General features: G+C 46.7%; 47 protein-coding genes and 1 tRNA gene. 7 read left to right on the top strand and 41 right to left on the bottom strand.

What is annotated here, in order from left to right; translation table 11 throughout:
* Window positions 1–142: 142 nt before the first annotated feature.
* A tRNA-Arg gene (locus ABNS49_RS10650) sits at window positions 143–219 on the bottom strand.
* Between the two features lie 59 nt (window positions 220–278).
* On the opposite strand from ABNS49_RS10650, the gene ABNS49_RS10645 reads away from it, so the two are divergent.
* Both ABNS49_RS10645 and ABNS49_RS10640 read left to right on the top strand, forming a co-directional pair.
* Window positions 279–1,070, top strand: coding sequence for an InlB B-repeat-containing protein (locus ABNS49_RS10645; protein ID WP_168353510.1), 792 nt, complete (start codon window positions 279–281; stop codon window positions 1,068–1,070).
* On the top strand, window positions 1,049–2,419 hold the full coding sequence (locus ABNS49_RS10640) for an MATE family efflux transporter (RefSeq protein ID WP_135979377.1): 1,371 nt from the start codon (window positions 1,049–1,051) through the stop codon (window positions 2,417–2,419). Before ABNS49_RS10645 ends, ABNS49_RS10640 begins: the two co-directional genes overlap by 22 nt.
* Window positions 2,420–2,471: 52 nt before the next feature.
* Here ABNS49_RS10640 and ABNS49_RS10635 read toward each other — a convergent pair whose 3' ends face one another.
* The 5 genes from ABNS49_RS10635 to ABNS49_RS10615 are packed head-to-tail and all read right to left on the bottom strand — an operon-like array spanning window position 2,472 to window position 8,579.
* Entirely contained in the window at window positions 2,472–3,011 is a 540-nt protein-coding gene (locus tag ABNS49_RS10635; protein ID WP_135979378.1) for a metallophosphoesterase, read from the bottom strand.
* On the bottom strand, window positions 3,011–4,060 hold the full coding sequence (locus ABNS49_RS10630) for a M15 family metallopeptidase (protein ID WP_277820735.1): 1,050 nt from the start codon (window positions 4,058–4,060) through the stop codon (window positions 3,011–3,013). Before ABNS49_RS10630 ends, ABNS49_RS10635 begins: the two co-directional genes overlap by 1 nt.
* An 18-nt stretch (window positions 4,061–4,078) precedes the next feature.
* Window positions 4,079–5,839, bottom strand: coding sequence for an excinuclease ABC subunit UvrC (uvrC, locus tag ABNS49_RS10625; protein WP_135979379.1), 1,761 nt, complete (start codon window positions 5,837–5,839; stop codon window positions 4,079–4,081).
* A 15-nt stretch (window positions 5,840–5,854) separates the two neighbouring features.
* Window positions 5,855–8,176, bottom strand: a complete 2,322-nt coding sequence (locus tag ABNS49_RS10620) for a Smr/MutS family protein (RefSeq protein WP_135979380.1) — start codon at window positions 8,174–8,176, stop codon at window positions 5,855–5,857.
* Entirely contained in the window at window positions 8,151–8,579 is a 429-nt protein-coding gene (locus tag ABNS49_RS10615; protein ID WP_135979381.1) for a CvpA family protein, read from the bottom strand. Before ABNS49_RS10615 ends, ABNS49_RS10620 begins: the two co-directional genes overlap by 26 nt.
* A 63-nt stretch (window positions 8,580–8,642) precedes the next feature.
* Here ABNS49_RS10615 and rnhC point away from each other — a divergent pair, with 63 nt between their 5' ends.
* Entirely contained in the window at window positions 8,643–9,497 is an 855-nt protein-coding gene (gene rnhC, locus ABNS49_RS10610) for a ribonuclease HIII (protein ID WP_135979382.1), read from the top strand.
* Here the strand turns inward: rnhC and ABNS49_RS10605 are convergent.
* The 6 genes from ABNS49_RS10605 to ABNS49_RS10580 form a co-directional block, all read right to left on the bottom strand.
* Window positions 9,487–9,987 (bottom strand): dCMP deaminase family protein, encoded by a 501-nt coding sequence (locus tag ABNS49_RS10605; protein ID WP_135979383.1) that lies wholly within the window; start codon window positions 9,985–9,987, stop codon window positions 9,487–9,489. The genes rnhC and ABNS49_RS10605 overlap by 11 nt on opposite strands.
* Window positions 9,984–10,901: an RluA family pseudouridine synthase gene (locus ABNS49_RS10600; RefSeq protein ID WP_135979384.1), complete on the bottom strand. Its 918-nt coding sequence runs from the start codon at window positions 10,899–10,901 to the stop codon at window positions 9,984–9,986. The genes ABNS49_RS10605 and ABNS49_RS10600 overlap by 4 nt, the downstream gene beginning before the upstream one ends.
* The gene (gene lspA, locus ABNS49_RS10595; RefSeq protein ID WP_135979385.1) at window positions 10,880–11,380 is read right to left on the bottom strand and encodes a signal peptidase II; all 501 of its coding nucleotides are present in this window, start codon (window positions 11,378–11,380) and stop codon (window positions 10,880–10,882) included. Before lspA ends, ABNS49_RS10600 begins: the two co-directional genes overlap by 22 nt.
* A gap of 9 nt (window positions 11,381–11,389) precedes the next feature.
* Complete coding sequence (locus ABNS49_RS10590) at window positions 11,390–12,988, bottom strand: lipopolysaccharide core heptose(II) kinase RfaY (protein WP_288342917.1); 1,599 nt, start codon at window positions 12,986–12,988, stop codon at window positions 11,390–11,392.
* Entirely contained in the window at window positions 12,985–13,149 is a 165-nt protein-coding gene (locus ABNS49_RS10585) for a hypothetical protein (protein WP_168353511.1), read from the bottom strand. The genes ABNS49_RS10590 and ABNS49_RS10585 overlap by 4 nt, the downstream gene beginning before the upstream one ends.
* 87 nt (window positions 13,150–13,236) lie before the next feature.
* A complete protein-coding gene (locus ABNS49_RS10580) occupies window positions 13,237–14,679 on the bottom strand; it encodes a leucine-rich repeat domain-containing protein (protein WP_135979387.1) in 1,443 nt (480 codons plus the stop codon).
* Window positions 14,680–14,984: 305 nt separating this feature from the next.
* Between ABNS49_RS10580 and ABNS49_RS10575 the strand changes: the two genes are divergently transcribed.
* Window positions 14,985–15,197, top strand: a complete 213-nt coding sequence (locus tag ABNS49_RS10575) for a cold shock domain-containing protein (RefSeq protein ID WP_135979388.1) — start codon at window positions 14,985–14,987, stop codon at window positions 15,195–15,197.
* A gap of 85 nt (window positions 15,198–15,282) precedes the next feature.
* Window positions 15,283–15,744, top strand: a complete 462-nt coding sequence (locus tag ABNS49_RS10570) for an HD domain-containing protein (RefSeq protein ID WP_135979389.1) — start codon at window positions 15,283–15,285, stop codon at window positions 15,742–15,744.
* Here the strand turns inward: ABNS49_RS10570 and ABNS49_RS10565 are convergent.
* The 7 genes from ABNS49_RS10565 to sufC are packed head-to-tail and all read right to left on the bottom strand — an operon-like array spanning window position 15,741 to window position 22,058.
* Window positions 15,741–16,805 carry a hypothetical protein gene (locus ABNS49_RS10565; protein WP_135979390.1) on the bottom strand — a complete coding sequence of 355 codons (1,065 nt, stop codon included), beginning with the start codon at window positions 16,803–16,805 and terminating at the stop codon, window positions 15,741–15,743. The genes ABNS49_RS10570 and ABNS49_RS10565 overlap by 4 nt on opposite strands.
* Window positions 16,806–16,860: 55 nt before the next feature.
* Entirely contained in the window at window positions 16,861–17,346 is a 486-nt protein-coding gene (locus ABNS49_RS10560; RefSeq protein WP_135979391.1) for a 5-formyltetrahydrofolate cyclo-ligase, read from the bottom strand.
* Window positions 17,339–18,742: a Fe-S cluster assembly protein SufB gene (gene sufB, locus ABNS49_RS10555; RefSeq protein ID WP_288342912.1), complete on the bottom strand. Its 1,404-nt coding sequence runs from the start codon at window positions 18,740–18,742 to the stop codon at window positions 17,339–17,341. Before sufB ends, ABNS49_RS10560 begins: the two co-directional genes overlap by 8 nt.
* Window positions 18,735–19,190, bottom strand: coding sequence for a Fe-S cluster assembly sulfur transfer protein SufU (gene sufU, locus ABNS49_RS10550; protein WP_135979393.1), 456 nt, complete (start codon window positions 19,188–19,190; stop codon window positions 18,735–18,737). The genes sufB and sufU overlap by 8 nt, the downstream gene beginning before the upstream one ends.
* A gap of 18 nt (window positions 19,191–19,208) precedes the next feature.
* The gene (locus ABNS49_RS10545; protein ID WP_135979394.1) at window positions 19,209–20,462 is read right to left on the bottom strand and encodes an aminotransferase class V-fold PLP-dependent enzyme; all 1,254 of its coding nucleotides are present in this window, start codon (window positions 20,460–20,462) and stop codon (window positions 19,209–19,211) included.
* Complete coding sequence (locus ABNS49_RS10540) at window positions 20,446–21,237, bottom strand: SufD family Fe-S cluster assembly protein (RefSeq protein WP_348688184.1); 792 nt, start codon at window positions 21,235–21,237, stop codon at window positions 20,446–20,448. Before ABNS49_RS10540 ends, ABNS49_RS10545 begins: the two co-directional genes overlap by 17 nt.
* A 2-nt stretch (window positions 21,238–21,239) precedes the next feature.
* Window positions 21,240–22,058: a Fe-S cluster assembly ATPase SufC gene (gene sufC / locus ABNS49_RS10535; RefSeq protein WP_135979396.1), complete on the bottom strand. Its 819-nt coding sequence runs from the start codon at window positions 22,056–22,058 to the stop codon at window positions 21,240–21,242.
* 134 nt (window positions 22,059–22,192) lie between these two features.
* Between sufC and ABNS49_RS10530 the strand changes: the two genes are divergently transcribed.
* Both ABNS49_RS10530 and ABNS49_RS10525 read left to right on the top strand, forming a co-directional pair.
* Window positions 22,193–23,221: a rotamase gene (locus ABNS49_RS10530; protein WP_135979397.1), complete on the top strand. Its 1,029-nt coding sequence runs from the start codon at window positions 22,193–22,195 to the stop codon at window positions 23,219–23,221.
* Window positions 23,214–24,119, top strand: coding sequence for a hypothetical protein (locus ABNS49_RS10525; RefSeq protein ID WP_135979398.1), 906 nt, complete (start codon window positions 23,214–23,216; stop codon window positions 24,117–24,119). Before ABNS49_RS10530 ends, ABNS49_RS10525 begins: the two co-directional genes overlap by 8 nt.
* Window positions 24,120–24,208: 89 nt before the next feature.
* Here ABNS49_RS10525 and ABNS49_RS10520 read toward each other — a convergent pair whose 3' ends face one another.
* From ABNS49_RS10520 to ABNS49_RS10415, 22 genes are all read right to left on the bottom strand, one after another.
* Complete coding sequence (locus tag ABNS49_RS10520; RefSeq protein WP_135979399.1) at window positions 24,209–26,371, bottom strand: UvrD-helicase domain-containing protein; 2,163 nt, start codon at window positions 26,369–26,371, stop codon at window positions 24,209–24,211.
* A gap of 96 nt (window positions 26,372–26,467) precedes the next feature.
* The gene (locus ABNS49_RS10515; RefSeq protein WP_290148462.1) at window positions 26,468–27,862 is read right to left on the bottom strand and encodes a cellulase family glycosylhydrolase; all 1,395 of its coding nucleotides are present in this window, start codon (window positions 27,860–27,862) and stop codon (window positions 26,468–26,470) included.
* Window positions 27,863–27,962: 100 nt separating this feature from the next.
* Window positions 27,963–29,495, bottom strand: coding sequence for an LTA synthase family protein (locus ABNS49_RS10510; protein ID WP_135979401.1), 1,533 nt, complete (start codon window positions 29,493–29,495; stop codon window positions 27,963–27,965).
* A gap of 134 nt (window positions 29,496–29,629) precedes the next feature.
* Window positions 29,630–31,633 (bottom strand): LTA synthase family protein, encoded by a 2,004-nt coding sequence (locus ABNS49_RS10505; protein ID WP_348688183.1) that lies wholly within the window; start codon window positions 31,631–31,633, stop codon window positions 29,630–29,632.
* Between the two features lie 105 nt (window positions 31,634–31,738).
* Window positions 31,739–33,961 (bottom strand): phage tail tip lysozyme, encoded by a 2,223-nt coding sequence (locus ABNS49_RS10500; RefSeq protein WP_135979403.1) that lies wholly within the window; start codon window positions 33,959–33,961, stop codon window positions 31,739–31,741.
* A 103-nt stretch (window positions 33,962–34,064) separates the two neighbouring features.
* A complete protein-coding gene (locus tag ABNS49_RS10495) occupies window positions 34,065–35,222 on the bottom strand; it encodes an RICIN domain-containing protein (protein WP_348688182.1) in 1,158 nt (385 codons plus the stop codon).
* Window positions 35,223–35,263: 41 nt separating this feature from the next.
* Complete coding sequence (locus ABNS49_RS10490; RefSeq protein ID WP_348688181.1) at window positions 35,264–36,955, bottom strand: RICIN domain-containing protein; 1,692 nt, start codon at window positions 36,953–36,955, stop codon at window positions 35,264–35,266.
* A 24-nt stretch (window positions 36,956–36,979) separates the two neighbouring features.
* Window positions 36,980–39,274, bottom strand: a complete 2,295-nt coding sequence (locus tag ABNS49_RS10485) for an RICIN domain-containing protein (protein ID WP_135979405.1) — start codon at window positions 39,272–39,274, stop codon at window positions 36,980–36,982.
* 15 nt (window positions 39,275–39,289) lie between these two features.
* Complete coding sequence (locus tag ABNS49_RS10480; RefSeq protein WP_168353513.1) at window positions 39,290–42,031, bottom strand: RICIN domain-containing protein; 2,742 nt, start codon at window positions 42,029–42,031, stop codon at window positions 39,290–39,292.
* 315 nt (window positions 42,032–42,346) lie between these two features.
* Window positions 42,347–43,204, bottom strand: a complete 858-nt coding sequence (rfbD, locus tag ABNS49_RS10475; RefSeq protein ID WP_135979407.1) for a dTDP-4-dehydrorhamnose reductase — start codon at window positions 43,202–43,204, stop codon at window positions 42,347–42,349.
* A complete protein-coding gene (gene rfbB / locus ABNS49_RS10470) occupies window positions 43,204–44,238 on the bottom strand; it encodes a dTDP-glucose 4,6-dehydratase (protein WP_135979408.1) in 1,035 nt (344 codons plus the stop codon). The genes rfbD and rfbB overlap by 1 nt, the downstream gene beginning before the upstream one ends.
* On the bottom strand, window positions 44,235–45,926 hold the full coding sequence (locus ABNS49_RS10465) for a hypothetical protein (RefSeq protein ID WP_135979409.1): 1,692 nt from the start codon (window positions 45,924–45,926) through the stop codon (window positions 44,235–44,237). Before ABNS49_RS10465 ends, rfbB begins: the two co-directional genes overlap by 4 nt.
* Before the next feature lies 1 nt (window position 45,927).
* The gene (locus tag ABNS49_RS10460) at window positions 45,928–46,311 is read right to left on the bottom strand and encodes a GtrA family protein (RefSeq protein ID WP_135979410.1); all 384 of its coding nucleotides are present in this window, start codon (window positions 46,309–46,311) and stop codon (window positions 45,928–45,930) included.
* Entirely contained in the window at window positions 46,308–47,234 is a 927-nt protein-coding gene (locus ABNS49_RS10455) for a glycosyltransferase family 2 protein (protein WP_135979411.1), read from the bottom strand. Before ABNS49_RS10455 ends, ABNS49_RS10460 begins: the two co-directional genes overlap by 4 nt.
* Before the next feature lie 14 nt (window positions 47,235–47,248).
* Window positions 47,249–49,354: a hypothetical protein gene (locus ABNS49_RS10450; protein ID WP_135979412.1), complete on the bottom strand. Its 2,106-nt coding sequence runs from the start codon at window positions 49,352–49,354 to the stop codon at window positions 47,249–47,251.
* Window positions 49,354–49,929, bottom strand: coding sequence for a dTDP-4-dehydrorhamnose 3,5-epimerase (rfbC, locus tag ABNS49_RS10445; protein WP_135979413.1), 576 nt, complete (start codon window positions 49,927–49,929; stop codon window positions 49,354–49,356). The genes ABNS49_RS10450 and rfbC overlap by 1 nt, the downstream gene beginning before the upstream one ends.
* A 12-nt stretch (window positions 49,930–49,941) precedes the next feature.
* Complete coding sequence (gene rfbA / locus ABNS49_RS10440) at window positions 49,942–50,820, bottom strand: glucose-1-phosphate thymidylyltransferase RfbA (RefSeq protein WP_135979414.1); 879 nt, start codon at window positions 50,818–50,820, stop codon at window positions 49,942–49,944.
* A gap of 68 nt (window positions 50,821–50,888) precedes the next feature.
* Complete coding sequence (locus ABNS49_RS10435) at window positions 50,889–52,061, bottom strand: MerR family transcriptional regulator (protein ID WP_289108488.1); 1,173 nt, start codon at window positions 52,059–52,061, stop codon at window positions 50,889–50,891.
* Entirely contained in the window at window positions 52,062–53,045 is a 984-nt protein-coding gene (locus ABNS49_RS10430) for a glycosyltransferase (protein WP_168353514.1), read from the bottom strand.
* Window positions 53,042–53,749: a glycosyltransferase family 2 protein gene (locus tag ABNS49_RS10425; protein ID WP_135979417.1), complete on the bottom strand. Its 708-nt coding sequence runs from the start codon at window positions 53,747–53,749 to the stop codon at window positions 53,042–53,044. Before ABNS49_RS10425 ends, ABNS49_RS10430 begins: the two co-directional genes overlap by 4 nt.
* Window positions 53,737–54,534, bottom strand: coding sequence for a glycosyltransferase (locus ABNS49_RS10420; RefSeq protein ID WP_135979418.1), 798 nt, complete (start codon window positions 54,532–54,534; stop codon window positions 53,737–53,739). The genes ABNS49_RS10425 and ABNS49_RS10420 overlap by 13 nt, the downstream gene beginning before the upstream one ends.
* 27 nt (window positions 54,535–54,561) lie before the next feature.
* A partial coding sequence (locus ABNS49_RS10415; protein WP_348688180.1) for a hypothetical protein occupies window positions 54,562–55,158 on the bottom strand: 597 nt, incomplete at its 5' end.

Below are 55,158 nucleotides of genomic sequence, written 5' to 3'. Positions count from 1 at the left end.
AAAAAACCATCTGGAAATTAATCTCCAGATGGTTAAGCCATTTCTTAACTAAATGACATTGCTTCGCAAAGCTCTTTTCTTTTGCCCGGTCCCCATGACGGATTCCGGTTTTTATGTTAAAGTTAATTCGTTCAAAAAAAAATGGCGTCCTTGGAGGGATTCGAACCCCCGACCGTGCGCTTAGAAGGCGCATGCTCTATCCAACTGAGCTACAAGGACAACACGGATATTATAAACGATAAGTATTGAAATTTCAATGGGAATAGAGGAGAAAGATGATGAATCAAGAAGAACGAGATGGGTATCGGTTTATCGGTTGGTATATTGATCCCGAATGCACGAAGCGAATCAATCCGGGCGGCAAACTGCCAAGCGCGATCACGCTTTACGATAAGTGGGTCCCGATTCTCTACCCGATCCATTACGACTGCCATGGCGGGATCAATTCCCGTCGCAATCCTCGCTATGTGACGGTGGAAACCGGGTTGCTGCGCCTGTTTCCCGCCCGCAAGCGCGGGATGCGTTTTATCGGCTGGTGTCTGGATGGCGAGCGAATCGAATACTTGCCGCCCCACATCACCAAACCGCTGACACTGGAGGCAATGTTTTGCGAGCCAAGCCTCGTGCGCTTTGAAACCAACGGCGGCGGGCGCATCGCCGAGCGAACGACAACGGACAGCGGCCTGCTTGAACGGTTCCGGCCGCCAATGCGGCTTGGATACACGTTCGATGGATGGTACCTGGACGAGCGGCTCACGTTTCCGTTTGATTTCGACATGCCGCTCAACGAATCCATCACGTTGTACGCGAAATGGAAAATCACATTGTTTCGGATCACCTACCATTTGGATGGCGGGCTGGCCAGCCGAATGAATCCAAGATCGTACTCGTATTTTGACTTGGATATCGAGCTGCTGCCCGCCCGCAAAAAAGGATATCGCTTTTTAGGCTGGTTTGACGCCCGCGGCAACGCGCTGGACTGGATCCGGCACAATTCGATTGGCGACAAAGAATTGTTCGCCCGCTATGAGAAAGAGAGGGAATTTGAATGCACGCCCAAAATCCGCTAGGTTATGAACGCCTGGGCAAGCTGCTGGCCCGCTTTGCGGTTCCCAGCGTCATTTCGATGCTTGTCAGCGCCCTTTATAACATTGTCGATCAGATTTTTATCGGACAAGGCGTCGGGTATTTAGGGAACGCCGCGACCAACGTCGCCTTCCCGCTCACGACGATTTCCCTGGCGATCTCGCTGCTGATCGGAATTGGTTCCTCTTCCCGCTTTTCTTTGTATCTCGGTCAAAAGAGGCCGGAAAAAGTACGGGAAATCACCGGGAACGCCCTCTTTTTGATGATTGCCTGCGGTCTTGCGTACATGGGATTGATTTTGCTCTTCGTCCACGACTTGCTTTTTGCTTTTGGCGCGACCAGCGAAGTGTATCCGTACGCGGTCGCCTACACAAACATCACCGCGTTTGGCTTCCCGTTCCTGATTTTCACCAACGCGATGAGCGCGCTGATTCGCTCGGATGGCTCGCCAAATTACTCCATGGTGTGCATGGTTGTGGGCGCCATCATCAACATCGTCCTTGATCCGATTTTTATTTTCGTATTCCATCAAGGCGTGGCCGGCGCGGCGTGGGCGACGATTTTAGGGCAAATCATCTCGTGTTTTGTATGCTTTGCCTATATCCCCAAATTCAAGCACGTCGAAATCAAAGCGAAAGACATTCGGTTCTCGTGGCAAGCTACGCTGGAGGCGTTTTCGATTGGCGTGAGCAGCAGCGTGAATCAAATCGCGATTTTGTTCGTGCAAATCGTCATGAACAACTCCATGGTGCACTATGGCGCGCTCAGTCCCTACGGAGCGGAAATTCCGCTGGCGGCCGCGGGCGTCGTCATGAAAGTGAACGCGATCCTGTTCGCGTTCATGATCGGCTTGTCGCAAGGCCTTCAGCCGATTGTCGGCTTCAACTATGGCGCGAAAAAATACACGCGGGTGAAAAAGACGATGCTTCTCGCGCTCGCCAGCGCGCTGGTCATCGGCGCCCTGGGCTGGACGTTGTTCGAGTTCGCCCCGTATCCTGTGCTTTCGTTGTTTGGCTCCGAGAACGCGCTGTATATGGAATTCGCGGTGCATTTTATGAAAGTGTTCCTGCTACTGTCGTGCGTCAATGGCGTCCAAATCATTTCTTCCGGGTTTTTCTCGGCCATCGGCAAACCGCTCAAAGGCTTGTTCTTATCCATGATTCGACAAGTCATTCTTTTCATTCCTTTGGCCGTCCTTTTGCCGCTCTCCTTCGGGCTGGAAGGCATTTTATGGTCGGCGCCCGTGGCGGACACGATCAGTTTTGGCGTGGCGATCGTCTTGCTGGCGGTGGAATTCCACAAGTTGGACAACCTGCAAAAAGAAAACGACTAAATCGAAAAAAAGAGACAAACCGCGAATTGAAACGTTTGTCTCTTTTTAATGCTTAAAAACGGAAAAATCTTTTTTTCTGAACCGGTGGCTTTTCCTTGGACGCAACCCATTGCGACTCGAATACAAGCTCGGCCTCGGCTTGCGGACCTTCGAGCGTCAAAACGGCGTAGCTTGGCTCCTTGCCATCGCGCGGCGACCACGTCGAGCCCGGATTGACAAGCAGCACGCCATGAACCCGCTTGATCATGGAACAATGCGTATGCCCGAAACAAACAATGTCGCAATCGTTTTCCTGCGCCATCCGCACAAGATCCATCTCGCGGTTCATATAAGAGCAACGATGCGAATGCACGACAAGCAGCCGGTGCTCCCCGACCCGGATGACTTGCTGTTCCTTCATATTTCCCGCGGAAAAGAAATCGTTGTTTCCTCTGGCGAAGATCCAGTTATCAAACAAAGCCGGATTGTCTTCCAAATCGCCGCAATGCACATACAGGTCCGCGTCCGGATTCCAGCGCTCAATCTCGCTCACGAGATTCGATGTGCCGTGCGAGTCGGACACGACCACCACTTTGTATTTTTTTTGATCCATTACTGAAGTTCCTCCTCGAAGTCCATTTCCTCCATCGTCTTGTTTTCATCGACCATCGCCTTGGCGGTTTTTTGGCCGACATACCGAAGCAAATACGGTTGGTAATAATGGCCTGTCACCTCTTCTTTTCCTTGCGGATAGCGAACGACAAATCCATACCGCCACGCGTTGGCCCGCAACCAGGCCTGCGTTTCCAGTTCAGCTTCGCCAAGCTCTTCCTCCACCTTGGTGTAGTCGTAGTCGACAAACGCTTTGTTTTCGGCGACAAGCGTGTCCCAGCGTTGGGCGCCGGTCAGTGCCACCGTGTACCCGAGCTGCTGCTCGTTCTCTCCGCCGGACAACGCGAAACGGTCGACATACTCGCCATAGACGAGCGTCGCCCGCAAATACCGGTCCAGCACTTGCTCGTAATTCAAGTATCCGCTTTCCAAGCCGAGGGATTCATTTTCTCCCACGATTTTTTTATAGTCGTCCAGCATGGCTTTCAACCGTTGCGCCGCTTCGCTCTTGAGCGAGGTTCCTTCCAAATCGCTCAACCCATCCGGGACGTAACGGTATACCGACAAGTTTTCATTCAGTACCAAATATGGATACGCCGGATCCGGCGCGAGCTGCACATCTTCATGCAAAATCTGCTCGTTTTCATAAAACGACGTTAAATCGGCGTAAGAATAGTGCGACAAGTACCGCGTCAGCGTGTCCAGCGAAAAATTCGAGCGGTACTTGTTAATGAAATTGACAATATACGCCGCCGGCGCGTCCTGGGCTTTTTTCGCCCGCGCGTAAAACAGCGTATTGTAAATCGAAAAGTCCGGCTCGTTGATAAATTCAAGATATTGATCCGGTTTCAGCTGCTGCGTAATCATGTAGTCGATTTCCTTGGCATCCAAATGCGCCAAAATAACAGGTCTGTTTTGTTCGGTCACATAAGGATAGCGCGCCAGAGGATCGTACGTCTCGTTGATTTTGATCATACACGTGATCGCCACGCCGGCGCATACGCCAAGCAGCAACAGCCTTAAACCGAGTGTTTTCGAATCCACTTTCATAAGTCAAATTATAACGAATCACTCCGAAGGATGCAATCGGTCGAACAAACGACGTGCCACATCTTCGGGCACGACCCGGGCGAGCGCCTCCACATCCGCCTGCCGCAAGCTTTTCATCGACTTGAACGTCTTCATCAGCTCTTTTTTGCGTGTTTCGCCAATGCCGGGCACTTCGTCCAAAACCGACTTTGTCATCGACTTGCTGCGCAGCTTGCGATGGTACTCGATCGCGAACCGGTGCACTTCGTCCTGTAGTCTGGTAAGCATAAAAAACAACGGGTCCTCCTTGGACAGCGGCACTTCCTTCAAGTCTTCCAGCATCAAGGCCCTCGTCGCGTGCCGGTCGTCTTTTACGAGTCCCGCGATGGGAAAATCGAGCATCAAGTCGTCGCGAATCGACTTGGCGGCGTTGATTTGCGCCGCCCCGCCATCGACAATCAGCAAATCCGGCATGGGCTTGCCGTCTTTGAGCAGCCGGAAATACCGCCGGTAAACGACTTCTTTCATCGAGTCGATATCGGAACGGTACGTATCCAAATGATAATGGCGATACTGTGCCTTGTCCGGCCGGCCATCCTCGAACACGACTAAGCCCGACACGTTGTTCGAGCCCTGGATATGCGAATTGTCAAAGCTTTCAATCGTGTGGACTTCGCGCTGGACGATCCGGGACAAATGCTGCATGGCCATGTCGAGCTCTTTGTCTTTTTTGTACACGAGCTGGAATTTTTGATCGTGCGCCTCCTTGGCGTTTTGAATGACGAGATCCACCAGCTTCTTTTTCTCTCCGCGCTCAGGAACTTTCACCTTCACATCGAGCGCGTGCTCCAGCGCCTCCACATCGGTGCCTTTGGGAACGAGAATTTCCTTGGGCTTGGTGTTGTTGGCGTAGTACTGCACGATAAAGCTGACAAACGCCTCGTCTTTTTCCTCGTAAATCGGCGTGATGGAAAGCGTTCGCTCCAGCAGTTTTCCGTCGCGGATAAAGAAGCCGTAAAAGCTAATATAGCCTTTGTCTTCGTAATAACCAAACACGTCGCGGGCCGTCCGGTCCGAAAAATCAATCGACTGCTTTTCCTTGATGTGCTCGATATGCTGGATCTGGTCCCGCAGCTCCTTCGCGCGCTCGAATTGCAGCTCCTCGGCCGCGTTTTGCATTTTAAGGTGCAAATCGTCCAGCACAACATCCACATCGCCCTTTAAAAACCGGATGACTTCCGCGCGGATCTTGGCTACCTCTTTCGGATCGGTTTTTTTGACGCAAGGCGCCAGGCACTGATGCATGTGGTAATACAAACAAGCCTGCTTGCCAAGGGTCCGGCATTTGCGAATCGGAAAAATTTGATTGACGAGCTTCACCATTTCATAGGCGGCGCTGGAACTCGGATACGGGCCAAAGTAGCGGGATTTTTTATGATTCGGCTTTCGGGATATGCGCACGGAAAAATCCTGATCGCCGCTTACTTCGATGTATGGATACATTTTGTCGTCCATGAACATGATATTGAACGGAGGACGATGCTTTTTGATCAAGTTGATTTCCAGTAGCAGCGCCTCTTTTTCCGAACCCGTCACGATGTACTCAAAGTCGCGGATATGGGAAACCAGGCGGGTGGTTTTGTTGTTGTGGACCCCCGTAAAATACGAACGCACCCGGTTTTTCAGAACTTTCGCCTTGCCCACATACAAAATCTTCCCCTTCTCGTCTTTCATGATGTAACAGCCGGGTTGTTCCGGCAGCAAAGACAATTTATCCTGCAAATGTTTTGAAACCGCCATAACTCCTCTTTTCTTTTATTTCAACGTCACGATAGTCGCGCCCAGGCCGCCTTCGTTTGGGCCGGCCGATTCAAACGACTTCACGGTGTTGCGCTTGCGTAAATCGTCCCAAACGGCCTTTCGAAGCTTTCCCGTCCCCATGCCGTGAATGATGCGCACGCTAATCGCTTTGTGGACGATGGCCTGGTCCAAATACCGGTCCAGCGCGTTCAGCCCTTCCTCGACCCGCATGCCAATCAAGTTCAATTCCAGCGGAAACCGCTTCGTGACGCGCTCCAGCCTTGGCTTGGGCGCCGTTTTCGGCACGTTGGGACGCTTCATTTTCGTCAACACGTTCGTTTTGACGTTGACTTTCATTCCGTTGGTCAGCACCGTGGCTTGTTTTTTGCGAATCTCGAGAATTTCGCCATGGGCGTTCAGCGAATCAATGTGGACATAGTCGCCGACCGCAAACGTTTCTTTCGCGGCTTTTTCCTCTTTTTGTTCGGGCGCGAGATCGTTGATCGCGTGCAGCGACTCGATTTGTTCATGCACCTTGACTTCGGGATGGTTTTTCATTTTCGCCAAAATGGCTCTGGCTTCCTCGCGCTTCTCGTCCAGCATCGCCTCCAGCTCGTGTTCGTACTCCGCTTCCAGCGTTTCGCGCTTGCCGATCCATTTTTGTTTTTCGGCTTCCGCTTCTTTTTGAATGCGATGCGCGTTTTGAATGAGGACGTCGAAACGCTCTTGTTTTTTCATGACTTCCTTTTGCTCGATTTCCAGCCGCTCCAGCGCCTTTTGCGACTCCTTCATGTTTTCCTCTTTCAGCGTCCGGGCATGCGCGATGATCGCCGGCTCCAGCTGAAGCTGCGAAGCGATCGCGAACGCGAATGATCCGCCCGAAATGCCCGGCAAGTACCGGTACGTCGGCCGCAGCGTTTCCACGTCGAATTCCACGCTGGAAACAAGCGTGTGCAAATCGGCCTTGCCAAACTCCTTCACCTGATCGTAATGCGTCGACGTCACAATGGTCGACTGGCAGTCAATCAAATACGCTAAAATCGCGGAAGCCAGACTCGCGCCTTCCAGCGGATCGGTTCCATTGCCGATTTCATCCAGCAAAATAAACGTATGCTCGTTGGCCGCCTGGCAAATCCGGGCGATTTTGGACATATGGGACGAAAAAGTAGACAAGTTGTTTTCAATCGACTGGTCGTCACCGATGTCAAACCACATCGACGTGTACCACGGCAGCATCGCGTCGTGCGCCAAAACCGGAAAGCCGGCGTGCGCGAGCACGACAAACAAGCCGATCGTCTTTAGCGTGACGGTCTTTCCGCCCATATTCGGGCCTGAAATCATTAAGCAAAACTGGTCTTTTTGACTGGCGTACGTGTTGGCGACGACTTTTTGCTCGTCAATCAGTGGATGGCGGGCATGCGCGAAACGAAACGAATGATCCCGGGTTTGGAACTTTGGAACGCACCCGTCGTACCGGTTCGCCCATTTGGCGCGCGCCATCACGGTGTCTAAAAACGTCATCGTTTCCAAATCGCTTCCAAGCGCGAGCGCGCTGGCCGCCACTTGCGCGGTCAACTCCCGGCAGATCCGGCGTTTTTCCTCTTCGATTTCCAAGGCGAGCGACTGGATCTTGTTGTTGCGCACCACGAACTCGCGCGGTTCCACATACGTGGCCATCCCGCTTTGACTCGTGCCATGGATCATGCCGCCAAAGCTGTTTTTTTCCGGCGTCTTCGCCAGCACGCAAAGGCGGCCCTGGATCGTGGTCGTCGTCGTGTCCATGAGCCGCGTCGCGTGCTGCTTCGTATAGCCGCGGGCGAACACGCTTAAATCCGCTTTCGCCTGACGCAGCGCCTGCGTCCGGCCATACAGCGTCGGCGTGGCATCTTCCTTGATGTCGCCGCCCAGGTCAATCATCGCCTCGATTTTCTTTCGAAGCTTGTCGCAAGGATCCATGGTCGCCGCGTACTCGGCAAGCCTTGGCTCCCGCTCTTCCTCAAACGCCTGGACGGCCCGGCGGACGGCGGACAAGAAAAGCGCGATGGCGTTGAGCTCGCCAGGCAGTAAAACGATGGATTTCGATGCCGAGTCAAGAAATGGCTCGATATCCGTGACACCACCCATGGAAAGATCCTTCCCGAGCCGGACGTATTCCATTCCTTCCTGGACAAAGTCCAGCTGCTCCCGGGCGAGCTGGACGGTTTCGAGCGGCATGGCGTTTCGGATCATCGCCACGGAACGCGAAAACGCCGCATATCCGGCAATTTGCTCCAAAACGGCCGCGTAGTCGATGGACCGATCCATTTGTTTTTTAAACCCCGATCGCTTGTCGGACATATGTTTCTACCTCCTTGAAATATGGATACACGATCGAAGACTCTGGCTGGATCGTGCCAACTGAAAAAAAAGAAAGCGCGTAAAAAACGAGCGCGTAAACGATATAAATTCGCACCAGCCCCAGCAAAACGCCAAGGATCCGGTCAAAAAGCGAAAGGATCCCTTGCCGCCGCGGCAGAAGCAGCGCCTGCACCATCGCGAGCGCGAGACGAATCAAACAAAAAACAATAAAAGAAGCCTGAAAAGCAATCGTTCCACGAACGACAAAATATCCGGTGAGCGCCAGCGACAAAAGCAGGCAGATGACATCGCACAACGGCCGAATAAACCCTTTGCGCCACGCCCCGATCAAGACTGCCGCCCCAAACACAAGCAGCGCCAAATCAATTTCATGTATGGACATACATCCATTCTAATCATTTCATCATAGTCTGTAAAGTTTTCCGGGATAGTGTATACTATGGTCATGCCTTCTATCACAAAAACGATGACCAAAGCGCAAATCGAAGCGCTGCGCGAGCGAATCGAGCCCCAGGCTCTTTCCGTCACCCGCCCCCCGTATACTTACTTTCAAATGAAACTCCCGTCTTTGACCATTACCGCCTACCAATCCGGCAAGGTCGTTTACCAGGGACAGGATGTGTCGTTTCTGGAACCATCCGAATCCTCCCGCGACGAGGAAACCTTTCCGCAGGCGGGAAGCGACGAAGTCGGAACCGGCGACTATTTCGGCCCTGTCGTGGTGGCCGCCTGCATTGTCAGCGCCCAGGCCGCGCCACGTTTACGGGCGCTAGGCATTCAGGATTCCAAGCAAATGGACGACACCCGGATTCGCGCCATCGCGCCCGAGGTAAAATCGCTTTGCCCTTATTCGCTGATGATCGTCAGCAATCCGAAATACAACGCCATTCACGCGCGCCACAACATGAACGCCATCAAAAGCCTGCTGCACAATCAGGCGTACTTGAACTTAATGGACAAAGGCCACGAGCTTCCCGCCCTTTGCGTCGTGGATCAGTTCGCCAAGCCGGCGGTTTACTACCGCCACCTGGAAGGACAGCCGCGCGTGGTGCGCAACTTGACGTTCGAAACAAAAGCTGAAAACAAGTACCTCGCCGTCGCTTGCGCGAGCGTCCTTGCCCGCGCGGCTTTTTTGGACTATTTTGACAAAATGGCCGCGAAATACGATTTTCCTTTTGAAAAAGGCGCGGGACCGAAAGTTGATCAATGCGGGCGCCGCTTCGTGGAGCGCTATGGATTCGAAAAGCTTGGCGAAGTCGCGAAAATGCACTTTAAAAACACAGAAAAGATCAGGAGCTGACTTCCTGATCTTTTTTGACGGGTTCCACATTCACCTTTAAGGCGTACGGCAGCCGGACAAGCTCGACTTGCGCATCTTTGAACATTTTCTTGCTTGCGACGTTGTTGGGTGTGCCGTCGTACTTGTCGTCTTCGTACACGACTTTCGAGATTCCCGACTGGATGATCGCCTTGGCGCACTCGTTGCACGGAAACAGCGACACATACAGCGTGCATCCTTTTAAATTTTGGATGCTGTTGAGAATCGCGTTCAACTCGGCATGCACGACGTACGGATACTTCGTGTCCAAATATTCGCCTTCCCGCTCCCAGGAATACACGTCGTCGTCGCACCCCATCGGGAATCCGTTGTAACCTAGGCCGACGATCCGTTTTTCCGGATTGACGATGCAGGCGCCGACCCGCGTGTTTGGATCTTTGCTGCGTAACGCGCTCAAGTGGGCGACCGCCATGAAATACTGGTCCCAGCTCAACACATCGTCGCGTTTCATTCGATTTCCCCGCTTTCCAGCTTGTGGAGCACTTCTTTGAAAATAGGCGGCTCTTCGGCTTCGAACCGCATTTTTTCACCTGTACGTGGATGGATGAATTCCAATGCGTACGCGTGCAGCAGCTGTCCATCGGTTTTTAACGTTTTGCGCGGCCCGTATTTGGGATCGCCAACGATTGGATGGTCGATATACTGCATGTGGACGCGGATTTGATGCGTCCGGCCGGTTTCCAGCGTGCATTGGATGTAGGCGTAGTTTTTAAAGTTTTCGAGTACCTCGAAATGCGTGATGGCCTCTTTCGAGTTTTTCGCGGTCACCGTCATGTTTTGACGGTTGCGCTCGTCCCGTCCGATGGGCGCGTTCACCGTTCCAAACGTGTGGGAAAACGGATGATGGACAATGGCTTTGTATTGCCGGTGCGCCGTCTTGGAAGCGAGCTGTTCCGAAAGCGAGGCGTGCGCCAAGTCGTTTTTACAGACGACAAGCAAGCCGCTCGTATCTTTGTCGATGCGGTGCACGATGCCAGGACGCATGACGCCGTTGATCCCGCTTAAATCTTTGCAGTGGAACATCAGCGCGTTGACCAGCGTACCCGAATAATGGCCGGGCGCGGGATGCACCACCATGCCCCTTGGCTTGTTGATGACAAGAACGTCTTCGTCCTCGTACACGATATCCAGCGGAATATCCTCGGGTTTGACTTCGGTTTCTTCCATCGGGGCGCCCGAAACCGTAATTTGATCCCCGGCTTTTACTTTATAGGACGCTTTTTCCAAAACCCCGTTCACGCGTACGGCTTCGCCGTCAAGCAAATCACGCGCCCGTTTGCGGGAAATATCGAGCAATGAGCAAAGCGCCTTGTCCAGCCGCTCGTCCACGCCTTTTTCTTCCACTAAAATTGTTTGTTCTTCCATGATTTCTGCTCCTTATACTCATCGACAAGATAGACGATCACCAGCATCGCGAAGCCTACGCTAATGCAAATATCCGCGATATTGAACACGGGAAATCCCCAGCCGAAAAAATAAAAGCTGAAAAAATCCACGACATAGCCCAGCGCCATCCGGTCGATAAAGTTGCCGACGGCGCCCGCGAAAATGACAGTCAGGCAAAACTGGATCTTGCGATCCTTGGTGTGATAAAAATAATAGGCGATCGCCACCAGGGCGGCGATGGTCAAAACCGCGAAAAACGGTTTTCCATAGCCTTCGAAAATGCTGAAGCCCGCGCCCGTGTTTTGCACGTAGGTAATATAAAAAAAGTTCTTAATCACCTCAATCGACTCGTGCAGCTTCATGCGGCTCGCGATCGCGAATTTCGTGCACTGATCCAGCGCGACGAGCACGACAAGCAAAATGCCGGACGCGAGCGAAGCCTTTGTATGTTCCTTCATAAATTCCTCCTAAAATGGTTTGTTTTTCTGATGCAGGAACAACATCTTCACGAACAGCCACAGACTCATTCCAAACGCGATCAGAAATCCAAAAACGCCCAGCAGCGGAATGCCTAGCAGCTTTGGATGCATATTCGTCGTGCAAATGACGCTGGACCCCAGCAAAAGCGAGGCAATCAAAATACAAACGACGATTCGGTTGATCATTCGATCCAAATTGGCCAGCGGCACTTCGGATCCGAGTAAATTCAAATTGACTTTCAGCTGGCCCTTTTGAAGCGCCTCCATCAAGTGTTTCGCGTGAATCGGCAGCTCGATGGAATCCTCCCCGGCCTCCACCGCTTTGACGAGCATGGATTTCAGCTTCCGGTTCCAGTTGATATTCAGCAGTTCCATTTCATACGACGACAGCACTTGCATGATGTTCGTTTTTGGATCCAGCACGCGCATCGTTCCTTCAATCGTGATCAAGGAGCGCGCCAGCATGGAAATGCCTTTGGGCAGCATAATGGCGTATTGATGGCAAATGGCGAACATTTCCTGCACCATTTGCGGCAAATTGATGTCCGACAGCGACATATTGATGTACTTATTCATGAACCGGTCCATTTCCACGGTGAATTTGGCGTGGTCGATTTCCTTCTTGGATGTTCCCAGCGTCAAAATCGTTTCGACAAGCAGCGCGCTGTCCCGGTTGACGAGCGAGCGGACGCCCTGCTTCATCAAGTCGCGGTCCCGGGGCGTGAGTTCTCCCATCATGCCGAAGTCGATCCAGACGATTTTTCCTTCGTCGATCCGCAAGTTGCCGGCGTGCGGATCCGCGTGGAAAAAGCCCACATCAATGATTTGGTTGACGTAGTTGTACGCCAGCTTTTCGCAAATCTCGGAACGCGCGTACCCTTCTTTATCCAACGTCACGATGTCGTCGATTTCAATGCCGCCAATGTACTCCATGACGAGAACGTGGCTTGTCGTATAGGCGTCGACAATCGTTGGTGCGCCAATGTATTGCACATCCGCGTACATTTCTTTAAACCGTTTGGCGCTGGCGGCTTCATGCCGAAAATCCATCTCCTGCTGGGCGGTTGTCCAAAACTCGTCTACGACCGTGTCCATGTCGACAATCGAAGTCAGCGTTTCCGACAAATTCAGGATTTTGACCGCTTTGCGAATGAGTTCGACGTCTTCCTCCATTTCCTTGTAAATCCCCGGCCTTTGGACTTTGATCACGACTTTTCGTCCGTCTTTCAGCGTCGCGGCGTGCACTTGCGCGATGGAAGCCGAGCCGAGCGGAACCTCGTCAATCGTTTCGAAAATCTCGCTTGGCGCCTGGCGGTACTGGGATTCCAGCACTTCCAAAATCGTTTCGTACGGAAGCGGCGTGACGCTGGAGCGCAGCTTTACGAGTTCCTCGCAATACCGTTGGGAAAATACGTCTTGCCGGGTGGACATGATTTGTCCGATTTTGACATACGTCGGCCCAAGATCCTCTAAAATCAGCCGAAGCTTCACCGGATCCATTCCCTTTTGGATGTGATGCTTGCGCAAAATGGAAACGATTTGCTTGAAGCGTTTCCAGCTCGACCCTTGGTTTTTGGACGAGCTCATTGTTCTTCATCCTTGATCGTTCGGTGGAGCGGCTGGTTGAGGGAGGATTCCTTTTCCAGCGCGATGCGCAGGATCCGTCCGGACGCGTCCACGAGCTCGCGCGTAATCGCGATTTGTTTTTTTAAAATGGTTTCTATCGTTGTTTTATTTCCTTTACACATGGACTTATTGTACCACTTCTTTCGCTTTTTTCGCCACCACAAACCTGTGTTTGCCTCCCATAGGAAAAAACCTCGATTCATCGAGGTTTAATCGGTAAATTTATCGTAAAATTCCATACTTTCCAGCACGGATGTGTCCGCGATTGGATTGTCGTCCAGACGAAGAGCCTCCAGCAGCTTCAAATCCTTGAGCGGCGACACGTCGGTGATGTAGTTGGCTTTCAAAGTCAGCGAGCGCAAGTACTTCAAGTCGGCCAGCGGCGTCAAATCGGTAATGGCGTTGTGGTCCAGACGCAAATACGATACGTATTCGAGATGCTTCAGCGGCTTCAAGTCGCGGATCACATTGTTGTAGAGGTCGATGATGCACAAATTCTCCAGGTCCTTCAATGGCGAGATGTCGTGCACGTCGTTGTTTTCCAGCGACAGGATCGCCAGATTTTTCATATCTTTCAAACACTCGATGTCGCGGACCTGATTGCGTCCAATGTTGAGTTCGACGATGTTTTTATCGTGCTTGAGCACTTCGATGTCCGTGATCCGGTTCGTGAACAAATCCAGGCTTTCCAGTTTGTGCGCGTCTTTGAGAAAGTCGATGTTCGTCAGCTGGCAAAACTCGGCTTTCAGGGTTTCCAGATTTTTCACGTTGTAAAACTTGTCGACGTCGTGCAAATCGTTTTTCGACACGTTCAGGGCGCATAGCTTCTTCATGTGGTTGAGCAGCGGCAAATCGTGGAATCCGGTTTGCTCCATGGACAGCTCCTCCATCTTTGGCAGGTTTTTCAAGAAATCAAAGCTGTCCGGCGTATTGTAGTTCATGTTCAGCTTGCGCAGCGAAGGGAACTGCTCGAGAATCGTATAGTCTTTTAAGTACGGACAATTCGACACATTGAGCTCCTTCAGGTCTTTCATCGCCAGCAGCGGGGAAATATCGCTCATTAAATTCGTCGCCAGATTCAAGCTTTCCAAATGGGACAAATACGTTAAATCGTCAATGTTGAAACGGCGCATTCCGGACATGTCCAGCTTTTTCAAGTCTTTCAGCGTTCCCAGCAAAGAATAGTTGAATGGTCCGTTTTCGGTGTTGATATTGAGCTGCTGCAGCTTTTTGCAGTGGATGATGTATTCGAGCGAGTCGATCTTGGCCCGTTTCAGGTCAAGCACTTCCAGGTGCAGCATTCCCGCGATGCTCGAAATATCCATCGTGTACAAATTATTTCTGGAAATGTTGAGTTTTTTCAGCTGGCGGAACCCGTGCAGCGCCTGAATGTCCCGCAGCTGGTTGCTCGACACGTCGAGCGTCAGCACGTTGCGAAGATCGCGTATCGGCTCAAGCGACTGAATCGAGTTTCCCGACGCATCCAGATATTCCAGGTTTTCCGCGTATTCCAAACCTTCCAGCGATTTGATTTCCATATCCGGAACTTCCAGATGAATGAGCCCGGTCATCATTTCGGGGGTGAGCTCTTCCGGTGTCGTTCGAAGATTGCGCGCCACGGCATCACGCAGGGCTTCATCTTTGATGAACATAAAAAATATACCTCCTGTATTGTTTGTTGCTTCTATTATAAAGCTTTTTTTTGGCGATTGCATTCTTATGTCATGCGATGTTGGTTTTTTCGAATTTATGCTATACTTTTCTTGTTATTAGCGTCTGATTGTGTTTTTCCACCTATAACATTTCTCCAACGATTTTTAAAATTTGTTTGACTCTATGTTATAGAAAACGTATAATTAACATAGGGATAGCCTTATCATCCAAAAAAGCAGTCGGTATTGTTGACGTGCCGCGCCTGCTTTGCGGACCGATCGAGGCACGTCCAGGGGGTTATACTATGAACACAGGTAAAGTAAAATGGTTTAATGCTGAAAAAGGGTATGGATTCATTACCGGCGAAGACGGAAAAGACATTTTCGTTCATTACTCTTCGATCAACGCGGATGGATACAAAACTCTCGAAGAAGGTCAGACCGTTACTTACGACGTGGTTGAAAGCAACCGCGGACAGCAGGCCAGCAAGGTCACTGTAGTTAGCACGACTGCGTAAGCGACGAACGATCAATATCAGCAGTCAACAGGCGCATGGATTCACTTCATGCGCTTTTTCTTATCAGAAGGAGAAGAGAACAAGGATGGAACGTTACAACAAAGTCAAAGACCACGTTTACGGCACGTATCACAAAATAAACAACGAGCTTTTACGCACCGCGGCTTTTCTGCATACGAACAGTGTCGACAACTGCATTACCCTGCTCGCCATATCCCGGAACCTGCCCGTCGAGCTGGCGAAGATCGCGGCGCTGCTGCACGATTTCGCCCAGTACGCCCAAAACTGCCCCCACAAAGACCACGCCCGGCTGTCTTCGCTGTACGCCCACCAGTATTTGGAGCAGTCCGGCTTGTTCAAGATGCGCGAAATCGACGAAATCGGCTATATGATCGGCCAGCATTCCTACAAAAACCATATTGACTCGCCGATGTGCGAGCTGCTCAAGGACGCCGACGTGCTCGCCCGTTTTCTGGAGGATCCCTACCAGACGTTTTCCGGCGCGAAAAAAGAGCGCCTGCTCAATGCATGCGCTGATTTAAACTAATTCATAAATTCATGAAACGTGACATAATGCAGTTCGACTTTCGGGTCGAGCTGCTTTTTGATTTGCGCGAACGCCTTTTCGAACCCTTCCGGATCAAACACGATCCAGTCGATGTAGGAAAAGCTTTTTCCCATCGCGCCGCCAATGACCTTGCCTAAATTGAGCTTGGACATCGAAGCGTCCAGCTGTTTGGAAAGTTCCTGCCGAAACAGCGCGTTGTCCTTTCCCGCGAAAGGATTGGCGTAATACATGTATCCGTACTCGCCTTCTTTGGCTTTCAAGTCGAGCAGGACGTCGTTTTTTTCGCCCAGCGTTTCTTCCACAAGCATCGGATGGGTGGTAAAGATGATTTTCATATCCTTGCGCAGCGCGTCGTGGGCAAAATCCTGATTAGGCTCGTAAATCGAGTAAATATCAAGAGGCGAGTCGTACTCTTTCCAATGGTCCTTTTCAACGGTTTGCGCGATCAAGTTGTAAAAATCGACGAGGTTGCAGAAGTTTTTCGAATCTTCCGGTGCCGTCAGCGGCTCCACGCGGTCAATGTACGCTTCGTAATCCGTCTGCCCAATCGCCAGCTCCAGCAAATACATGCTCATTTCTTTTGTGTACTCGTCGTTTTCAATGAGCTGGTAGCCCGGGCAGTACACCCGGGTGCTAAACGTTTGCGTTTCCGGATGGACTTCGTAAAACACCAGAAAATCGACGAGGGTGTACGTTTCGTCCTTGATTTGCACGGCCGCCTCGATCGCCTTTTGCGAGAGTGGCTGCAAAACCGCGTTAATGCGCCATGACGCTTTGACGTTGTCCGGCGCCATCATTTTGATGCGCTGGGCGATGTACTGGCTTGTTTTGTTGGGACCGGGGTCGATCGTCATCTCAAAGTCCTCGCTGACGTCCTCGACGAAAAAACTGCATCCGCTAATCGCGTTGACTTCCTCGTTCAGTCCTCCCACGATTTCATTGATCCGTTCATAATTTTTATCTTTGAGCGCCTGTTCGAGATTGGATTGCTCGTCTTCGAACCGCTCCCAGAATTTTCGAATATTTGTGATCACACTCATACTTGTTCTCCAGTTTCTTTTTTTGATTATCTCATGATTTTTCCCATTCGTCAGCTCATTCGATAGTTCTCGATTCCGTGACGATCACATCCATCGGTACATCGTAAAGACTGGGCTGATAATCGTAAACTTCCTGGTCGTCGAACGCGACACCGATTTTTAACCCCTCAAAGGTTTTTAAATACCGGTCGTAATATCCTTTTCCGTATCCAATGCGGTACTTTCCGTCGAAGGCGACCATCGGCACGACGATGACGTCGATTTGCGCGCTCAAAACGACAGCCTCGCTCTCTGGCTCCAAAACGCCAAACGCGCCCTTTTTGAAATGGACGGGCGGCAAAAACACCATCCTGGTCGCGCTTACCACTTTTGGCACAAAATCAATCCAGGGACCAAACACATTGGCTTCCCCTCGGATCGGCATATAGCCGGCGGTCTGTTTCCCTTTTAAAAAAGGCAACAGCCTTTCAACGATTGCCTTTTCTTTTTCTGCTCGATTCGCGACTTGAAGCCGCCTTTCGATGAGCGCTTTTCTATCCAATGGAGTCGCTCATATCCAGTTTGAGCAGCTGATTGAGTTCGACCGCGTACTCCATCGGCAGCTCTTTTGTGAATGGTTCCAAAAAGCCCATGACGATCATTTCTGTCGCTTTCGCCTTCGTCAAGCCTCGCGACATCAAATAAAACAACTGTTCTTCGGAAATGTTCGACACGGTCGCCTCGTGTTCGATTTGACTCGTTTTGGAGAACGATTTATTCAGCGGGATCGTATCCGAGCGGGACTGGTCGTCAAGAATCAGCGTGTCGCATTCCACTTTGCTTTTGGAGTACTCCGCGTTTTTGGCCTGGACGACCCAGCCGCGGTAGTTCACTTCCCCGCCGTTGCGCGCGACGGATTTCGAAATGATATTGCTTGAGGTGTGCGGCGCCAGATGAATCATCTTGGCCCCCGCGTCCTGCTGCTGTCCTTTGCCGGCGACCGCGATGGAGATGCACGTTCCTTTGGCGTACGGCTCGGCTAAAATACACGCCGGGTATTTCATGTTGATCAAACTGCCGATATTTCCATCAATCCATTCCATATGGGCGTTCTCGTACACTTTCGCCCGCTTCGTCACAAGGTTGATAATGTTGTTGGACCAGTTTTGCACGGTGGAATACCGGCATGTGGCGTTTTTGTGGACAAAGATTTCGACAACCGCCGCATGCAGCGAGTCTTTGGAGTACGTCGGCGCGGTGCACCCTTCCACGTAATGCACGTCGGCCCCTTCGTCGACGATGATGAGCGTCCGCTCGAACTGTCCCATTTGCATCGAGTTGATGCGGAAATACGATTGAAGCGGTTTATCGAGCTTTACGCCTTTAGGGACGTAAATAAACGAGCCGCCCGACCACACGGCCGTGTTGAGCGCGGCGTACTTGTTGTCGGAATACGGAACCAGCTTGCCAAAGTATTCTTTCACGAGCTCCGGATGCTCCCGAAGCGCGGAATCGGTATCCAGAAAGATGACGCCCTTTTCCTCGACTTCGGCCAGCATGTTGTGATAAACGACTTCGGATTCGTATTGGGTTGAAACGCCGGCCAGAAATTTTTGTTCCGCTTCCGGGATGCCGAGTCGTTCGAATGTGTCGCGAATCGTTTCCGGCACTTCATCCCACGATTTTTCCTGCTTGTCGCTTGGTTTGATGTAATACGTGTAGTCGTCAAAGTCGATGCCGGAAAGATCCGGTCCCCAGCTTGGGTTTTTTAATTCACGAAACGCGTGGTACGCTTTCAAACGGATGTCGAGCATCCACTGCGGTTCTTTTTTGATTTTCGAGATCTCGCGAATCGTTTCCTCTGTCAATCCTTTGTTGGTTTTGAAAACGGAAACGTCCCGATCGTGAAAACCGTACTCGTATTCGGAGGATCCGGGAATCTCTTTGTGATCAGCCATTGTTTTCCTCCTTTTTTTCTTCGTCGATGAGCGCCTGCAGCGCGTTCCAGCCAATCGTCGCGCACTTGATGCGGTTGGCTTGGCGGCCGACGTTTTGGAAAGCGACGGCCTCGTCGAGCAAGTCTTCGTCGTACTCTTTTTCATCGACCATCGCCATGTAGTTGTCGATGATTTTCTGGGCTTCTTCGATAGTTTTGTCCTTCACAAGATCGGACATGATGTCGGTCGCCGAAGTGGAGATCGCGCAGGCGACGCCGTCAAACGCCACGTCCTCGATCGTTCCATCTTTGAATTTGGCTTGCACGGTGATATCGTCGATACACGAGTCGCTCGCCATATGTTTGGATTTATATTGTGGATCCTCTACAAGCGGATGCTTGTTTCTCGGATATTGATAATGGTCCATAATGATATCCCGGAGCATCGCTCCGTCGATACTTGTTGCCATACCATTTCCTCCTTTCAATTAAAAGAATATATCAAGACATGTCTCGAAGGAGGCATCCTTCAAGGCTTCGACCAGTTTGTCGATGTCCTCGAATGTGTTGTAAAAATAGACGCTCGCCCGGCAGGTTCCCGGCACTTTGAGCACTTCGCCCAATAGCTTGGCGCAATGCTCTCCACTGCGGACCGCAATGCCTCGCGTGTTCAAAAAGCTGGCCACGTCTTGCGGAAAAATAAGCTTTCCCTGGTCGTACACGTTGAACGTGATGATTCCGCTTTCCGCTTCGGCGTTGTAGACTTTCACTTTTTCTACATCTTTGATTTTTTCCAAAAAATGATGTTTGAGCGCCAGCTCGTAGCGGTGAATGTTTTCCTTGCCGAGCTCGTTGATGTATTTCATGGCGGCCGCCATGCCCAGCGCCCCCTCGATTGGCTGCGTTCCGCTCTCGTATTTGAGCGGCGTCTTTTTCAACGACACTTTTCCGCATTTGTTGAAGCGGGCGTTCGATTCCCCGCCAAAGAAAACCGGCGTCAGCTCTTCGAGCAAGTCGAATTTTCCATAGAGCACGCCAATGCCTGTCGGGCCGCACATTTTGTGGGCCGAGAAGCAGAAAAAGTCGACATCGAGATCTTGCACATCGACTGGCAAATGCGCGATGGATTGGGCGCCGTCCACGACGACTTTGACGCCGTGCTCGTGGGCGATTCGAACAATGTCCTTGATTGGCGCCTCGTAGCCGAGAACGTTGGACACTTGCGCGAGCGCGACGACTTTCACCTTGTCGTGGAGCGCTTTTTTGAAGTTGTCCACAGTCACTCTTCCCTGCTCGTCCAGCGGAATGTATTCGACTTTAATGTTTTTCGATTTTCCGGCTTCGAGCCAAGGCAGCACGCTGGACGCGTGCTCCGCGACGGTCGACAACACGACGTCGTTTTCATGAAGCCAGGTGTTCGTGATCGTCATCGCTAAAATATTGAGGCTTTCCGTCGTGCCGGATGTAAAAACGATTTCCTCATCGCGGCGGGCGTGAATGAATTCTTTCGTGAGTTTTCGAGCGTTTTCGTAAGCAAAATCAACCTGGGCGCTCATTTCGTAGTCCCCGCGATGGGCGTTAGCGCCTAAATATGTATAGTAGTTCACGACTGTGTCAATCATCGACTTCGGTTTAAGCGTCGTCGCGCTGTTATCCAAATACACAAGCGGATGATCGCACATCTTTCGCTTTAAAATCGGGAAATCTTCCCGGATTTCGTAAATTTTATCCTTGATGTCCATAGACGCCCACCTTTCTTTCCATGTCCTCGCGGACTTGCTCGCGCAGCGTTTCGTCTTCGATCTTGCGAATCGTCGGCATGAAATAGCCAACGCTCAACAAGCCGAGCGCCATTTCTTTGCTGAGGCCGCGCGACTGCAAGTAGTACAGCTGTGCTTCGTCGGGCTCGCCGATCGTGAGTGCGTGCGAGGCTTTGACTTCGTTTTCATCAATGAGAAGCAGCGGAATGACTTTGGCTGCATGGTCTTTGCCCAAAGTCAGCACCCGGGTTTCCTGATGGGACGCGGACTCCTTGGCTTTTTTTTCGATATTGCCATTGGCGACCATTTCGTATTTTGCGTGGTCGAACAAGACGGCGAAATTGTGCATGTGGCCGCTTGTGTAGGCCGCCTCGTGGCGAATTTCGATGTTGCCTTTTTTCATTCCGTCACGGACGAGCTGGGAGGTGGTGTTGTCGATCGAGGCGCCTTCCTGAAAAAGGCGGACATACTCGTCGAACGTCACTTCCTGCTCTTCCAAATCGAGAAAGGAGAACTCGACGTGCGCGTTGGCGTGAATCAAGCCGCGCATGTCGATATGGAGCGGCGCTTTCGCCAGGTTGCGGATAAAAAGCTTTAAAGTCGAGCTTTCCATCACATCCAGTTCAAATCGAAGCGTCCCGCCTTCTACGACGTCGACCATCGACTCGCCTTTCGAGCGCGGCGAAACGACGATTTTGAAATCCTCTTTGATTTCAAGCCGGTCCTGGAAGACGTCTTCGTAAATCCGTTCCATCATATTTACCGGCTCCTTTTGGCGCCGCAGCTTCCCAACGAGATCGGTCTTTCTTTTTCTTTTTCATGATGCGCTTTGACGTGGTATTCCTGCTCGATCCAGTCGTACCCTTCGCGGTCGATGCGGTCGATGAGTTCCGTTCCGCCGGATACGACGATTCGGCCGTCGACCAGCACATGCGCGTGCGTAGGCTTCAAGTAGTCCAGGAACCGGGCGTAGTGGGAAACAATGATCATGCCCATGTCGGTTTCTTTCTGGCACTGGTCGATCGCGTCGGCCACGATGCGCAGCGCATCGACGTCAAGACCCGAGTCGATTTCATCGAGCATGGCGAGCGTTGGCTTGAGCAGCATCATCTGCACGATTTCGTTGCGCTTTTTCTCTCCGCCGGAGAAGCCGTCGTTGAGGAAGCGGTGCGCCAGATCCGGCTTCATATGAAGCTCTTTGATCGCGCGGTCCATTTCCTTGATAAATTTGAACAGGGAGATTGGCTTTTCACTGCGCGCGTTCATCGCGGTGCGCAGAAAGTCCGAGTTGGTCACGCCCGGGACTTCGCTTGGATACTGCATCCCCAAAAAGATACCAAGCCGGCTTCGTTCGTCAACCGGCATCGCAAGGACATCCTTGCCATCGTATGTGACCGTGCCTTCCGTCACGGTAAATTTCGGATTGCCCATGATCGCGGCCAGCAGCGTGCTTTTTCCGTTGCCGTTCGGCCCCATCAGAGCGTGTCGTTCGTTGGCATCAATTTCCAAATCGACGCCTTTTAATATTTCTTTCTCTTCCACTTTGACGTGTAGGTTTTTAATTACTAATTTCGGCATATCGATACCTCTTTTCATAGCTTCAATCATAGCAAACTTTACGGTAAATCTCAATGCTTACGATTTGGTGAGCAGATTGCTTTTTACGGGAAAATCTCATATAATTGTAGGGAAATTTTAACAAGGAGGTCTATATGTCAGACTTGATCAAAGACAACTGGTTTGTCATTCTGATCGCAGTGATTATCATCGCTTTTGTCGGATATTTTATTTTTGATTCCAATAAAGATAACGTATCCGCGAAAACGAGTGAGGGCAAAGATGTGCTTGCGACCCTGGCCGACACGGATATCACGGCGGATGCGCTGTATGACGACTACACACCGTTCGATGGCGATCTATTATATAATATGTATCGCAACGCGGTGGTCAAACAGAGCGTAAAAACGACGAAAGAAATGGAAGAGGAAGCGAAGAAACTCGAAAACACCATCCGTTCCCGCGTTTCCTCACAAAACAGCGACGTGTATCGGGACGCGATCGAAGCGGAACTCGCCTCGTATGGTTTTGACAGCTACGACAAGCTGTACGACTACTGCCTGATGACGGTGGAGCAAAAAGCGTTGAACAAGGACTATGTGGACGCCCATTTCGATACGCTGAAGGATTCGATGAAGGACGCGAAGTCCCGGATCGTCAGCCTGATCCAGCTGGAAGTGGCGGATCCATCCAATTTGACGGAAGCGGAAACAAAGAAGCGCGACAATATCGACAACGCCATTGAAACCGGAACGTTCGCCGATGCGGCCACGGCTTTCTCGGATGAAGCGGAAACGGCGGCGAAAGAAGGTTTGTTTGGATATTTGGATTCTTCAAGCAACGCCAGCTCGACAGGTCTGGATGCCAATTTGATTGCGAAAGCGCTAGAAATCAACGAAGGCGAGACGAGCGACTGGATCGAAGTGCAAAACCAGTCGACGGGAATCACTTCGCTGTACAAAGTGCACGTCGACACGACGGATCTGGATACGATTCATCAATCCAAAGACAGCGCGGTGCAGGATTCCTTCTTGTACGCCGTGCTGAACGCCACGCCAGGTCTGGAGGTCACCGTGCTTGAAAACGCGGCGAAAGATCTGGATATCCACTTTGAGGACAAAGCCGTTCAAACGAAGCTGGACAACTATATGAACCAGCTGAAAGGAGGAACGACGAATGAATAAAAAGATTCCTATGCTCGTACTGGGCTCCTTGCTGCTGGCCGGCTGCTCGGTTCATACGACTTCGATTCAGGACGCAGGCGAAAAGCTGATGACGATTGGCGACACGACGTACACGAAGGGCGACGAATACACGATGATCAAGCGCAGCAATGGTCCGGCGCTTGTGATTCAGCAGGCGCAGGAGATCATCTACAGCAAAGAAGTGCCAGCCAGCGACGAGCTGAAAAAAGAAGCGGAAAAACAATACGATGAAATCGCCAAAGCCAACCCGGACACCGAGACGCAGCTGAAAAATCTAGGATACGCCAGCAAGGACGAGTATATTGAAAAAGTGCTCCTGCCATCTGTGCAGGCGCAGGCTCTGATGGACAAGTACTTTGTCGACGATCAAGACACGATCGAGGCGCAATACAAACCAAGTTACGCTCAAATCGTCCAATGCGAAAACGAAGACGCGGCCAACAAAGCGCTACAAGCTTTGAAAGACGGCAAAACACCGCAGGAAGTCGCGCAACAGTACGCGGCGGAAACGACGTCCTACAAAGGGGACGAGGCTTTGGTCACGACCAACGACACGGCGCTGCCGACGCGGTTGATCAACGCGCTGGCGACCGCGAAAAATCCAGGCGTGATGGAAGAGGTTTACTCGTCGGATGACGAGAATCCAACGTTCTTCGTGGCGGTTTTGGATTCAAACGACTACGATGAGAACGTGGAACGAATCGCGGACACGCTCGGTTCGGATTCCTCCCTTTCCAAAGGCTGTCTCGTTTATTATTTAACGAAATACGATTTCGAAGTGCACGATCAAGATTTATTTGACTATTATAAAACCAACTCTCCGGAATATCTGGTCACCCGGCCTGACTTAACGGAAAAAGCGGACGAAACAGACTAACCCAAGAAAACTGTCGCCTTAGCGGCGGTTTTTTATTTGGCCAGTTTTTGGATCGGAAACGCGAAAAAATCCGAGTCGCCTCGGATCGTTTATTGCGCTTCTATTTTTTTGAGTTTGGCCCGGTACGAGATTTTTCGTTCCGTGTTCAGCTTGTCAAAACGAATGGTGTGGACGTTGTTCAACGGATCGGTGTCGACAATCGTTCCCGGACCGAATACGGCATGTTCGACGCGGTCCCCGGCTTTCCATGCGGGCTGGTCGATTTTGAATCGTAAAAACCGTTCGTGGATCTCGATGTACTGCCGGGCGTCTTCGATAAGCGTTTCGGACATCGGGGGCGTAAACGTCAAATACCGGGGATCTATGTCGAGAATAAAGCGGCTTGGGTATTTGGGCGACCCGTCAAAATTCCTTCCATTGGATTCGGTGAGAAAAAGGCTTTTTTTCGCTCTTGTCATGGCTACGAAGGCCAGCCGCCTTTCCTCTTCCATCGACTCGAGACTGTTGACTTTTTTCGTTGGAAACATGCCTTCGTTCATTCCTATTAAAAAGACATGCTCGAACTCCAGCCCTTTGGCGGTGTGGACGGTCATTAGTTTGACCGAGTTTTGTTTCATTTCCAAATCGGCGTTCGTAAACAAGGCGATGTGGGCTAAGTAGTGTTCCAAATCCGCCTCTTCCCCGCAGCTGATTTCATAATCCAAAATGGATTGCTTGAGTTCGGCGAGATTGTCGAGCCGCTCCTGGCTTCCTTCTGTTCGCAGCATCGTTTCATAGCCGCTTTGATCCAGCAGGCTGGTGAGCACTTCACTGACGGGCTGACCTGGATATTCTTTGGAAAATCGTTCGATCAACGCGATGAACGCCTTTCCTTTGGTGGCTTTGAAAAGGTCGTCGTCTACGCAAAGTTTGAGCGCTTCGTACAGACTGACATGGTTTTGTTCGGCGTAGTTTTTTAAAAATTTCATTCGTCGTTCGCCGATGTTCCGTTTGGGCGTATTCACGACGCGCAGAAAGGAAAGATCGTCTTTGTACACGATCATCCGCAAATAGGAAAGCGCGTCTTTGATTTCCATGCGGGCGTAAAACTGCACCCCGGAATAAATCGTGTATGGAAGCTCTTCCTTTAAAAACTCGTCTTCAATGGATCGGGTGATGTAGTGAGCGCGGTATAAAATGGCGATGTCGCGGTACTCGATTCCTTCCTGATGCAGGCTTTGAATCGTTTGCAGGATCCACCGGGCCTCCTCTTTTTCCGTTTTGGCTTCGTGGACTTGCACGGCTAGTCCATGCGGACATACAGGTACGAGTTCTTTGCGGATTCGTTGCTCGTTTTTTGCGATCAAGGAATTGGCGGCATTGAGTATTTCGGGTGTCGAGCGATAATTTTGCGGCATCATGATCGTTTTGACGTTGGGAAACTCCCGATCAAAATCCATCAAATATTGGATGCGGGCTCCCCTCCATGTGTAAATGGTCTGGTCGGGATCGCCGACGATGAACAAGTTTTGGTGGAATCCAGCTAAAACTTTCATGAGCCGGTATTGCAGATCGTCAATGTCCTGGAACTCGTCGATCATGATGTATTCGAGTTTTTCCTGCCACTTTCGTTTGATGTCTTCGTGGTTTTCGAAAATGTACAAAGTGAGCAGGATCAAGTCGTTGTAGTCGAGGCCAAAGCATTTCTTTTGCTGGTACAAATAGCCGTAAAAGATGATATCTTTCGGGGTATGGGCGCGTAAATACTTTTCTTTGAGCTGCTCGACGTTCATATGGATCAAGTCGAGGTAATACTCTGGTCTTTCTTTCAATTTCACGATTTCGATCATATCCCGCGCTTTGGAAAATGTCATGTGGCGCAGGGTGAGATTTCGTTCTTCGTATATCATGCGTAGCATTTCGTCGATATCGGCGTTGTCGAGCACGATGAAGTTTTTTGGATAGGACACAGCGTACGATTCTTCGAGCAGGATGGTGTTGCAAAAGCCGTGGAACGTCGAAATGAAGCCGGTGTCGTTGTCGCCGGTTAAGTTGTGAATGCGTTGGCGCATTTCGTTGGCGGATTTGTTGGTGAAGGTCACGCAGAGGATGTTGCCGGGCATAATGCCGATTTCATTGACGAGATAGGCGAACCGGTGCGAGAGCGCCCGGGTTTTTCCGGAACCGGCGCCGGCGATGACGCGGATGCAGCCTTCGGTGCTCGTGACGGCTTCGTATTGCTGGGGGTTGAGTGTGTCGAGGTAGTTTTCCATAGGTTTATTTTACCATAGGCGTTCAAGATTTCTGAACTTATTTTTGAAATCAAAAAGCGACGTGGCCGAATCAGCCTGACGTCGCTTTAAAAAAAATTATTTCACCTGGATTTGGTCGACTTGGATCGATTGATCGCTTTGCACGATCAGACCAATATCGGAAATGGATTGTCCCGCGTCGACTTTTCCATTGTAGTCGAGATTCGTGATTTGGATCGTTTGATCATCCATTCTTTGGATATCGCAGTTCCAATGGTCGCTGACTTGGACCGCTTCAGGAAATTGGACTGTGAATGTCCAGGACGTGATGGCGTCCGGAGAGGCGTTGTCAAGGGTTCCCTCAAGCTGGACAACGGGTTTATTTTTTTCAGTCCACGTATTGCTCGACTGAAAAGATAGAGTCGCTTTTCCTTGCGTGGAAGTCGATTGGATCGGTGAAATTTTTTTAACAGGTGTAGCCGCCTTGTTTTGGGCAAGAAGCCATTGTCCGGAGGGCGTTAAATCAGCGGTAGTCCAATCATCTAGGTTTGTACCCGGTTTCAATATGGACGACGATTCGTCTTTGTTGGACGCGTTCCATAAAATACGACCGGTATCGTACTTGTTCAACAACCGGATCCAGGTGTTCCCGCTTTCCTCGTCGATTGCGCCGTTGCCGCTGGCATCGCAAATTCCAAACTCGCTGACCACGATTGGAATCTCGTTTACGACTTGCTCGTACTTGGCGCGCAAGTCGTCTTTATGCGTGGCGGCGTAAAAATGAAGCGTATAGGCCACATTTTTAAAAGACAGCGGCGATTGGGCAGCCTGCTCAATATCCTGGGACCAGTTAGGAGTTCCAACCAGAATAAGAGTATCGGAATACTTGCGGATGACAGGAATGATTTCATTGGCGTATTCACTGACTTCCTGCCACGTTGTTGAACCATTGGGCTCGTTGCATATTTCAAAAATCACATTCGGGAGTTTGCCGTATTGTCTGGCCATCTTTTCAAAAAATCCTTTCGCCGAATCAAGATGCTCCAGCGGATTTTGATCGGATAAAATGTGCCAGTCGACAACGCAATACAGGTTGAGCGATTGGCAGAGCTTGATTCCTCGATCAATGAGGCTTTCCAGCTTTTGTGGATAGCCATCGGTGCAATACCCTCCGGATTCGGCTGTGTACATCGCGAGCCGGACTGTGTTTAAACCAAAATCGTTTTTAAAATTTGAAAAGCTTTTTTCATTCACGATTTCCGGGAACCAGGCAAGCCCGTGCGTCGATATCCCTTTGATCACGTACGGATTGCCGGATTCGTCGACCACGCGGTTGTTCGTCGTGGATAAGCACGAAATTCCCTTTTCTTTTTGTACCGGATCGGATTTTTTTTCGACTGCTGATTGTTTTGTTTGCGAGTCGGATCGTTTCGTTGTGTTTTGACATCCGCATAGGACACATAGCAATGCCAAAGCGATCATCGAACATTTTTTGAAAAAGTTTCGTTCCATGAATTTCATTCTCCTGTTTTTCTTCTATACTATATCAACTTCCTTCGGAATGTATAAAATAAAACTCGATGTGTACATTCCTACATATCGAGTCGTTTCGTTAATCCGCTTTTTGAATATGGTCTTGATAGTAGATCGAAAACCGTTTTAGCTCTTCTTCCAATTTGTCCGGCCCCATTTTCTCTGCCAACGTCGGCGTGGTACTGTACAAATCGGTTCCCAGCCCGACCCGGTCCCCTTCGTATTGCACCCCTAAAGCGGTCAATGTCGTTGGATAGAAGTCAAAGGCGGTCAATGTCCGATCTTCCTCGCTTTGTTTTTTTGCTGGCGAGTTGATAAGCGTATAGTATCCTTTGCGTTCGTAATCATTCCCTATGTGTTCATTGGCCCAACTATCATCCATTGTCAAATGATCCCCGGCAATTACGATAGTGGTGTTGTCGTAGAAGTCTTGTTTTTTAATCCATTTCACAAAATCACCAATTTGTTTTGAAGAACAACGAATCACATTCGAGTACTGATCCGGATACTCTTTAGGACAGTCTTTACATAAATACCCTCCGGTAAAATGAGTATCACACGTCAACATTGTAAAATTAAAAGGTTCATTTTGAGAAGCCAGTTCCAGAAGATCCTCCTTGGCGTATTCGAACAGCTTTTTATCCTCGTATCCCCACCAAACTCTATAGTCTTCAGGAAATTTCCCTTGTTCTTTCTCATAATAATAATCGTGAATTTCGTAATTTCCATGCTGCGTAAAAAACAAATCCCGTTGGGCAAAGCCTGCATCCGATCCCATCAAAAAGATTTGGTTATAACCTTCCTTTTCTAAAATCTCACCTAATGTATACGCGCCATCCATAAACTGAAATTCAATGGCTGTATTGTCCTGAGCAACTGGCGTCTTTAAATTAGCCCCTGATGTTGAAGCGATCAAAGAGGCTGCCGTCCAGCCATTGGATGGAATGATCGTATAGCCATTTCCACTTGTAAAAGTGTTTTTATTCGTAGCAAGCTTTGACAATTCTGGAATTAAACTTTCTTGGAAGGCTCCACCATGTTGCATATCGCCATAGCTCGTTTCCATAGATTCAAGATAAATATAAATCAAATTTCTTTTTTTCTCCGGGAAGACATACGTTAACTGCGCCGGATCTACATATTCATCTTCATAAAGTGTTGACGGATTTAAATAACCATCCATATACTCATAAAAGCCAATTTGCTTTGCGAATGAATCAAAGCCATCCCACATAATCGCCAATGAGCATAAAAGGAAAATAAACGTACAAATCCGACGCAAAATATTCTTTTTAAAATAAAACATGAGCGCGTTAAGGCAACCTAAAAAGACCGCTAGCGACAACGCGCAAAGAAGCGGCTGTTGAATGCAGGCTTCCCAGAACTCGTTCATTACCCCTTCCCCGGCCCCGTCAACCGAAGTATTTACAGTGAATAAAATTTGCTCGAATGGAATATTTCCGAATTTTTCAGGAACCCACTTGCAGGCTTCAAAAAACCCTAGCCCGATAAACACCCCTAAACAAATCAAAAGATTGACAAGTATAAATAAAACCCAACGGAGAACTTTCAATATTTTTTGTGTTTTTTTATTTTTTAATATTTCTTTCATATTTCCTACCAATTTGAAATTATAGCGAAAACAAATCGAAATTGCGAATTTTTTATAAATACTCGTCAGGTTTTATCTTCTCACGTAAAAATTATGAAAAGGCAGGTCGCTTTTAACCTGCCTTCAAATGAAAATCACTGGGAATCGGGCGCTCCCGGATCAATCGTTCCTCCTCCAGTTCCTGGATCAATCGTTCCTCCTCCGGTTCCTGGTTCAGTCGTTTCTCCTCCAGTTCCTGGTTCAGTCGTTCCTCCTCCAGTTCCCGGGTCGGTCGTTCCTCCTCCAGTTCCCGGGTCGGTCGTTCCTCCTCCAGTTCCTGGTTCAGTCGTCCCTCCTCCAGTTCCCGGATCGGTCGTTTCTCCTCCCGTTCCTGGTTCAGTCGTCCCTCCTCCAGTTCCCGGGTCGGTCGTTTCTCCTCCGGTTCCCGGATCGGTCATTTCTCCTCCGGTTCCCGGAGTCGTTGCCGGCTCGGAATACGAAGGAATCCAAATATAATCGGTATTGGAAAAACTCTCTTTATTCGCCTGATATTGTTGCGCAGTCGGAGCCTGTACGGGTTGTGTATTTTCCTTGAAATCCGATTCTTCCTTTTCATCTGTCGGGGTCGGGATTTTTCCTTCATCTCCACTTAGAATTACATCCTCATAAAATTTGGATTTATAGCTCATTTGCTGATCCAGCTCCTCATATCCCAAAATTTCAATCAAAGTTGGAATGTCGGAATAGAGCGATGTGCCAAGCCCTAAGCGATGGCCATCAATCTTTGCTCCCAGAGCCTCTAATATCGTTGGAAAAATATCCATGGTCGAATACGCTCTTGTTTTGTTTAAGGAATATTCAGGACCATTGATTACAGTAAAATATGTCCTTCGCGGGTAATCTTTGTCAATGGATTCGGGAACGAGTCCATCCATACTTAAATGATCTCCCGAAATCACGATTGTCGTGTCCTTGTAAAAATCCTGTTTTTGGCACCATTTGACAAATTCAGCAATTTTTCGGTCCGAACAATTAATTACGTTTTCATACTGCTCGTCGAAAGTATCTGGACAATCTTTGCATTTATAGCCGTTTTGGAAATGCGTATCCACCGTCAACATGGTAAAATTGAACGGCTCGGACTGCTTTGCCAAAGTGCTCAGTTCTTTTTCAGCATACTTGAATAAGTAATTGTCTTCATAGCCCCACCAGACATAGTAGTCTTTGTCGATGATCCCGTCGTCAATCGCGCTATAATAATCCAAAACTTTATAATCACCATGCTGCTGATAATAATTTTTTCTTCCCGCAAACGCGCCATCGGATCCGCACATAAAGTAGTTTTGATAGCCTTCTTCTTCTAAAATGTCACCTAGTCCCTTTACTGAAGGAAGAAATTTGGATTGCTCTTCAAAATTTCGATTGTAATCATTGTTGCCAATATTCAATGGAACACCCATCGACTGGGCCGCGATTCCGGCAATCGTCCACGTCGTATTGCCAGGCGTATACCCGCCATTTAACTGACTATCTTCTTGGCTTGTAAAATCAGTATTTTCCTGTGCGAGCGCTGTCAGTTCAGGAATCAAGTTTTGCTGGAATCCACCACCATTTTTCTTGTCTGTATACGTGGATTCCATCGACTCGCAAATAATGTAAATCAGATTTCTCTTTTTTTCAGGAAATTCAATGTTCGTTTTGCGGGCGTCCGCATAGTATTTATCATACAAATCGCTTTCCTTATTTAAACTTTCGTTATACTCTTTAATGCCCAAAGAATCATAAATTTTTACACCTAAAAACACATCAAAAAGCAATGTAAAACATGCGAGTCCAATCAATACCCTTTTTAAAATTTTCGTAAATTTCATTGGCTCGATCTTTGTTTGAATTTTCCCTTTTTTATCCATAAGATACAGCCAAATCATTCCCCCGAATACCAGAGTGCCTAAAAGAAGCAGCAGCCAGTTGTGTTCGAAAAAGCCTTTCACCGCATCCAAAACCGTATTTTCAGAACCAGACATACTGTTTTGCATGGTATATAAAATTTGAGCAAATCCCCCTACGCTCAATTTCGTTGACAAATAGTATTGAGCGTAACTTAAAATATTAAGAACAATAAATAGTAAATATATCGCAATAATCAGTGCGATCCACACGAAAACCCCTCCTCGCTGTATTGAGTTTATCGACAAAAAAGAAAATATACAAGAAAAAAAAGAGAATCGGCATCTTACAATCCCGACTCTTGCTTTTTACACATTTTATAATTTCATTAGATGATTATACCAATAACGGGCATACACTTCCCGTTGCGGCTGATCATAATTATAAGGTCGCTCATAATTATAGATAAAAGCCTTTGCCAAATATTCCGGGGTCTGAGTAGAATGGGCAAATTCGTAAAAACTTAAATTAAACGCGTTCGTCGCATAATATTGAATATGGTTTTCCAATTCATAAATGATTCTGGCACATTGTCCAAATCCGCTGTTGATGGCGTATCCATTTCCTTCCAGCCAGTTGATTACATTCGTCGCCGGGGTCCACTGAACCAAACCAAATCCACAATTCAAGTTTCCTTCCTGACGGCTTTCCCATAATCCCGGGTTGATGTTGGATTCGCCTTGCATGTTTCCTAAAAGAGCGGCAACAGCGTTTCGAGTCCAGCCATAGCTTTTAAAGAAATTCCAAACCAGCTCGGCGTTGTTTTCCATTTGGGAAACCGTCAAATAATTGTTGGAACTGATCCATAAGGAATCATCATTATGCAGCGAGCTGAATGTAAACTGCTGCGCTTTGCTTCCATTCGACTCATAAATTTGAATATTACTTCCATTGACAGCCAACGCGGCTGTGATATCCAGAACAAACGAATCGTTTAAAGCGGATACGATGCGGTATGTGTTGTTTGTCCGCATAATGATCCATTTTTGATTCCAGGCGTTGGATTGCGCGCTTTGAAGCACATTATCGGCATTCCATCCTTTTCCATCGACTGCCATGAATTTCCCGGAACCGACATTTTTGATTGTCACATAGCCTTTTGCGTCGTTGACGATCACAAATTGCTGCGCCTTGCTCCGGTTATATTCATACAGTTGGATATTAGCGTTGTTCGCCGTGGATCCTCCCGCTATATCGAGAACCATATTCTCATTCAAGGCTGAGCGAATCACATATGCCCCATCCTCAATCACATTTAAATTTTTCTTCGCAATCGCATCCAGGCGCGTACGCAAATCCTCCGCTTTCTTCAAGATCCATTTTTCCGCCATCTGGGTCGCGTGAAGCTTTCCGATTTGCACGTTGTTGTCCGACTGGGTTATAGATCTTTCCGGATCCAGCGCCGAAATGATTTCGTAATTGCTACCATTTTTCCGGATGACCCATTTTTGAGCGCGCGTTCCATTGGACGCGTATTGTTGAAGATTGGAACCAATCGTCGTATTCGCCGCCTCCAAATCGAGAACTTTTCCCGATCCTATATTTTTAAATGTGACATAGCCTTTGCTGTCATGGCTCACTTCCCATACTTGCGAAGAAGCCTGGTAGTTTTTTTCAAGATCAACGTTCGCTAGATTATTGACCGATTGACCCTCTACACTTAAAACTTTACCGGTTTGCGAATTGACAATATAATACTGTCCATTTGCGACTAAGTTTTTGTTAAGCGCCGCCATCGCATCCATCGTTTGCTCTTTTGTGATGTATTTATTAAAAAACCAGCGTTGAGCGTTTGTATTGTTGGATTGATAAATCTGGATGTTGGATCCATTTTGAGGATTGGCGCCTGCCAAATCCAAAACATACGAACCATTTAGGGCTGACGCGATCATATACCCTACATCCATCTTCTTAATGATCCATTTCTGCGCTTTTGTATTGTTCGAATCGTATTGTTGCACATTGTTGCCATTGAAAGCTTGACCGGCGTTTACATCAAGCACCTTGTTGGATTGGATGTTTGTAAACGTATAATAGCCATCCGAACCCACATCGACCCGCCAGATTTGCGCGCCCGAATCGTTGTTTTCATAAATTTGCACATTGGCTCCGTTATAGGTTGCCCCGGCATTCACATCCAATACTTGACCGGTCGAAACAGCGGATGAAATCGTATAAACGCCGGAAGAAATCGCCGCATTTTCCCCGCCGGCTGCGCCAAAAGAGATCCCGCTTACATTCGAGACAGGCTCCTGTTCTTCCAATTCCGCTTCTTCTGCTCTTTCTTTTTCTTCGACCAGCTCGTTTACCGGTAATTCCTCCGCGACGGTTTTCACTTCCGGAACAGCGGAATCTTCTTTTGATTCATCCACATACACCGCCTCTGTCATTTCCAATTCATTCATAGGGGAAGTTTCGATTGAATTGGGGATGGATTCACTTTCGCATTCTTCCGCAAGAATGGCCTGCCCTGTTACGGCCAGACCAATCCCTACACCACTCAGGGCGGCAATATTTCTTAACTTGTTTTTTTTCACCATTTACGCTCTCCTATCTCTCTCTTAAACCCTCGTGCTATCAGTATACTATGAAAAAATATCCCGGAGCAATGCCATAGGCATATATTTCCAGGATATTTCGATTTTAAATTTTAATAAAATTCCAGCGTTGAGCGAGGGAGCCATTATCTTGGTAAATCTGAATATTTTGATTATTTACGGTATATCCCGCATTCAAATCCAGGACAAGAGACTGATTCAAAGCGGAAATGATCTTGACTCCATTTCCCGCTTTCTGAACGATCCATTTTGTCGCGTAACCGCTTTGACTCGTCTGCGCCACATTCATTCCACTTACCGCCTGATTTCCCATGATTCCTAAATATAAATTAGATCCTGCGTTGCGAATGCTCACATAGTGGTTTTGATCATGTTCAACGATCCATCGTTGCGCATTTGTATTATTGTCCGCATACAGTTGAACGTTGGCCCCTTTGGATTTAGAGCCTGCTGTGACATCCACATTATAAGATGGATCCTTACTTGAATGAATTTCGTATGTTCCGTTTTGGAGGCTGTCTTTATTTTCAAAAGCCAACTTATTTAACTTGTTTCTTGGATCTTCTACTTGCTCGAAAACCCACCTTTGTGCCAAAGTATTGTTCGACTGGTATAGCTGGATATTCGTCATGTCCCTCGTGCCTGCACCAGACAAATCGAGCACAAAGTTTTTATCCAACGCGGAAACGAGCTTGATTCCATTTCCCATTTGCACCGCAATCCACATTTGCGCTCTTGTTCCATTCCATCCATATTGCGAAACATTCGTTCCGTTGGCTTTCCGGGCCCCGGCTACATCTAGCACTTTACTCGAATTGATATTTTCAATTTTTAAATAACCGCCATTCACATGGGATAATTTAAAAATTTGCGCATTGGAATCGTTGTTGGTATAGATTTGAACATTGGTTCCGTTGCTTGTTCCCGCGCCCGCGATGTCTATGACTTTGTTTTTATTTAAACCTGTGGAAATTCTGTAATGACCATCTTTGAGCACATCCTTGTTTTTGCTGGCCAACGCATCTAGTTCTTTCAATGGTGCGATTAAGTCTTCTAAGCGCCATAATTGGGCTTTGGATCCGTTTCCAGTATAAAGCTGCAATTTGTTTCCATTTCTAAAAGAAGCCGCCGGCACATCCAAAACAAACTTGCTGTCCCAAGCTGTTGAAATCACATATCCGTTCGCCGTTGAACGAAGCATCCAGTAAGAAGACAAATCGTTTCTTAATTTTTGCTGCGTCACCGCCAGTCCGTCATGAACACTCCTCCAATCCGAAGCTGTAGTCAGGTACACCCGGAATTGACATTTTGAATCGTGTAATATCCATTCGAATGTTTTTGGATCTTATATTGCTGCGCGGCCGTTCCATTGTTTCCATACAACTGAACCGTCACACCCGGATTTTTGCTTGCCGCGTTTATATCCAGCACTAGATTTTGGTTCCCCGCCGATTTAATAGTGTACGTAGAATCAGAAATCGCTTGATTCACAATATGGAAAGCTTTTTTAATCACGCCTTTATACATTCCTTTTCCAGTGACCGTGACCGTCGCCTGCCCAGGATTGACATTGTTGGCATACGACAAGAAATAGTCTTTTCCTTCGCTCAACTGAATATAGCGGCCATTTTGATAAAACCCCACAATCGGTTTCGTGGTGATTGCCTTTCCGGTATATGCCTGATCTCCAATCACGATGGTTCCATTGCTGGAAAAATTCGTGTTCAATGTCGGGATCGTTCCACGTCCAAGCGCAAAAACCGGACCGCCATCCTGGATGTCTTCCCACGCGCCGGACAAAACCGAGAACACCGAGGAAAGCGAGGCCTGTCCGCTTTGGTAAGAGTGGAGCGGATCATAAACCTGTGTGTTGCCTTGATTGTACCCTGTCAAATAAATTTCATGAGTAATGCCTACATATGGGCACCAGCGACTATACCCCACAGCGCTCGCGACGATTTTCCCTTCTTTTAACGCTTTTTCCGCCTCGGATCTTGTCAAATTATTTTGGTATGTCAATCCAAAGCGATTTGCGATATATCGCCAGGCTGACGACACGGTTCCATCCACGCCACCCGGATTGTAATAACCTGCCGCGTAAAGAATATTTCCCATATCCACCGGAGAATAGGAACTTCCCGTAAAATAATTCACGATTGCTGTCGCGGTCATGACAACGCAACCCGTCGAACTCATAGATTTTCCATTGTAAGTCAAATTGCCCCACCGACCATCTGTTTGATTGTAGTAAGGAACGTTATTGAGTGAAGTCGCGTAAATATTACCAGTCTGATCGGCCGTAAAACTCATATTTCCAACCTGATGTGTTCCTTTTAAAACCTTTCCCTGGCTGTCACAGTAAATATAGCGGTTATTATAGTACATGAATCCAGTCAGTGGATTGCCGTCGTTGTTGAATAAATGGGTATCTCCTCCAATGAGTACTTCCCCTTTAGAAATCTCATTATTCACGTAATATTTATTGCCCACCCAGCCATTTAAATTCGCTTTTGGCGCGTTTTGTCTGGACAGGGTCATCTTCATTGGCGCGGCTTCTTCTTTTACAGTTTCCAGCGTATCAAAACCTTTCTCCTGCGTTTCCTCTAATTTTACAGAAGAATCCAGATCTTTTTGATCTTCTTGTTCATTTTCGTTTTCTTCGTTATCCTGAATCGTTTGGAAATTTTCTTTTTTCTTATCTTCCTCGTTTCCTTGATTGACTTGGAAATCGCTTTGACTCAACGAAGAATCTATTTCCTCTTCCGATTCTTTTTTTGCGGAAAGCATCTCTTCTTCCGATTCAGCCGCTGGAGTCGACTCCCCATTCTCCTGAATCGCATTTCCCGACTCTTCGTTTTCAATCACTTCCGGAACGACATTATCCTCATTCGCAAAGATATTTTGATTTAATGCGGCCCAGCCTGAGCCAATCCCAAGCATTAAAGCCGATAAAATGATTTGGTGTTTCTTGTTCATATTTTCCTTTCTTGCTTTCCCTTTTTAAAAGAATCCATTCAGTTTATTTGATGAAGCAATAATTTGTGAAAGCTTTTGACGGATATATGGTCCCGGGCAACTTGTAGCGGCCACATCCCCATGGACGTTGATATTCTGCCCGTAAATCAGCTTGCCTAGATGATTTCTTGACGCAATGTCGGCGACCAGTCGAATCAATGAATTTAAAGTCGCATCGGTAATCTTGTATTCCGGCGCCAAAGTCCAGTCCGAGTTTTCAATCGTTACCGAATGTTTATTGCTTTCCCAGTTCGCGTTCGCCCAGGCCGTATCCTTTTCCGCGACATATTGACAGATTTCCCCGTTATAACCAATTCCGTAATGCGCCGAAGTCTCTCGGTTTGGATTTTGGAATACACCGCCGCACGATTCCGCTGTCGCTCTTCCATCCATATGGTGAATCGTTATGTTCGTGATCAAGCAGCCCTCTCTTCCTACCGTATAATTGTTCGTGTGAGCGGGAACCCACTTATATGCCAAATTGGAATTTGAAAATTGAGTGGATTGATCGGTCATATTTTGTTTCACCAGCTTGAATTTTTGCGCGTTCGTTCCATTGGACTGATAAATTTGCACATTTTGCCCGTTGGCTCCAATGCCACTCAATACATCAATCACAAACGCGGTATTCAAAGCCGACATAATTCTATATGTTCCGTCGCTATTCTTGCCAAAAATCCACTTTTCGTTCCACTGGTCCGCCAAATGATCGCTCAACTGCAAGTTCGAACCATTTCTCGCTCCACTCGCGACACCTAAATATTTTTTAGAGTGAACATTCATGATTGTGGAATACCCTAGCCCGTCTGTTACGATTTTGTATTTTTGGGCATTTGTCCCATTCGCGGAATACAATTGAACATTCGTTCCCACCTCGGTGACAGCGGCCGCGACATCGAGCACAAATTTTGAATTGATTCCGGATTGGATTTCATAAAAGCCATCCGAAATCGAACCTTTATTGCTGGCTGCGACCTGGTTTACCGTGTCCCTGGTCGATAAAGTTGACGCAAAGATCCACGCCTGCACCGCGTTCGTCCCTTTATTCAGCTCAATATCCACGTTCGATCCATTCGCGTTCAAACGGACACGCGAAGTAAGCGCCGAAACCAAATGATACGCCTCGCCATTTTTAACAGCAACCCACTTTTGCGCACGCGTTCCATTTCCCGCGTATTGCTGGACATTTGTGCCATTCGTCGACGAAGCGCCCGTCACATCCAATACTTTTCCTGAAGAAAGGTTGATCAAAGTAACGTATCCTTTTCCGTCATGTTGAACTTGCCATTTTTGAGAATCCTGATTCGCGCTGGATACAAGATTGACATTGGCGCCCGATGAGCTTTGATTGACATTCATGTACTTTCCGGTACCAACATTTCGAATCGTATAAGAACCATCTTTTAAAACGTTTTTATTTTGCGAAGCCAACTGATCAAGATATGCGATTTGATCAATGACTTTCCAGAATACCCAGCTTTGCGCTTTCGTGTTGTTGTTTTGATAAAGTTGAATGTTCGCGCCATTGCTGGTGTTGGCGCCCGCTAAATCGATCACATACGCGTTATTCAAAGCGGATACGATCTTGTATCCCGCATTGGTTTGCACGAGTTGCCATTTTTGAGCTTTCGTGCCATTCCCGGTATACTGCTGAATATTTGATCCATTGGCCACCTTCGCCCCCGTGACATCCAAATACTTTCCAGATCCGATATTTTGAATGGAGTAAAATCCATCGGCGTTATTGTATTCGAGTTTCCAAATTTGCGCGTTTGACTCGTTGTTATCGTAAATTTGCACATTTCCGCCGTTGTACTTCGCTCCCCCGGCTACATCTATGCTTTTATCCGGATTCAATGAACTGAAAATCTGATAATTTCCATTTTCAAGAATCGGACCACCCATCGCTCCAGTCTTTAAGTCGACCGTTGAGTTTTCTGAATCGTTATTTTCAGGCACTTCCCATAAAATGGATTCATCAACCCTGAAATCTTCCGTTTCTTGTTCAGGATCCGGCGACTCGTTCGATGGTTCAGCACTTTGGTCTTCCAAAGACGAAACAGTTTCAGCCGGCGTTTCCTTCTCGCTCTGATCTGGCACCTTGTCGCCTGGATCGCCTGCCATCTTTTCGCTTGCGATTTCAACAGAAGCATCCGATACAAGAACTGGATCTGTCTCCTCCTCGCATGCGTAGATTGCGGAGCCAGCCACCGTTATCATCCCAATCCCAAATCCACTGACAACCGCGAGTTTCCGAATTGTTTTTTTCTTATTATTCATAGGTTTTCCTTCCTCCTATACTTTCACAAATTTCCATTGCTGAGCTTTCGAACCATTGTTCGCGTAAAGCTGGATATTTCGTCCATTGACCGAGTGCGCGCCGGAAAGATCCAACACGTAATCTTTATGCATCGCCGAAACGATTTGAATCGCTCCGTTTAATTGCTGGAAAACCCACTTTTGCGCATACGACGTTCCGCTCGACTGAATGATATTTTCACCACTTTGCGCCTTGGCGTTCGCCACGCTCAAATACTTGCCAGAATTGATATTTTGGATTTGCGCGTACCCTTGCGCGTCGAATGAGACTTTCCAACGTTGCGCGTTGGTGTCGTTATCAGAGTAAAGCTGCACATTCGCGCCATTGCTTTTATTCGCTCCTGTCACATCCAGGTTATAATTTCCATTAACCATGGAATGAATTTCATATACTCCGGCAGCGACTAAACTTTTACTTTTCGCCGCCATGGAATTCAACGTCGCGCGTGGATCTTCCGCTTTCTGAAATGTCCATCGCTGCGCTTTCGTATTGTTGCTTGCGTAAATGCCAATGTTGTTGCCATCATAGGTTGCCGCGGCATTTAAATCCAGTACGAGATTTTGATCAAGCGCCGAAACAAGCTTGATTCCATCCGTCGTGCTGATGGCGATCCACAATTGCGCTTTGCTTCCATTCCATGCGTATTGCTGGACATTGGTTCCGCTTTTCCCGATTCCGGCATTGACATCTAGAACTTTTCCGGAAGCGACATTTGTGATCTTTAAAAAGTTATTGACGTGCGACACTTGGAAAATCTGCGCCTGCGTACCGTTTTTCGTATAGATTTGCACGTTCGCGCCATTCGCGCCGCTTGCGCCCGCCACATCGACGACTTTATTTCCATTGATTCGGGAGGCAATCGTGTAAAAACCATCCGCAATCGTTTTTACATTTGCCGCCGCAAGATCGTTGATGGATTGGGCTTTTTGATCCAAATTGTTTAAATTCCAAGCTTGCGCTTTCGTTCCGTTGCCAGCGTACAGTTGAATTTTGGAACCGTTTTTAAACACCGCGCTTTGCACATCCAGGACATAGTTCGAATCCCAGGCGGAAGAAATCACATATCCATTCGCTGTGGAGCGAATCATCCACAAGCTGGATTTATCATTTTTAAAGTTCTGCTGTGTGACACCCAATCCATTGTGTATCTTTCGCCAATCCGAAGAGGATGTTAAATACAAACCGGAATTTTTATTTCGAATCGTATAATATCCATTCGCTTGTTTTTCAATTTGAAATTGCTGGGCCATTGTGCCATTGCTCGTATAAATCTGAAGCGCTGCTCCCGTCGACTTCGATGCGGAAGGAATATCCAAAACAAGCGATCCATTTCCTTTGGAAGCTAAGGTATACGTCGCGTTGGCGATCGTGTTGTTGACGATATAAAAGCCTTTTGAAATCGCGCCCTTATACAAACCTTTTCCGGTCACGGTGACACTCGCCTGTCCGGCGTTGACGTTGTTTTTGAAAGAAACCGTGTAATCCTTTCCTTCCTTCAGCTCGATATACGCGCCATTTTGATACAATCCAACGACCGGTTTCGCCGTAATTTGTTTTCCTGTATAGGCCTGGTCGCCAATCACGACCGTTCCATAGCGGTTAAACGAGCTTTCGATTGTTTGAATGATTTTCTTTCCTAACGCGACAAACGGTCCGCCGGCCCGCGTATCCTCATCGTATGGCGATTGCGCGTTCATGACTTCCTGCAAAGTAAAATATCCCATTTGATCCGTATTGTATGGATCGTAAACCCGGACTTTTCCATCCTGATATCCTGTAAGATAAATTTGATGGCTGCTGTCCGGCGTGCACCAGCGGCTTTGCTTCACACGAACCGCCACGATATTTCCGCCAAGCAACGACTCTTTGATTCCATTGGCGTCCAGATTTCCCTTCCAAGTCAAATTGTATTTATTGGCTACCCATTGCCACATATCGTTGGTGGAACCTATCATTCCATTATTGAAATAACCGGCCTGGTACAACTGTTTTCCCATATCCACCGGAGAGTAATTCGTTTGATTGAAATAATTGACGATTGTCGTGGCGGTCATGACCGCGCAACCCGCGTTTCCAAGCGTGCTTGAACCAATAACGATATTTTTCCAGCGCGCGTCGTACTGGTTATAATACGGGATCTTGTCAAAATCGGATTTTATGATCTCCCCCGTGGAGGATGCGGTAAACTTCTGGTTTCCCACTTGGAAAGTTCCGGTTTTTACTTTTCCCAAAGACTCGCAATAATACGTTTTCTCTCCATATTGAATAAATCCATTCAAAGGATTTCCATCGTTATCAAATAAATGGAGGTCGTTTCCGATTTTTGTTTCTCCAATCGCCATGACATTGTTCACATAATACTTGTTGTTGTTCCAACCGTTTAGAGAGGCCGCTTTCAAAGCCGCCGGAGCTGGCGCGACTGCTTTTTTTGGAGCCGCTTGCATCGCCACGGTTTCCGTCTTCTGGACAACTGGAGTCTCTTCGATTTTCTCTACCGGCACGATTTCTTCTTTTTTTTCGAATTCATGATTTTGATTGGAATCCGTTATATCCAAATCAATCGAATCGTCCTGACCTTGATCCAGTTCCTTTCCTTCCTCTTCGTTTGGTACCGTTTGATCAATTTCTCCGTCGCTAAAATCATCCTCTGTAGTGATTTCATCCGCCGTTTCGTTTTCAGTAGCCAAGTCGGAAGCCCCCTCTTCTATACTTGGCATTGAAACGGGCTCCTCTTCCGTCGCGAAAACATCCTGATTCAACACAGCCCAACCACTGCTTAGCCCAATGAAAGCGGCAATTAAAAGTGAATAATCTTTTTTTCTCATCCTAATTTCCTCTTTGTAATCATATCCTTAATGATTCTATGGTATAACCTTTATACAAATATTTCAATAAAAAATATGTGATATTACAACGATTTATCGAAAATTATGGTATCATAATGTGTTTTATAAAGAAAAACTTAATTTTATTCCATAATAAAAAGGCGTCGATCAAAATGAATATTTCATTTTCTCAACACCTTTTTTCATCTATTCAATGACTTCGATGACCTTCAAATAACGATTCAACGCATCTTTCCAATCCGGAAGACGGGTAAAGCCATGTTTGTCCAATTCCGTTTGATTCATTCTCGAATTGTGCGGACGTTTCGCCTTGGCTGGAAACTGACTCGAATCCACCGGAGTCACTTCCACATCCATGCCGGCTTGCTTGAAGATTTCCTTGGCAAAGTCGTACCAGGAAATAAAGTCGCCCGAATTGGTGGCGTGGTATGTTCCATACTCTTCCGTTTCAATCATATCCACAACGAGTCGAGCCAAATCATACGTGTAGGTCGGCAATCCGATTTGATCGTTGACTACGCTGACGGCGCCGCGCTCTTTACCTAACCGCAACATCGTCTTAATGAAGTTGTTGCCGTTTTTGCCAAAGACCCAGGCAATGCGAATAATGAAGTGCTTTGGATTTTCGATAACGTACTTCTCCCCTTCGCCTTTCGTAATGCCGTACACATTCAAAGGCTCAAATTCATCGTATTCGTTCCAAGGCGTTTCCCCTTCTCCATTGAATACGTAATCGGTCGAGAAATACATAATTGGAATATCCAGCTCTTTGCATACGTCGTTGATGTATTTTGTTCCCAACGCGTTGACTGCCCGCACTTTTTCAAAGAGTTCCGGCTCTTCTCCCTTGTCGACAGCCGTCCACGCCGCGCAATGCACAACCGCGTCGTAGTTTCCGGCTTTGATAACTTGTTCCACTTGTTCCTTGTTGGTGACGTCCATTTCATCAATGTCCACACCAACCGCTTCGATTCCGCGCTTTTCGGCTTCATTGACGACGTCAAAGCCAAGTTGTCCCTTGACGCCTGTTACTAAAATTTTCATTATTCGTCCACTCTTCCTTTATTCACATACATTTCCTGGAAGTAGTTTTGATAGTCGCCGGAAATGATATTTTCCCACCATTCCTTGTTGTCCAAATACCATTGGATCGTTTGCGGGATTCCCGTGTCAAACGTGTATTTTGGCTTCCATCCAAGCTCGGTTTCCAGTTTCGTCGGGTCGATCGCGTAACGCATATCGTGGCCTTTCCGGTCCGACACGTAAGTAATCAGGCTTTCCGGTTTATTCAACGCTTTCAAAACCGTTTTTACAACTTCCAGATTTGTCCGTTCGTTGTGTCCGCCCACATTGTACACTTCCCCATCTTTTCCTTTTCGGATAATCAAGTCGATGGCGACGCAGTGGTCGTACACATGCAGCCAGTCCCGCACGTTTTCACCCGTTCCGTAAACCGGAATTTTCTCATCGTTCAACGCGCGAGAAATGATCAGCGGAATCAGTTTTTCCGGGAAATGGTACGGACCATAGTTGTTCGAGCAACGGGAAATCGTCACTGGAAGACCATATGTTCTATGGTAAGCCTGCACGAACAAATCAGCCGCCGCCTTGGCCGAAGAGTATGGCGAGCTCGTATGCAATGGCGTGCTCTCCGTAAAGAACAAGTCCGGGCGATCCAAAGGAAGGTCGCCATACACTTCATCGGTGGAAACCTGATGGTAGCGCTTGATGCCATATTTCACACAGGCGTCCAGCAAGGTTGTTGTTCCAATCACGTTTGTGCGGACAAAAATCTCCGGATCATCAATGGAGCGGTCTACGTGGCTTTCAGCCGCGAAGTTGACAACCACATCCGGTTTTTCTTTTTCAAACAAGTCGAAAATGAAATCCCGGTCCGCGATGTCTCCTTTAATAAACTTGTAGTTTGGCTTGTCTTCCACCGGTTTACAGGTTTCCAAATTACCGGCGTATGTCAACGCATCCAAATTGATGATTTCATCTTCCGGATACTTGTTGACCATATAATGTACGAAATTTCCGCCGATAAATCCGGCGCCACCAGTTACTAAAATTTTCATATAGTTTTCCTCCTTTTAAACCAAAAATATACATTTACCAAATTTGTAAAATAACTAAACGATAAGATTGCCGGTAACCCTATTGAATAAAAATTGAGAGTCAACGGTTGTATGCCAGCAACAAATAGAAAATCTGAAAACCACGCAATAGCGAACGCATAAGCAAAACTTATTCCAAGAAAAATAAGACAACCTAATCCTAAAAAAACATTTACTGTCCCTATCGACTTTTCCTTAATTTGCTTGACTAATATTATCAAAAACAAAATTATACCAAGCATTACAGAAATAAACAGAAGTGTATTTATAATCGAATATACCATAAATACTATATTTATGAACCCTATCACCACTCCGCTTATTTCTTTCTTTGAATAATCGGTTAAATAAGAGATATGAGTTAAATTTCTTCCTGCTTCTGCTATTTCTCGAGGCTCTACTTCAGCCACCGCTCCTGCTCCTGATTCATAACCATTTAACTGAACTGCCCCAATATACTCCTGAACTATCAAAGGATTCAAATTTAATATTTCTTGGATAGACTTTCCTCCGGCAGAAGATAGCAATTGAATTCTTGAATCTTTTTGAAGCTCTCCTTTATCAAATGCATCTTTTATTTCCTCATTCACTTTGTTAAATAGCGCGTCTACTTCTCTTTCATTTGTCCAGCGACCTGTATCATTCAATGCGGTTCGCAATACCCAAGTTAAAAAATCTCCTTGAATAGGATGCTTTTCAATATCTTGGCTATACCAAGGCGTATGGGTAATCGATTCGTATAAATCGGGCATCTTCTGTAAAGTAGGAGAAGCATTCCATGCTTTATCTACGGCATCCTTTGGTGCCCACACTACATTATTCCGATCAGTAGACTCAATTTTATAAATAAGAGATACAAATTCACCCAGATTTCCACCATTTCGAGTCTCAACTTCCGAAACGCCAAAATAATAATTGTTCACACATTTATATATTCCGGTTATCCCGATAAAAACAAAAATCGGTATCCAGATAGTTAAAAGAATCATGGTGAACCGTTTTCCTCTTCTATTTTTTACAAATTTTATGATTTCTATAATCGTATTTACTAAAATCGCAAAGAGTAGACACGCTAATATCCACAATCCATCTTCCTTAATATAATATGTAAAAGAAAATAGCACTCCAAATATAATGGAAATAATTATATCCAAATAACTTATTTTGCTTTTTATGTTTTTCCATGTAATTATAAGCAAATAAGAAAAAAGCATAATAACAAATGGAGCTATAATTGCATTTCGATATAATCGAGTTCCTTGCCATAATTCAAACGCAGTTGGAAAGAATAATATATACGCAAAGGATACCCACCCAATTATCTTATTTTTATCAGATATTCGATAAAAAACAGATCCGAAATACAGTGCCGTACAACACCATACACAACTTAAAACAAAAGTATATGAAAGTCCACTTACTTTTACAAAACTCAGAAATAAAGGATAACTCATTGTTTTTAATAAGGAATCAATATTCGGTTCAAAAAAATGGGACGGCAGATAGGCATATCGAATCAAAAGTTGATCATCATAAACTTGACTGGCATAAAATTGATTCCCAACTTTTTCTCCAAGCCAAACTCGAAATATTAATAACAAAACCAATAATACCCAAGGAATTAACTTCGAAATATCTATTTTTCTCATATTACTTTTCAAAATACCACTTTCGGGTAACGTAATTGAAGACCATAACGACCGCTGTCGCAAACAGCTTCACAATCAAATAGCTGATTTGTATTTTATCCACACCAAGCCACATGATCAGCTGGTTGATTCCCAATCCAATGATACTAAACGTCACAAAGAAAATAAGATTTTGGGTTTGCGTTTTTCCGTTGTCGACATTGAACACCCATTTTACACTCATTACATAGTTGAAGATGACGGAAACAGTAAATGAGATCAGCGAGGACCATAAGTAGTAGATACCTAGAACTTCGGTGCAAAAAACCATAAGTCCATAATCAATGATGAACGCCAAAACCCCGACAATGCCAAATCGAAAAATTTGTTCAATCAGCTTTTTCATTTTCTCTTTGTCCTTATATAGAACATTTCAAAAATCTGTCTATTTTTCTTTACAATAACTTCCAGGATCAGTCCGCTCATAAACAGCAACAACGCGATGATTAATAAAAAGCCTGCCACGATCAGTGTCGGGAATCTTGGAACCAATCCTGTCGCAAAGTATTCATTGAATACAGGAATGAACATGCAAATCGAGATAATCAAAAAGATCAAGGCAAACAGACCAAAAAAGGCCATGGGCTTGTATTCTTTAAACAGACGGGCGATCGTTCCCAATACTTTCGCGCCATCGCTATACGTGTTCAGCTTCGATTCGCTGCCTTCCGGACGATCGCGGTAATTGGTCGGCACCTCGACCATTCGAAGATTGTGCGCGGCTGCATGAATCGTCATTTCGGTTTCGATTTCAAAGCCTTTGGATAAAACCGGGAACGTTTTCACAAATGTGTAACTAAACGCCCGGCTTCCCGTCATAATATCGGTCACATGCACATCGAACAACGTATTGATCAATCCGCGAACCATTCGGTTTCCCGTATTATGGAAGAGCCGCTTATTTTCGGTAAAGTATGTACTGGACAACCGGTCCCCAATGACCATTTCCGCTTCTCCACGCAAAATCATATCCGCCATTTCCGGCACGGGCGGATTCGTGTCGTCCCCGTCGGCCATAATATAGCAATCGGCGTCGATGTCCTTAAACATCGCCCGAATAACATTTCCCTTTCCTTGAGAATACTCTTTTTTCACGATCGCGCCGGCTTTTCTGGCGATCTCTCCTGTTCCATCGGTAGAATTGTTGTCGTAGACATAAATGTCGGCTGTAGGAAATGCCTCTTTATAATCTTTGATTACTTTTTCTACCGTAAGTGCTTCGTTATAACAAGGAAGAAGCACTGCGATTTTTTTATTTTCATTCGTCATTTTAATACCTCGCCTTAATAAATCAACTCTATGATTTCCTCATTTGACGCATCATCCGTATACAATTTCCTGGTTGAAATCCCATTCGTGTTTAATAGTTCCTCAACAGAAGCTTGTGGATTTGATACTAAATATTTAACATTCCACTTTTTTAAATCTTCTACATTTAGATTTAATACAATCGAATCCGGTGTCGACTGCACATAAGAAGTTGGATCTCCCGTCAATACAATCAACATATGCAAATACCGGTTATAAAAATCTTCATTTTCTTGCGATGGATCTATCAGCTCCCATTTTTCCATATCAGGATAAAAATTAACTGCATTCAATACCTTTACTCCATTCGCCAAAAGCAATTCCTGAGTATGCAATGAATTCGTAGTTAACCAATAAGCTTCCGGATCTTCCTCACGAATTTCAATGGCTTTCGTTATCAAAGTATGATTCGAAATGGATTGCGCACCAATTACGATTGGATTAACAAACATTCCCGATAAAATAATCCAGCTTCCAAAAATGGGAAAAAATAATCTTCTAAATTTAGTAAACACCAAAAATGCGCTTCCCCCCAGCACAAGTGGAACAAAATAGTAAAACCACATCCCTGTTTTTTCTAGAAATGAAGCATCTAGATAATTTAAATAACCCTTCAAATACAACAAGGTATATATTAAAGCCGCTAAAAGCCCAAATTGCCAACGAACTTTTTTTCGGCTTTCCCAAATCGCCTCCATAGACCAAAAAGAAAATAAAAGTGCGGTAAATCCATATACTAATGTCATCCGGTTCATATACGAAAATAAAGTTATCTTCGCTAACCACTCCGGGAATCCAATGAGCATAAAGAGGATTTCAATAACCAATATCACAAATAAGCAATTTCCAATAATCATTCGTCGGGAATTTTCCGTTTTCTTATTGATATACCATAAATAAGGGTAATAAATCATAAATAAGATTCCAAAATGATTAAAACAGCTAATTTCACATTGATTCAACCTTGACGGCGCAACAAATGGATTCAATATCATCGTCGGATCCGTAAATAAGTTAGCCAAGAAATAGTCTCCCCCTACACTTATCCGCTTTCCGGGATATACCGTATTGTTTAACAATCCAATGGCGTCTTTCGCTTGAATAAGAAATTGTCCCAGCACAATTCCAGCGCCTAAAATCACCACTCCAACTCGAATAAAATCACTTTTCTTCCATACGAAGCTCTCTTTATTTTGTATTAAACAACATATCAACAAAGACAGCATGATCAATCCGGTTGGCACTTGCAATGAAGGAAAAATAGAGATGACAAATCCAATCAAAGAGCAGATTGACAAAATAGTAAATAAAATTTTTTGCCATCTTTTTTGTCCCATAAAGAAATAATATCCAACCACAAACAAGGTGCTGGCCCAAAAGAAAACCTGATACATGTGTGGAGCAAACCACCACTGCAAGGCCGGACTAAACACCAAACAGATAGAGGCAAAACAAGAAAGATATTTATTCCTAGTTAAAATATGAAATAGCTCATATCCAACAAGAAGGAATAAAATAATTCTTGAACACCAATACCATGAAAGTCCTATTTCATTTCCAAATAAAATATATCCCCATATATCTGGTTTTCCTAAGAGTGTAAGTCCTATAACAGGACTATTGTACCCGATAATCATGTTTTGGCCTGAAAGTGACATATAATTAGAATTTAATTTAAAATCATTATATGTTTGCGAAAAGAAATATGGCACCTGAACATTGAATTCGTCTCCGCGAATAGGCCGCCCCTTTCCAAATATTTCCGTCATAACGTTCGGATCTTCTTTTCCAAAAATCGTATCATAAACCCCGATAGAGGATCCATTGAGTTTCACACTAACGCAAATAATAAAAACGAGTAAAGCTATCACATATCGATATTTAATAATAAAATCTAAAACGGTTTTTATTTCTTTTTCAAACCAAATCCTTAAAGTATTAATTAAAATCAAAAACGGTCCAATGAATAAAATCAGTTTTGAATTTTCTAAATAGTTAAAGACAATATAGGTAATAATTAGTATTCCTAAATCTCCTAATATAACATCCAATTCCTTGCGATGTTTATATATAAGACTCATTAACTATTCACTCCATACACAAACCGATTATCCGATTCTTCCAATGCAGGGCCGTTCTCGTCTTTCTCACTCAACACAGGCTCCAAGCCTTCCAGCAACGTGCCCCAATCCACATTCACCGTTGGATCGTCGTAGCGCATGCCGCCTTCCGATTCCTTGTTGTACACATTGTCCACCTTGTAACGGAACTCGACATTTGGGGTCAATGTCAAAAAGCCATGCGCGAAACCTTGCGGAATAAAGAACTGGCGATGGTTGTCCTCGGAAAGCTCCACACTCACCCACTGGCCAAACGTCGGGCTTCCTTTTCGAATGTCGACAGCCACGTCAATGACCCGTCCTTTCGTGCACGATACAAGCTTCGATTGCGCGTAAGGTGGATTTTGCCAATGCAAACCGCGCAGCGTGCCTTCCTGCGCGCTAAAAGACATGTTGTCTTGTACAAATTCAACGTCGATTCCCATCTTCTCGTATTTTGGCTTGGAATACGTTTCTGTAAAATATCCGCGATGATCCCCAAACACGTCCGTGTCGATGATCAATACGCCGGGAATTTTCGTTTCTGTGACTTTCATCTTTTCTTCCTCCTACTTAATATACTTGCGATCCATGATTTTTTTCAAATACGCGCCATACTGGTTTTTCTTATAGATCTCGTACGTTTTTCGCAACTGATCCAAGTCGATCCAGCCATTGTCGTACGCGATTTCCTCCAGACACGCGATCTTTCGGTGCTGGTGCTCTTCCAGCGTCTTCACAAAGTTGGTGGCGTCCACAAGCGATTCATGCGTTCCCGTGTCGAGCCAGGTGAATCCATCCCCCAGCAGCGTTACGTTCAACTCGCCGTTGTTCAAATAAATCTTATTCAAATCGGTAATTTCCAGTTCGCCGCGCGCGCTTGGCTTTAGATTTTTCGCGTAGTCCACAACTTTGTTGTCGTAAAAATACAAACCCGTCACCGCGTAATTCGATTTTGGCTGTGCCGGTTTTTCCTCCAGGGAAACCGCCTTGCCGTTGTCGTCAAACTCCACGACGCCAAAACGTTCCGGGTCTTCAACATAGTAGCCAAACACTGTCGCGCCTTTCTCGTTTTCAGCCGCCGCGCGTAGCCGTTTCGCCAAACCATGCCCATTGAAAATATTATCGCCCAAAATCATCGCGACGCTGTCGTCCCCAATAAACTCCTCGCCCAAAATAAACGCCTGGGCCAGACCATCCGGCGAAGGCTGCACCTTGTAGGAAAGATTGACGCCAAACTGGTGTCCGTCCCCTAACAGCTCTTCAAAGCGCGGCGTGTCCTCCGGTGTGGAGATGATCAAAATATCTTTGATACCAGCCTGCATTAAAATCGACATCGGGTAGTAAATCATCGGTTTATCGTAAATCGGAAGCAACTGTTTACTCGTCACTTTCGTCAAAGGATATAAGCGTGTTCCGGAACCTCCGGCCAAAATAATACCTTTCATCGTAAGATCTCCTTTTATTCAAGTATAAATATAAACCCTTACGTAACGTAAGGGTCAACTTATTCTATTCATTTTATTGATTTTTTATTTTGCGCGATAAACAAACAGGCCTCTTTTGTCACTGTGATTGAACCTTGATTTTCGATTTTTGTTCTCACAAATTCATAAAACTCATGCAGTCTTCCACTCAAAATCTCGTTTTGATTCCCATGACAGCTCACGATATAGTCAACGACTGGTTTTGCCTGATCAATAACCAATGTGTCGGTGTAATCAAAGCGCTCCACATCGTCAAAATAGCGAGATAAGATCTCTTTCCCGTTTTCCTTTCCAAACTGTTCCGGAAGAAACGTTGTCGACAAACGAATCCGGGAATCGAACTCCTGCGCCAGCTCGTTGATTTCCTTCATATGGCTCTTTCCGTATGTGCTGGCATAAAAAACGCCACTTTTTTTTAAAACTCTTGTGATTTCAGAAAGACCTAGGGGAAGATCGGATAAATAAAATAAAAGATGATTGGCGACCACCGCGTCGAAAAAATCCTTTTTAAACGGAATGTTTTGCGCATCCATTTGCATAAACGAGTACTCGTCGCTTAACCGCGACTTCGCGTCTTCCAGCATCCCTTCCGAAAGATCCGAAAGAAAAATTTCCCGATTTCGAAGATCCACCGCGTTTCCGATCCACAAGTCCCCGTTTCCGCATCCAAGTTCCAGAAGGCGGTTGATTTTTGAAAAGTCGATTTTCTGTCGCAGCCAGGAAAACCACTCAACAGGATTGGTCGAATATAAATGATGAAGCTGGATTCGCACCCGCAAATTTGTCGCGTTTCGATACTGTTCCACGATTTCTTCATCGCTTGATAAAAGATTTAATAAGTCGACCGTTTTTTTTAAGGACATGCCTTCATCCGCCACAATTTCAATGGCTTTTTTCAAAGTTTCTTTCAAAGAGGAAAAATATCGAATTTTTTGGTCGACCAAATTCACTTGCATTCGAAGCGTGTCAACCCATCCTTCGTCATTTTCCACCAGCATAATCGTAATCTCTTCCAAAGGAAACCCGAGCTTTTTAAGTAATATGATTTTTTGAAGGCGGAACAAATCGTCCTTCGAATAATTTCTATATCCATTTTTCTTGATTTTAGAAGGTTTCAATAACCCAATCTTATCGTAATAGCGCAAGGTCCGCTCGCTTACATTGGCTAGTTTCGCGAATTGTCCCGTGGTGAAGTATTCCATTTATTTTCCCTTTCCGAGCGCAAACACCAAATCATAAAGCCTTGCCTTCCATGGCTTTAGTTTTTTATAGTTCGGATCCCCGTTTTGAAGCAGCAGTTTCCAAAACTGCTTTTTTTCTAAGTACGCGCAATGATCTTTACAAAAATCACGCATTCCTACGTATTCTTTATGCGACTGAAAAAACTCAGGCGCGATTTGTTCCAAAGCGGTCAGCGACTCCACTCTTTCCTTCGCGAACTGGCAGCGGACCTTCAAATCGTTCATCCGGTTCCATTTCGCCCTCGCGCCTTTTTCCACTTCGCCAGCCATTCCAATCGTATTTTGCGCGTGAATGCGATACGCAAACAACGGATGGTCGTAATACACCATTCCGTTTTCTTTGGCCGCCAGCATATTGATCAGCCAGTCATGCGGAATCAAATCGGTAAAATGGTCCAAAAACAGTTTTCGGATTTTTTTTGTCATCACTAGCGCGCACCCTTGAAAATAATTATGATACGCGAATTCCTCCAGCGTCATCGGCGTAAGCGAGTCTTTTTCAACCTTCTTCAATAAAAAGTTATGATTCGAACGATTCGGATCTTCCTCGATCCGCAATGGATTTCCTTCCTGGTCAATCAAGTCAAAGCTGGAAGCGAGAACTTGAATATCCGCGTTGCCTTCCATGATTTTCATCATGGCTTCCACTTTCCCTTCATGCCATACATCGTCCTGATCGCTCAAGAAAATGTAGTCGCCGTTCGCCAGCGCAATCGCTTTTTCAAAATTGCGCTTATATCCTAAATTATTCGTATTCACATATACTTTGATATTCCAGTCCGGATGCTCTTGTTTGACATGGAGAATCATTGGAATCGTCTGATCTTGCGAATGGTCATCCACGACGATCAGCTCGTCCACGGGCCGGCTTTGATGAAAAATCGAATGAATTTGCTCCAACACAAACATCTCGCCATTGTACGTCGTCATCGCGACTGAAATCATAGTATCCCTCTTTTCCACAGCGCTTTCAATAAATGGACCCGCCACGCCAGCATTTGTAACACGGAAGCGTGATCCATACTCGATTCGTTTTCCTGATGGCGTCGATACGAAAGAAGCGGCCGATCCAAAATCTTGACCTTTCCTTTTTTTAACGCGACAAGTCCAATCCATTGATCGTGCATCGGCAAATCGTCGGGAAAAGGCAAAATCTCTTTTTTCAACCGCTTTCGAAACGCCATACAGCATCCCATAAACGAGTTTTTTAAAATATTTTTCCTGAAACTCGCCGTCGGGGGATGGATCTGGAAAAAAGAAGGATGAAGGACATGAAGCGAAGCGTCCGTCACTTCGCAATCATGCAGGACCAAATCGGCATCCTGCATTGCCGCGCAAACATGCTCTACTTTTTTAGGATCCCACAAGTCGTCTTGGTCACATAGAAAAACGATGTCGTTTTTCGTTTGCCGAATCGCGTTTTCAAAGTTTTTAATCAATCCTTTTCCCGGACCGGAAATCCATCGAATTCTCTGGTCGCCAAACGCCTCGATGCGCTCAATCGTACGATCGTTTGAAGGATCCACGGAAATCACGATCTCATCCTCGGGTCCAAGCTGTGAAAGAATGGACTGGATTTGCGCCTGAATATATTTTTCCCCGTTATACGCCGCCATCGCGACCGAAACGCTTTCTTTTACTGAAGCCATATGTTCCAATCTTTCGTATGCCGGAAAATACTCGCTTTGTGGCGCAAAATGACATACTCGCAATACAGCCGTTCCTTAAACGAGCCCTTATAAAATTCATGAATGTCTCTTTTAAACACATGAAAACGTTTCAAGGCTTTTTTTCCATCGGTTTCATACGCGGAAAACGTTTGCTGGAGCAAGGTGTCTAAAATTTGGATTCGCGCGTTTCTTTTTCGCATCGAGCGAATAAAATCATGATCCACATGATCCAAAAACAAGTCCTCGTTGTACCGGTAATCTGAAAATAAAGACAAACGAATGACCATACCGCTATTAATGCCGCAAATTTCTTCATTGGAAAGTTTCCATGGCTCTTTGGCGCGATGCAAATACACATCTTGCATCAGCGAAGGGGACAAATACCCTTGCTCCGGATGCCCGTCCGTAATCAACGGCAAATAAATATCCGCGTTGTTTTCCCGGATCGCTTTTCGAACGCAGGAAAAATAGTCATCGGGAATCGTCGTGTCGTCGTCAAACAACATCACGAAACCTTCCATGACCGGATTTTCCTCCTGAATGAAATCCAGCGCCCGGTTGTACGCTTTGGAAAGCCCGCGATTGCCATGCATGGACAAATAGACGTTTCCGTCGTTTTGCACTTTCTTCTGGTCAATCGTCGGCTTTGTGCTATTGTCGCAAACAATCGTAACGATATCCTTCTGCCGGGTCAACGCCTGATACGAAGGCGAAGTTTCCAATGGTTTATTGTAATCGACTAAAATCGCATATATGGGAATCATATTGTCACTTTCACACTCCTGTCCCTGTCACAATCCTGTGCTTTTTAATGTATTCGCAAACGAGCCGCCCCGAAAGAACTCCTGATAAACCTTGCGGCAGTTTTCCCGCTGTTCGAACTGCTCGGACAATGGCGTGCTACAAACCCGCTGCGCCACCGCGTCCAAGTTTTCGCGGTCGATGTTGAAGCCGATTTGAAACTCTTCCACCAGCCGCGCGGTATCGGCTGGAATCGTATTGATAATCGGCACCCCGCCACACCAGTAGTCGAGCGATTTCATCGTCAATCCCACCACAACGCTTTCTTTCATAATGTTGAGGGCGTAATTGCATTGATCGAAAATAGCTTGTTTCTTTTCCTGTTCAAACACCTTTTTATGGTCGATCACAGGCACATGCGCTTCCTCCAGTTTCTGCACCAGCACCGCTTTGGATTCGCCCTCGCCGATAATATGCAAAAAGGAAGGCTTGTATTGGTTGCAATGGGTCAGGAAATCCACAATAAAATCAATGTCGATAATGTTGTTAATGGAACCCAAATACACAAAATGGACTTCCTCTTCGCTAATCAAATCCGCAAACGAGCATGGCAGCTCCGGACGCGCCCAATACAGCGTTTTAAATTT

The organism is uncultured Dubosiella sp. (assembly GCF_964018005.1).
Classification (GTDB): domain Bacteria; phylum Bacillota_I; class Bacilli_A; order Erysipelotrichales; family Erysipelotrichaceae; genus Dubosiella; species Dubosiella muris.
The sequence above is the reverse complement of the archived record's forward strand: the minus strand, read 5'-3'. Positions and strand labels throughout refer to the sequence as shown.

Bases quoted from the DNA above. Each gene is read 5' to 3' on its own strand.
- ABNS49_RS10645 (WP_168353510.1), top strand. From the start codon at position 279: ATGAATCAAGAAGAACGAGATGGGTATCGGTTTATCGGTTGGTATATT.
- ABNS49_RS10640 (WP_135979377.1), top strand. From the start codon at position 1,049: ATGCACGCCCAAAATCCGCTAGGTTATGAACGCCTGGGCAAGCTGCTG.
- ABNS49_RS10635 (WP_135979378.1), bottom strand. From the start codon at position 3,011: ATGGATCAAAAAAAATACAAAGTGGTGGTCGTGTCCGACTCGCACGGC.
- ABNS49_RS10630 (WP_277820735.1), bottom strand. From the start codon at position 4,060: ATGAAAGTGGATTCGAAAACACTCGGTTTAAGGCTGTTGCTGCTTGGC.
- uvrC (WP_135979379.1), bottom strand. From the start codon at position 5,839: ATGGCGGTTTCAAAACATTTGCAGGATAAATTGTCTTTGCTGCCGGAA.
- ABNS49_RS10620 (WP_135979380.1), bottom strand. From the start codon at position 8,176: ATGTCCGACAAGCGATCGGGGTTTAAAAAACAAATGGATCGGTCCATC.
- ABNS49_RS10615 (WP_135979381.1), bottom strand. From the start codon at position 8,579: ATGTCCATACATGAAATTGATTTGGCGCTGCTTGTGTTTGGGGCGGCA.
- rnhC (WP_135979382.1), top strand. From the start codon at position 8,643: ATGCCTTCTATCACAAAAACGATGACCAAAGCGCAAATCGAAGCGCTG.
- ABNS49_RS10605 (WP_135979383.1), bottom strand. From the start codon at position 9,987: ATGAAACGCGACGATGTGTTGAGCTGGGACCAGTATTTCATGGCGGTC.
- ABNS49_RS10600 (WP_135979384.1), bottom strand. From the start codon at position 10,901: ATGGAAGAACAAACAATTTTAGTGGAAGAAAAAGGCGTGGACGAGCGG.
- lspA (WP_135979385.1), bottom strand. From the start codon at position 11,380: ATGAAGGAACATACAAAGGCTTCGCTCGCGTCCGGCATTTTGCTTGTC.
- ABNS49_RS10590 (WP_288342917.1), bottom strand. From the start codon at position 12,988: ATGAGCTCGTCCAAAAACCAAGGGTCGAGCTGGAAACGCTTCAAGCAA.
- ABNS49_RS10585 (WP_168353511.1), bottom strand. From the start codon at position 13,149: ATGTGTAAAGGAAATAAAACAACGATAGAAACCATTTTAAAAAAACAA.
- ABNS49_RS10580 (WP_135979387.1), bottom strand. From the start codon at position 14,679: ATGTTCATCAAAGATGAAGCCCTGCGTGATGCCGTGGCGCGCAATCTT.
- ABNS49_RS10575 (WP_135979388.1), top strand. From the start codon at position 14,985: ATGAACACAGGTAAAGTAAAATGGTTTAATGCTGAAAAAGGGTATGGA.
- ABNS49_RS10570 (WP_135979389.1), top strand. From the start codon at position 15,283: ATGGAACGTTACAACAAAGTCAAAGACCACGTTTACGGCACGTATCAC.
- ABNS49_RS10565 (WP_135979390.1), bottom strand. From the start codon at position 16,805: ATGAGTGTGATCACAAATATTCGAAAATTCTGGGAGCGGTTCGAAGAC.
- sufB (WP_288342912.1), bottom strand. From the start codon at position 18,742: ATGGCTGATCACAAAGAGATTCCCGGATCCTCCGAATACGAGTACGGT.
- sufU (WP_135979393.1), bottom strand. From the start codon at position 19,190: ATGGCAACAAGTATCGACGGAGCGATGCTCCGGGATATCATTATGGAC.
- ABNS49_RS10545 (WP_135979394.1), bottom strand. From the start codon at position 20,462: ATGGACATCAAGGATAAAATTTACGAAATCCGGGAAGATTTCCCGATT.
- ABNS49_RS10540 (WP_348688184.1), bottom strand. From the start codon at position 21,237: ATGATGGAACGGATTTACGAAGACGTCTTCCAGGACCGGCTTGAAATC.
- sufC (WP_135979396.1), bottom strand. From the start codon at position 22,058: ATGCCGAAATTAGTAATTAAAAACCTACACGTCAAAGTGGAAGAGAAA.
- ABNS49_RS10530 (WP_135979397.1), top strand. From the start codon at position 22,193: ATGTCAGACTTGATCAAAGACAACTGGTTTGTCATTCTGATCGCAGTG.
- ABNS49_RS10525 (WP_135979398.1), top strand. From the start codon at position 23,214: ATGAATAAAAAGATTCCTATGCTCGTACTGGGCTCCTTGCTGCTGGCC.
- ABNS49_RS10520 (WP_135979399.1), bottom strand. From the start codon at position 26,371: ATGGAAAACTACCTCGACACACTCAACCCCCAGCAATACGAAGCCGTC.
- ABNS49_RS10515 (WP_290148462.1), bottom strand. From the start codon at position 27,862: ATGGAACGAAACTTTTTCAAAAAATGTTCGATGATCGCTTTGGCATTG.
- ABNS49_RS10510 (WP_135979401.1), bottom strand. From the start codon at position 29,495: ATGAAAGAAATATTAAAAAATAAAAAAACACAAAAAATATTGAAAGTT.
- ABNS49_RS10500 (WP_135979403.1), bottom strand. From the start codon at position 33,961: ATGGTGAAAAAAAACAAGTTAAGAAATATTGCCGCCCTGAGTGGTGTA.
- ABNS49_RS10490 (WP_348688181.1), bottom strand. From the start codon at position 36,955: ATGAACAAGAAACACCAAATCATTTTATCGGCTTTAATGCTTGGGATT.
- ABNS49_RS10485 (WP_135979405.1), bottom strand. From the start codon at position 39,274: ATGAATAATAAGAAAAAAACAATTCGGAAACTCGCGGTTGTCAGTGGA.
- ABNS49_RS10480 (WP_168353513.1), bottom strand. From the start codon at position 42,031: ATGCCAAGTATAGAAGAGGGGGCTTCCGACTTGGCTACTGAAAACGAA.
- rfbD (WP_135979407.1), bottom strand. From the start codon at position 43,204: ATGAAAATTTTAGTAACAGGCGTCAAGGGACAACTTGGCTTTGACGTC.
- rfbB (WP_135979408.1), bottom strand. From the start codon at position 44,238: ATGAAAATTTTAGTAACTGGTGGCGCCGGATTTATCGGCGGAAATTTC.
- ABNS49_RS10465 (WP_135979409.1), bottom strand. From the start codon at position 45,926: ATGAGAAAAATAGATATTTCGAAGTTAATTCCTTGGGTATTATTGGTT.
- ABNS49_RS10460 (WP_135979410.1), bottom strand. From the start codon at position 46,311: ATGAAAAAGCTGATTGAACAAATTTTTCGATTTGGCATTGTCGGGGTT.
- ABNS49_RS10455 (WP_135979411.1), bottom strand. From the start codon at position 47,234: ATGACGAATGAAAATAAAAAAATCGCAGTGCTTCTTCCTTGTTATAAC.
- ABNS49_RS10450 (WP_135979412.1), bottom strand. From the start codon at position 49,354: ATGAGTCTTATATATAAACATCGCAAGGAATTGGATGTTATATTAGGA.
- rfbC (WP_135979413.1), bottom strand. From the start codon at position 49,929: ATGAAAGTCACAGAAACGAAAATTCCCGGCGTATTGATCATCGACACG.
- rfbA (WP_135979414.1), bottom strand. From the start codon at position 50,820: ATGAAAGGTATTATTTTGGCCGGAGGTTCCGGAACACGCTTATATCCT.
- ABNS49_RS10435 (WP_289108488.1), bottom strand. From the start codon at position 52,061: ATGGAATACTTCACCACGGGACAATTCGCGAAACTAGCCAATGTAAGC.
- ABNS49_RS10430 (WP_168353514.1), bottom strand. From the start codon at position 53,045: ATGATTTCAGTCGCGATGACGACGTACAATGGCGAGATGTTTGTGTTG.
- ABNS49_RS10425 (WP_135979417.1), bottom strand. From the start codon at position 53,749: ATGGCTTCAGTAAAAGAAAGCGTTTCGGTCGCGATGGCGGCGTATAAC.
- ABNS49_RS10420 (WP_135979418.1), bottom strand. From the start codon at position 54,534: ATGATTCCCATATATGCGATTTTAGTCGATTACAATAAACCATTGGAA.